Source organism: Streptomyces sp. NPDC059247, from assembly GCF_042754005.1.
Taxonomy (GTDB): domain Bacteria; phylum Actinomycetota; class Actinomycetes; order Streptomycetales; family Streptomycetaceae; genus Streptomyces.
The window spans coordinates 512716-568328 of sequence record NZ_JBHYZW010000003.1; the positions used below are offsets into that span (position 1 = coordinate 512716).

Here is a 55613-nt window from a genome sequence, read left to right on the forward strand (position 1 = left end):
AGGCCAGTTCGGCGCCGACGAGGGCGGTGGGGAGCAGGAAGACGACGGCGGGCAGCAGATAGAGGAAGATCGCGGCGAGGCCGTAGATGGCCATGGTCGGCGAGGGCCGGAGGCTCGCGACGGACGCGGTGGTCATGAACGCGAGGGTCAGCCAGGAGATGAACTGCCTCGTGGTGCCGTCGTCCTGAGGGACCGCCGGGTCGGCCCCGGCGGCCCGCTCCGAATCCGCCGGATCGTCAGTGGTCGTCATGGGTCCATGATCGGCGGGGCCCGTCGGCCCCGCATGTCGAGCGGGGGCGGGCGGGGGCGGGGCCGACGGCCGGGTACGGCCGGGGCGGGAATCGGACGTGACCGGGGTACGGAGCCGGAGCGGACGGCCGGGGCCGACCGCCGGGTGCGGCCGGGTACGGCCCGGGGCGCGTCGGGGTGGGAAGTCGGGTACGGCCGGGGGCTTCGACGCCGTGCGCTGGTGGGTCACGATGCCGTATCGGCGGCGAATCCGCTGGCCAGGCCCTGTGCGGGCGGTCTAACGTCGGATCTTCTGACCAGCTCGGAGGACTCGCATGACCACGCCCACGCACACCCCCGGCCCGCCCGTCTGGGGTCCGCCGCCGTTCCAGGCGCCGCCCTCCCGTACGGGGCTCGGGGTCGCCGCCCTGGTCGTCGGCATCGTGGGACTGGTCTTCGCGATCGTCCCGTTCCTCTTCTGGCTCGGCGGGATCATGGGCGTCGTCGCCCTCGTCCTCGGCATCGTCGGCCTCGGCCGCGCCAAGCGGGGCGAGACGAACGACCGGGGGCAGTCCGTCGCGGGCATCGTCCTCGGCTCCGTGACCCTCGTCGTCTCCGCGGCCTGGCTGGTCGTGCTCGCCCTGGCGGTGAACACGATCGAGAGCGACGACCGGATCCTCCAGATCGAGGCGTCCGCCACGCCCGGCGGGGCGTCCGCGACCCCCGGCACCGCCACCGGGCCCACGCCCACGCCCGAGCCGACCGGGCCCGCCGTGCTGGCGCTCGGGAAGACCCACACGTACGACGACGGGGTGAAGGTCACCGTCTCCGCGCCCCGCCACTACCGGCCCGACGCCTTCGCCGCCGGGTACGAGAAGGGCCAGACCGCCGTCCAGGTCACCGTCACCATCGTCAACGGCGGCGACCGGACCCTCGACGTCACCACGGCGCTGCCGGTCGCGAAGGACGCGAAGGGCGCCGAGGCCGGGGCGATCTTCGACGGGAGCCGGGCGACCGAGATGTTCCGGGGCAAGGTGCTCCCGGGCAAGCGGGCCACCAGCGACTTCGCCTTCGCCCTGCCGGCCGGTGCCGACCAGGAGATCCAGGTGGAGCTGGAGCCGGAGATGCTGCGGTACGACACGGTGGTCTGGACGGGCCCGGTCAAGTAGCCGCGATCCTGGCGGGCCCGGTGAGGCAGCCACCGGGTTCGCGCCCCGCTTTCCCAGGACATCGCGTCGGTCTGACGATTAGACTGGCCGTGTGCCTCAACTACGCCTCGCGCTGAATCAGATCGACTCGACCGTCGGAGACGTCACCGGGAACGCCGAGGCGATCGTGCACTGGACCCGGCACGCCGCCGGGCAGGGCGCGCACCTCGTCGCGTTCCCCGAGATGGCGCTGACCGGATATCCCGTCGAGGACCTCGCGCTGCGGCCCTCGTTCGTCGAGGCGTCCCGGACGGCGCTGCGCGCGCTGGCCCGCCGTCTCGCGGACGAGGGCTTCGGGGAGGTGCCGGTCGTCGTCGGCTACCTGGACCGGTCCGAGCGGGCCGTCCCCGGGCTGGGCCGTCCGGCCGGTTCGCCGGAGAACGCCGCCGCCGTGCTGTACGGCGGCGAGGTGGTGCTGCGCTTCGCCAAGCACCACCTGCCCAACTACGGCGTCTTCGACGAGTACCGCTACTTCGTGCCGGGCGACACCCTGCCGGTCGTCCGGGTGCACGGGGTCGACGTGGCCCTGGCGATCTGCGAGGACCTGTGGCAGGACGGCGGCCGGGTCCCGGCGGCGCGGTCGGCGCGGGCCGGACTGCTGCTGTCGGTGAACGCCTCGCCGTACGAGCGGGACAAGGACGACACCCGGCTCGAACTGGTCCGGGGGCGGGCCCGGGAGGCGGGGTGCGTGACCGCGTACCTGGCGACGACCGGCGGCCAGGACGAGCTGGTCTTCGACGGCGACTCGATCGTGGTGGACGCGGCGGGCGAGGTGGTCGCGCGGGCCCCGCAGTTCGTGGAGGGCAGCGTGATCCTGGACCTGGAGCTTCCGGCGGCCGACCCGGACGCGCCGGAGGGCGTGGTCGACGACGGGCTGCGGATCGACCGGGTGGTGCTCTCGGAGGAGCCCCTGGCGCCGTACGAGCCGGAGCTGACGGGCGGCCTGGCGCACCGGCTCGACGACGCCGAGGAGGTGTACTCCGCGCTGGTCATCGGGGTGCGCGCCTATGTCGCGAAGAACGGTTTCCGTTCGGTGCTGGTCGGGCTGTCCGGCGGCATCGACTCGGCGCTGGTCGCGGCCGTCGCCTGTGACGCGCTCGGCGCGGAGAACGTCCACGGGGTGTCGATGCCCTCCGCGTACTCCTCGGCCCACTCGCGCGACGACGCCGCCGACCTTGCCCGGCGCACCGGGCTGCACTACCGCACGGTGTCGATCGAGCCGATGTTCGACGCGTACATGGCGGCGCTGGGGCTGACCGGGCTCGCGGAGGAGAACCTCCAGTCACGGCTGCGCGGCACGACGCTGATGGCGATCTCCAACCAGGAGGGCCACATCGTCCTCGCGCCAGGCAACAAGTCCGAGCTGGCGGTGGGCTATTCGACGCTGTACGGCGACTCCGTCGGCGCGTTCGGGCCCATCAAGGACGTCTACAAGTCGGACGTGTTCCGGCTGGCGCGCTGGCGGAACCGGGCGGCGGCGGAGCGCGGCCAGACCCCGCCGATCCCGGAGAACTCGCTCACCAAGCCGCCGAGCGCGGAGCTGCGCCCCGGGCAGCTGGACACGGACTCGCTGCCGGACTACGCGGTCCTGGACGCGGTCCTCGCCCTGTACGTGGACCAGGACCGGGGGCGGGACGAGATCGTGGCCGCCGGTTTCGACGAGGAGCTGGTGACCCGGACGCTGCGGATGGTGGACGCGGCGGAGTACAAGCGGCGCCAGTACCCGCCGGGCACCAAGATCTCCGCGAAGGGCTTCGGCAAGGACCGGCGGCTGCCGATCACGAACCGCTGGCGGGAGAGCCCGGCCGGCTGACCGCCGGTCCGGCCGCTTCGAGGGGGCCTCCCGCCACGACGCGGGAGGCCCCCTCCGGCGTACGGCGGTCGAGGAGGCCCGCCGTGACGGCGATCACCAGGCCGACGGCGGTGAGGCCCGCGCCGACCAGGGCGGGGGAGGTCCAGCCCCATCCGGCGGCGACGGCCGCGCCGCCCGCCCAGGCGCCGCCCGCGTTGGCGAGGTTGAAGGCGGAGTGGTTGGAGGCGGAGGCCAGGGTCGGGGCGTCCTCGGCCTTGCGCATCACCAGCATCTGGAGCGGGGTGGTCGTCATGAAGCCGACCGCGCCGAGGACCACCACGGTGACCAGGGCCAGCCAGGGCACGTGGACGGTGAGGCGGAAGGCGAGCAGCGCCAGGAGGAGGGCGGCCAGCGAGCCGTACAGGGTGAGGCGCGGGGCCCGGTCGGTCAGGGGTCCGGCGGCGAGCGCCCCGCCGGTCATGCCGAGGCCGAAGAGGGCGAGGACGAGGGTGACGGCGGAGTCCCCGAAGCCCATCACCTCGGTGGTCATCGAGGCCAGGTAGGAGTAGACGGCGAAGACGCCCGCGAAGCCGAAGACGGCGGTGAGCAGGGCGAGCAGGACCTGGGGGCGGCCGAGGGCGCGCGCCTCGCGGCCCAGTCCCCCGTGTTCGTCGGCGGGGAGCTCCGGGACGAGACGGGCGAGCGCGGCGACGGCGAGCAGGCCGATGACGGCGACGACCAGGAAGGTGGCGCGCCAGCCGAGGTGCTGGCCGAGCAGGGTGGCGGCGGGGACGCCCAGGACGTTGGCGACGGTGAGGCCGAGGAACATCGTGGCGACCGCGCGGGCCTGCCGGTCCTCGCGGGCCAGACGGGTGGCGACGACCGCGCCGAGGCCGAAGAAGGCGCCGTGCGGGAGTCCGGCGAGGACCCGGCCCGCGAGGAGCCAGCCGAAGTCGGGGGCGAGCGCGGAGGCCAGGTTGCCGACCGTGAAGAGGGCCATGAGCAGGAGCAGCATCCGCTTGCGGGGGACGCGGGAGCCGAGGGCGGTGAGCAGCGGGGCACCGACGACGACCCCGATCGCGTACGCCGAGACGAGGTGTCCGGCCGTGGGGACGGAGGTGCCGAGGTCGTCGGCGACCTGGGGCAGCAGGCCCATCATCACGAATTCGGTGGTGCCTATGCCGAAGGCGGAGACGGCGAGCGCGAGCAGCGCCAGGGGCATGGGGAGAGCCTTTCCTGAAGACAGCTCTTCGTCGGGACAAAGGCTCTCAGACGCTCTCCTCCCGGTGGCTTCCGGGGGATGAAGGGCGGGTTTCCCCTTGAAGACGGAGGTGAGGGCGGAGGTGAAGACGGAGACGGGGCGTGGGCGGGCGGGGGGCCGGTGCGGGCGGCTTCGTCTCAGAGCCGGACGCGGGCGGCGATCGGGAGGTGGTCGCTCTCCGTCGCGGGGAGGGCCCAGGAGGACATCGGCTCGACGCCCTTGACCATGATCTGGTCGATGCGGGCCAGCGGGGAGGAGGCGGGCCAGCTGAAGCCGAAGCCGTCGCCCGCCGCGCCCTGGGTGGAGCGGAGCTGGGAGGTGACGGCGTTCAGCGCGCGGTCGTTCATGGTGCCGTTGAGGTCGCCGAGGAGGACGATCCGCTCGTTCGGGTCGTGGGAGATGGCCTCGCCGAGGGCGTTGGCGCTGGTGTCGCGCTGGTTGGCGGTGAAGCCCGCGTTGAGCTTGACCCGTACGGACGGCAGGTGGGCGACGTACACCGCGATGTCGCCCTTGGGGGTGACGACGGTGGCGCGCATGGCGCGGGTCCAGCCGAGCCGGATGTCGACGGGCTGCGCGGCGCGCAGCGGCAGCTTGCTCCAGAGGCCGACGGTGCCCTGGACGGAGTGGTACGGGTACGCCTCCGCGAGTCCCCGGCGGTACGTGGGGACCATGTCGACCTTCAGTTCCTCCAGGGCCAGGACGTCGGCGCCGGAGGCGGCGAGCAGACGGGCGGTGCCCTCGGGGTCCGGGTTGTCCGCGTTGACGTTGTGGGTGGCCACGGTCAGGTCACCGCCGGGGACGGACTTGTCGGCGGCGAGTCCGCCGAAGAGGTTCAGCCACACCACGGCCGGGAGGAGCAGGGCGATGAGGGCGGTGGCGGAGCGGCGGACCAGCGCGAGGAGCAGCAGCAGCGGCACGAAGAGGCCGAGCCAGGGCAGGAAGGTCTCGGTGAGGCTGCCGAGGTTGCCGATCCGGTTGGGGATGTCGGAGTGGAAGACCATCAGCAGGGTGAGGGCCAGCGAGCAGAGGGCGAGCAGGATGCCCCGGCGCCAGATGCCCCGGCTGCCGCGGAGCCGTTCGAGGACGGTCCGGAATCGGGAGGCGGGCCGGTCGTTCCCGGTGCCGCCGTGCTCGGTCTCCGTCATGTCCACCCGTGCCATCGCACTGTCCTCACTGCCTTGCCGCCGTGCTGTCTTGCCCCGTGACCCGGTGTCGACACTAGGCGATGACGGGTCCGTCGTACTCCCCCAGGGACGACACGGGCGCGTGGCGAGTTCCTGCAGGTGACATGAACAGCGGGGCTGTGACAGAACGCGCACATTCGTCCGGGTCCGTGCCGGGGTGCCGCCGGGGTCAGCCGCGCGGACGGAGTCCTTCCATGACGGTGTCGACGACCCGTTCGGCCAAGCCGGGTTCCAGGGAGCCGCCGGGGCGTATGACGGTGCGCAGCAGCAGCGGACCGGTGAGGAGGTCGTTGACGAACTCCAGATCGAGGTCGGCGCGGATCTCGCCGCCCGCCACGCCGCGCCGGACGGCGTCCAGGGCGAGGCGGCGGCGGGGCTCGATGACGGTGAGGTGGTACGCGTCCCAGAGCTTGGGGTAGAGCTGCATCTGCGCGAACACGTTGTGGAGCAGGGTGGAGTTCCGCTTGGCGACCCCGCGTTCGCGCATCGACTCCAGGAGGGCGACGAGGTCCGCCCGGACCGAGGTGCCGGGCAGCACCGGGTCCGGGGGCTCGATGGAGCGGAGCAGGTCGACGAGGAGTTCCTCCTTGCCCGCCCAGCGGCGGTAGAGGGTGGCCTTGCCGACCCCGGCGGTGCGGGCGATCCGCTCGACGGACAGCTCGGCGAGCGGCAGCCCTTCGTCGAGGAGCCCGACGACCGCGTCGAAGACGGCCGCCTCGACGCCCTCGCTGCGCGGTCTGCCCCGTCGGGCACCGGCCGCCTCGGGGAGGGCGTCGCAGGGCGCGGCGGGCGCGGCGGGCGGGGGGCCGGCCGGTGCCGGGCCGGGGCTTTCGCCGGGCACCCCGGACCGTCGTCCGGCGTCGTGGGGTTCCGGGGTCCCGCCGTCCTGCCGCGACACGTGCGCTCCGCCTCTCGTTCGGTTACCGACGTCGGGCCGATTCTCCCGCCCCGGCGCCCGGCGCGGGCACCGAGGCCCCCGGGGCGCCGTCCTCCGGTCCGGTGGCGGCGGTCGCCGGGGCGCGGCCCGGCAGGAAGGCGGCGACGACGGCCGCGCCGACGAGGCCGATCAGGGCGGAGGCGACGGCCGTGACGTGCATGGCGCTCAGGAAGGCGTCGTACGCGGGGGTGATCAGGTCGCGGCCCGCCGGGCCCAGCTTCTGCGCGACGGCGAGGGTGGCCTCGATCGACTCGCCCGCCGTGCCGCGCAGGGCGGCCGGTACGGCGCCGAGGTGCCCCTCGATCTCGCCCCGGTAGGTGGAGGAGAGGACCGAGCCCAGGACGGCCACGCCGAGCGCCCCGCCGACCTGCCGGAAGGTGTTGTTGACGGCAGAGCCGGAGCCCGCCTTCTCCCGGGGCAGCGCCTGCATGATCGCCACCGTGACCGGCGGCATGATGTGCGCCATGCCCGTGCCCTGGACGAAGAAGACGACCTCCATCACCCAGAGAGGGGTGTCGGCGTCGAAGAAGGCGAACGCGGCGAGGCCGAGGGCGACCAGGAGCATTCCGCCGGTGCACACGATCCGGGCGCCGAAGCGTTCGACGACGAGCCGCGCGCGGGGCGCGAACACCATCTGCGCGACGGCCAGCGGCAGGATGAGCAGGCCCGACTGGAGCGCGCTGTAGCCGCGCACGCTCTGGAGGTAGAAGGCGGAGAAGAACGTGACGCCCATCAGCGCGAAGAAGACCAGCGCGATGGCGGCGACGGCGGCGGAGAACGCGGGCCGTCTGAAGTACGTCATGTCGATGGCGGGGTGGTCGCTGCGCCGCTCGTGGAGGACGAAGAGGGCGAGGACCGCGAGGCCGCCGAGGGCCGGGGCGAGGGCGGTGACGTCGGTGAAGTCGGCCAGTTCGCCGCCCCGGATGATCCCGTACACGAGGAGGACGAGGCCGACGACGGAGAGGAGCACACCCGGTATGTCGACCTTGCCGGGGTTCGGGTCCCGGGAGTCGGGGACGAGCCAGGCCATCAGGACGAGGGCGAGGAGCACGACGGGCACGTTGATGAGGAAGATCGATCCCCACCAGAAGTGTTCGAGCAGGATGCCGCCGGTGATCGGGCCGATCGCGATGGCCAGGCCGACGCTGCCCGCCCAGATGCCGATGGCCTTGGGCTGCTCGTCGCGCTCGAAGACGTTCATCAGGACGGCGAGGGTGGCGGGCATCACGAAGGCGGCGCCGAGGCCCATGACGGCCCGGTAGGCGATCAGCTCGCCCGGGGAGCCGGAGAGGGCGGCGAGGGCGGAGCCGATGCCGAAGACGGTGATGCCGAAGAGCAGGACCTTCTTGCGGCCGAGGCGGTCGCCGAGCAGGCCGGAGGTGAAGAGGAGACCGGCGAAGACGAGCGTGTAGGAGTTGATCGACCACTCCAGCTCGCTCTGGGTGGCGCCGATGCCGGTGGGCGCGGGCGCGGCGATCGTCCTGACGGCCACGTTGAGGATCGAGTTGTCGAGGACGACGATCAGCAGGCTGAGCATCAGGACGCCGAGGACGGCCCAGCGGCGCCGGTGGACGGCCTCGGGGACCCGCGGCCCCGCCGGTGCGGCGGGTGCGGTGGACGGTTGTGACATGAGCATCACCTTATGGTCCATTTCGATACGAGACCGTCTCGTATCGAAAAAGCTGACCGAGGTTTTACGTTGGACGCACCGCGCGCCCCGCCCGCCCCGGCCGCTTCCGATCCGGTCCCGTCCCGGTCCCGTCCCCGCCTCGTCCCGGTCCCACTCCGGGGTCGGTGCCGGGGCCGGGGCCTGTGGCCGGGGCCGGGGTCCGTGCCGGTGCCGATCCCGGGGTCGGTGCCTGTGCCGGTGCCGGGGCCGGTCCCGGGGCCGTACGACACCGGCGCGGAGGCTGTACGGCACAGGCGCCGGGGCCGTACGGCACAGGCGCCGGGGCCGTACGGCACAGGCGCCGGGGCCGTACGCCCCCTCCCGTCCCCTCCCGTCCCCTCCCGTCCCGCCCCGGGACCGGTCCGCGACCCGCCGGTGTGAACAGCGCCACTCCGGCCCACTTCCCCGGCCGCCGGGCGAGGTGCCACCATGGATGTGGTCCGGGGACGCCGTCAGGGCGCCTCGAGATGACACAAGGAGCCGTTCGCCATGACGCTTCAGGCTGCCCAGAAACCACCCGCCGACAGCGGCGGGGCGCTGTACGGCGGCAAGGGCACGCGCCGCATCACCGTCCACGACATCGCCGCCGCCAAGACCCGCGGCGAGAAGTGGCCCATGCTCACCGCCTACGACGCGATGACCGCCTCCGTCTTCGACGAGGCCGGCATCCCCGTCCTCCTCGTCGGCGACTCCATGGGCAACTGCCACCTCGGCTACGAAACCACCGTGCCCGTCACGATGGACGAGATGACCCTGCTCTCCGCCGCCGTCGTCCGGGGCACCCGGCGCGCCCTCGTCGTCGGTGACCTGCCCTTCGGCTCGTACCAGGAGGGGCCCGTCCAGGCCCTGCGCAACGCCACCCGGCTCGTGAAGGACGCCGGGGTCGGCGCGATCAAGCTGGAGGGCGGCGAGCGCTCGCTGCCGCAGACCGAGCTGCTCGTCCAGGCGGGCATCCCGGTCATGTCCCACCTGGGCCTCACCCCGCAGTCCGTGAACACCATGGGCTACCGGGTGCAGGGCCGCTCCGACGAGGCCGCGCACCAGCTGCTCCGCGACGCCAAGGCGGCCCAGGACGCGGGCGCGTTCGCCGTCGTCCTGGAACTCGTACCGGCCGGACTGGCCGCCGAGGTCACCCGCTCGCTGCACATCCCCACCGTCGGCATCGGCGCGGGCCCCGACACCGACGCCCAGGTCCTCGTCTGGACCGACATGGCCGGGCTCACCGGTGGCAGGGTCCCGCGCTTCACCAAGCAGTACGCCGACCTCCGCGGGACGCTCGGCGACGCCGCCCGCGCCTTCGCCGAGGACGTCGGCGGCGGGTCGTTCCCCGCCGAGGAGCACACCTTCCACTGACCACCGCGGCACCACCCGGCGGGCCGCCGACATCCCCCATCGGCGGGCCGCCGGTCACGGCCGGGGCCCGTACGCGCGGGCCCCGGCCGTCCGTCGTCCCGGCCCCGGGGGACGGGACGGAGCGGGAAGGGACCGCTACGGCACCCTCTGGGACTCCGGCCCGCGCCAGCACTACCGCTACACCCCGATGCTCGACGGCGCCGGACACACCTCGTTCGGCGAGGGCGTCGCGAGCGACAGCGCGAACACCGGGTCCTCGGGCTGGAAGACCACCTCCTCCCACTGATCGCGACAGCCCCGCCGACAGACCACCGACAGACCACCGACGGCCCCGGACGACGGTGTCGGCGGGGCTGTCGGCCGTCTGTCGGGGCGTTGTCGGTGGCACCGTGTTCCATGGGGGACATGACGCGATCAGACACCAACGCCATCGAGGTCCGGGGCCTCGTGAAGCACTTCGGCGCCACCAAGGCCCTCGACGGGGTCGACCTGGACGTCCGGGAGGGCACCGTCCTCGGCGTGCTCGGGCCGAACGGCGCCGGGAAGACCACCCTCGTCCGCTGCCTCTCCACCCTCCTCGTCCCGGACGCCGGGACCGCCGTCGTCGCCGGGTACGACGTGGTGGAGCACCCCCGCCAGCTGCGCCGCACGATAGGTCTGACCGGGCAGTACGCCTCGGTCGACGAGAAGCTGTCCGGCTGGGAGAACCTCTACATGATCGGGCGGCTGCTCGACCTCTCCCGCCCCGCCGCCCGCCGCCGGGCCGACGAGATGCTGGAGCGGTTCTCCCTCACCGAGGCCGCCAAGCGGCCCGTGATGAACTACTCCGGCGGGATGCGGCGCCGTCTCGACCTCGCCGCCTCGATGATCGGCAGCCCGGCCGTCCTCTACCTGGACGAGCCGACCACCGGCCTCGACCCCCGCACCCGCAACGAGGTGTGGGACGAGGTCCAGCGGATGGTCGCCGAGGGCGTCACCGTCCTGCTCACCACCCAGTACATGGAGGAGGCGGAGCAGCTCGCGAGCGAGCTGACCGTCGTCGACCGGGGCAAGGTCATCGCCCGGGGCGGGGTGGACGAGCTGAAGGCCAAGGTCGGCGGCCGGACCCTGAAGGTGCGGCCGGTGGACCCGGGCCTGCTGCCCGCGATGGCCGCCGCGCTCCGCGAGACCGGTCTCGACGGCGTCGCCGGTTCGACGATCGTCGCCGACGAGGGCGCCCTGTACGTGCCGATCCTCGCCGACGAGCAGCTGACGGCCGTGGTGGCGCTGCTCGGCGCGCGCGGTTTCGGCATCGCCCACATCGGCACCCATCTGCCCAGCCTGGACGAGGTGTTCCTCGCGATCACCGGCCAGAAGACCGCCGATTCCGACGAGATCCACGAGGAGGTCGCCGCATGAGCACGACCACGGTCACCAAGTCCCCCGTCGGCGCCCCGGCCCCGGCGCGGACCCCGGCGCGGCGCGCGCCCGTCGCGGAGGGCCGGATAGGTCTGCGCGGGAACCTGCGCCACATCGGCGCCCTGGCCCGGCGCAACGCGCTCCAGATCAAGCAGGACCCGGAGTCGATGTTCGACGCCGTCCTGATGCCGATCATCTTCATCCTGCTGTTCGTGTACGTCTTCGGCGGGGCGATCGCGGGCAAGGGCAACAACGACGCCTACGTCAACTACGTGACCCCGGGCCTGATGGCGATGATGGGCATGAACATCGCGATGGCCGTCGGCGTCGGCATCAACGACGACTTCAAGAAGGGGGTCATGGACCGCTTCCGGACGATGCCGATCGCCCGGTCCTCCGTCCTGATCGCGAAGATCGTCGTCGAGGTCGGCCGGATGCTGATCGCCACCGCGATCCTGCTCGGCATGGGCTTCCTGCTCGGCCTCACCATCCACACCTCGGTCCTGCACCTCTTCGCCGCCATCGCCCTGTCGATGGTCTTCGGAGCGTCGCTGATGTGGATCTTCATCCTGCTGGGTCTCACCGTGAAGACCGCCCAGGCGGTCCAGGGCATGGCGATGCTGGTCCTGATGCCGCTCCAGTTCGGCTCGTCGATCTTCGCCCCGCCGACCTCGATGCCCGACTGGCTGGAGACGTTCACCGAGTACAACCCGCTGTCGAACCTCGCCGACGCCGCCCGCAACCTGGTCAACGGCGGCCCGGTCGCCCACTCCGTGTGGATGACCCTCGGCTGGTCCCTGGCGATCACGGTGATCACGGCGCCGCTCGCGGTGGCCAAGTTCCGCAAGAAGACCTGAGTCCGCCACGGGGGTGAGCGGGGGATCAGGACTCGGCGCGCCCACTGATCGCGTCGGCGGCGCGTCCGAGCAGGGCGGCGACCTCTTCGAGAGAGAGGCCGCCGCCCTCGGCGCGTGCCGCCTCGAATTCCTGGTCACCGAGGGCCGACCGGACGGTTCCGGTGGCCTGCCGCAGGTTCTCCACCTCGGCGGGCGGCAGCAGGTGTCCCGGCGGGACCAGCCCGCCCCTGGCCCCGAGCAGCACCGCGCCGGTCCGCGCCCACGGCTCGCCGAGCCCGCCGAGCGCCCAGGCGGCGACGACCAGGTGGTTCGCGGGCATCTGCGGGGCGACCGTCATCGACAGGGTTCCGAGCGACCGCTCGTACCCCTGGACGGCGAGGACGAGCGCGGTGTCGTACGAGCCGTCCAGGGCGTCGAGCCAGCCGAGGCAGCCGAGGGTGAAGCCCTCGAAGAGGGAGAGGGAGACGGTGTCGAAGTCCCGGCGCAGCGCGAGGAGGTGCTCGCGCGCCTCGGCGGTGCGACCGCTGCGGCCGAGTGCGAGCCCGAGGAACATCCGGGTGCCGAGCTGGGCTTCGTGGACACGGCCCGCGGCGCCGTCGAGGATGTCGCGCAGGATCACCTCGCCCTCGGCGAACCGTCCGGTCTCGATGAGCGTCCCGGCGTACCGGGCGCGCAGGAGGGCCGTCTGCGCCTGGGCGCCGATCCGTTCCGCGTAGTCGATGGCGGCGGCGAAGTCGGCCGCGGCCAGGTCGAATTCGAGCCGTCGTTCCCTGGCCTCCGCGCGGGAGGAGAGTGCTTCGGCCGCGCCCCAGGAGTCTCCGAGCCTGACGAAGATCTCCAGGCTCTCGTCGGCGTCGCGGATGGCCTCGGCGGCTCGGTCGCCCCGGTTGGCGAGCAGGTTGGCGCGCAGTTGGAGGGCGTTGGCGAGGTCCCACTCGTAGCCGTATCCGCGGCAGGCGTCGACGCTGGTGTCGAGCAGCTCGTGCATCCGGCCGGGCTCTCCGATGAGGAGGACCGCGAAGAAGGCGAAGGAGCCGGGGAGACGGCAGGTCTGGGGCAGTCCGGGGTCGTAGCCCGCGGTCAGCTCGCGGAGCCGGGCGGTGCCCTCGGGGGTGGTCCAGCGGCTGGTCTCGTGGTTCATGTTGATCAGCTCGACCAGCCGCACCCCGCGCCGGGCCTCCCAGCGCTGCTCGGTGGAGAGCGGCGGCGGGGTGGCCGTGCACGGTTCGTGGAGCGGGACGACGGGCGGGGCGGGCGGGGTGAACGGGTCGGGTCCGAGGGCGGCGACGGCCCGCGCCCAGTGCAGGGCGTCGGTGCGCAGGTCGCGCATCTGCCAGTACCAGAGCAGGGAGTGGACGAGGACCAGGGCCTCGTCCTCCTCGTGGGCGTCGACGGCCCGGCGCAGGGCGGTGCGCAGATTGCCGTACTCGGTGCCGAAGCGGGCGGTGGCGGCCATCTGTCCGGCGCCGCGGAGTTCGGGGTCGGTGCGGCGGGCCAGTTCCCGGTAGTGGGTGAGGTGGCGGCGTTCGACCCCGGCGCGTTCCCCGGTCTCGGCCAGCCGTTCCCGCGCGTACTCGGCGACGGTCTCCAGGAGCCGGTGGCGCATCCCGGGGCCGTCGGGCGCGGAGACGACGAGGGACTTGTCGACGAGGGAGCCGAGGGCGTGCAGGACGTCGGTGCCCGTGTCGTCGCCGCAGACGGCCTCGGCCGCTTCCAGGTCGCAGCCGCCGGTGAAGACGGACAGCCTGCGCAGGACCGCGCGTTCGTCCTCGTCGAGGAGGTCCCAGGACCAGTCGACGACCGCGCGCAGGGTCTGCTGCCGGGGCAGGACCGTGCGGGAGCCGGAGGTGAGGAGCCGGAAGCGGTCGTCGAGGCGGTCGGCGATCTGGCGGGGGGTGAGCAGCCGCAGCCGGGCCGCGGCGAGTTCGACGGCGAGCGGGAGCCCGTCGAGGCGGCGGACGATCTCGGCCGCCGCCTCGGGGTCGTCCTCGACGCGGAAGCCGGGGCGGGCGGCGGCGCCGCGTTCGCCGAGGAGCCGCAGGGCGGTGGCTGCGGGCAGCGGGCCGAGCGGCCGGAGGGTCTCTCCGGGGACGCCGAGGGGTTCCCGGCTGGTGGCGAGGACGCGCAGGCCGGGGCAGTGGGCGAGGAGGGTCTCGGCGAGGGCGGCGGCGGCGCCGACGAGGTGTTCGCAGTTGTCGAGGAGGAGGAGCATCCGGCGGCCCGCGCAGTGCTCGACGAGCCGGGCGACGGGGTCGTCCCCGGCCCTGAGCTCCTCGGCGCCCGCGCCGCGCAGGACCGTCTCGCGGGCGTCGACGGCGACGAGGACGGCCTCGGCGACGGCCTCCGGGTCGGTGACGGCGGCGAGCTCGGCGACCCAGACGCCGTCCGGCCAGGCGCCGGTCCCCGCGCCGCGTTCGGCCGCCTCCTGGGAGAGCCGGGTCTTGCCCGCGCCGCCGGGGCCCAGCAGGGTGACGAGCCGGGCGGCCCGCAGGTCGTCCTGGAGGGCGGCGATCTCCTCGTCGCGTCCGACGAAGCTGGTGAGCCGGGCCCGCAGGTTCCCCGGCGGCGGGGCGGCGGGCCCCGGCGGGGCGGTGTCCGGGCGGGCGGGCGCGGGTCCGGTGGGGGTGGCGGGCCGCTCCGGGGCCGTGAGCAGTTCGGCGTGCAGGGCGCGCAGGGCCGGGGAGGGGTCGGTGCCGAGCCGGTTGGCGAGGGCGCGGCGGACCGATTCGTAGGCGGCGAGGGCCTCGGCGGCGCGTCCGGTGTCCCGCAGGGCGCGGATGCGGAGGGCCTGGAGGGTCTCGTCCAGGGGGTGGGCGGCGCACAGGGAGGTCAGTTCGGGGAGGGCGGCGGGGGCCCGGCCGAGGGCGAGGGCGGCGCCGAGGGAGGCGCGGCGGGCGTCGAGGCGGCGGGCCTCCCAGCGGGCGGCCTCGGCGTCGCGGTCCGGCAGGTCGGCGAGGGCGGGTCCGCGCCAGAGCCCGAGGGCCTCGTCGAGGAGGGCGGCGGCCTTCGCGGGGTCTCCGGCGCCGAGCGCGCCGACCCCGTCGGTGGCGAGGTGGTCGAAGCGGCGGGCGTCGACGTCCTCGGGCCGGGCGTCGAGCCGGTAGCCGCCGCCGTCGGAGACGATCCGGTCGCGGCCGAGGGCCTTGCGGAGCCGTCCGACGAGGGCCTGGAGGGCGGCGACGGCGTCGGCGGGCGGCTCGTCGCCGTACCAGATCTCGTCGACGAGCTCGGACACGGGGACGGTCCGCCCGGCGCGCAGGGCGAGGACGGTGAGCAGCGCTCGCACCCGGGGGCCGCCGACGGGCACGTCGGTGCCGTCGGGCGCGTGGGCGAGGGTCGGGCCGAGAACGGAGTAGCGCACGGGCCCATTGTCCGTGAGCGGGTGCCCGGTTCCGGAACTCGGCCCGTGACCCGGTACGTTTCCCGCACATCAGGCACCGTACGACCGCGTCCCCTGGAGCTTCCGAGATGACCACGGCCACCAACCGGCGCCACGAGCGGCGGATCAGTCCCGTCTTCCTGGCGATCGTCGCCGTCATGGCCGTCACGGGGTGGGCGGTGTGGACGGACTTCGCCGCCTCGCCCGGCCTCGCGGTCTTCCTCTTCGTGACCTCGGCGTGGGTGGTGTCGCTCTGTCTGCACGAGTACGCGCACGCCCGTACGGCCCTGCACGGCGGGGACATCACGGTCGGCGCGAAGGGGTACCTGACGCTGAACCCGCTGGCGTACACCCACGCGGTGCTCAGTGTCGTGCTGCCCGTGCTGTTCGTGATCATGGGCGGGATCGGTCTGCCGGGCGGTGCGGTCTTCATCGAGCGGGGCCGGGTCCACGGCCGCTGGAAGCACAGCGCGATCTCGGCGGCGGGCCCGCTGGCGAACGTGCTGTTCGCGGTGGTCTGCACGGCCCCGTTCTGGCTGGGCGCGCTGGACGGGGTGCCGGTCGCCTTCCGGTTCGCGCTGGCGTTCCTGGCGTTCCTCCAGGTGACGGCCGCGATCCTGAACCTCCTTCCGGTGCCGGGCCTGGACGGCTACGGGATCCTGGAGCCCTGGCTGTCGTACAAGGTGAAGCGGCAGGTCGAGCCGTTCGCCCCGTACGGCTTCTTCGTGGTGATCGCGCTGCTGTTCGTCCCGGCGGTCAACGGGGCCTTCTTCGACGTGGTGGACACGCTGCTGCGGTCGCTGGGGGTGCCGGAGATCACCCGGTACTGCGGCTCGCAGCTGTTCCGGTTCTGGGAGTCGGCGCCGGAGTTCTGCGGGGTCTAGACCGGGACGGCGGCGGGTCCTCCCGGGTCCGGGGGCGGTACGGCGCCCCTCGCACGGGGGACGGGCCCGCACGGACGTTCGAGACGCGGGCCGGGGATCGTCCCCGGCGGGGCGGGGTAGCCAGCAGACAGTCCCTCCCCCTGCCCAGGCACGACGAGGAATCCCATGCTGTACGGCATCGACGTGAGCGCGTTCCAGTCCTCCTACGACACCGCCGGTCTCTCCTTCGTCTTCATCAAGGCGACGGAGGGCCGTACGTACGTCAACCCCCGGCTCGCCAACCAGACGAAGACGGGCCGCGACGGCGGTCTGGTCGTCGGCTTCTACCACTTCCTCTGGCCCGGCGACCTCGCCGCACAGGCCGCGTACTTCGTCTCCAAGGCGTCCGTGAAGGACGGCGACCTGCTGGCCGTGGACTGGGAGACGACCGGCGACGGCACCCGCGCGAGCTGCGCCGAGAAGGACGCCTTCCTCCGCGAGGTGAAGCGGCTCAAGCCGCGCAACAAGGTCGTGCTCTACACGAACCGCGACTTCTGGCTGAACGTGGACACCACGTCGTACGCCTGCGACGGACTCTGGATCGCGGACTACGTGCCCGCCGGGCAGCCCCGCGTCCAGACGTCCTGGACCTTCCACCAGTACACCGACACGCCCCACGACAAGAACGTCGCGGCCTTCGCGGACGTCGCGGCCCTCCGCGCCTGGACGGCGGGCTGATCCGGCGGAGTCCCGGGGGCGGGCGTCGGCGGGTCAGGCTTCGGTGGGGGCGGCGGAGCCCCCGGGGCCGGGCGTCGGCGGGTCAGGCTTCGGTGGGGCCTGCGGCCTTCTCCACCTTCGCGCGGCGGATGTAGTACCAGGCCATGTTGGAGGAGAGGCCGGCGATCAGGATCCAGACGACGCCGAGGAAGCTGCCCTCGACGAAGGAGACGACGGCCGCGGCGACGGCCAGGGCGCAGACCACGAGGGCGTAGAGGGCGAGGCGGGGCATGGGGTCGGCTCCTGTCCGGGTACGGCTGCTGTGCCCGTCCAGTGTCCCCCATGCGCCCCGCCCCGCCGGGACCGGCTCAGACGTCGGTGACGCGGAGCCCGGCGTGGGCCTTGTAGCGGCGGTTCACCGAGATCAGGTTGGCGACGAGCGACTCGACCTGGTGGGCGTTGCGCAGCCGCCCCGCGAAGACGCCCCTCATCCCGGCGATCCGTCCGGCGAGGGCCTGGACGATCTCGACGTCCGCGCGCTCCTCGCCGAGGACCATCACGTCCGTGTCGATCTCCTCCAGGGAGGTGTCCTGGAGGAGGACGGCGGAGAGGTGGTGGAAGGCGGCGGTGACCCGGGAGCCGGGGAGCAGCGCGGCGGCCTGTTCGGCGGCGGAGCCCTCCTCGGGCTTGAGGGCGTAGGCGCCCCGCTTGTCGAAGCCGAGCGGGTTGACGCAGTCGACGACGAGCTTGCCGGTGAGCTCCTCGCGCAGCGACTCCAGCGTCTTGGCGTGTCCGTCCCAGGGGACGGCGACGATCACGATGTCGCTGCGGCGGGCGCACTCGGCGTTGTCGGCGCCCTCGACGCCGTGGCCGAGCGCGGCGGCGGCCTCCCGGGCGCGGTCGGCGGCGCGGGAGCCGATGATCACCCGCTGACCGGCCTTGGCGAGCCGGAAGGCGAGGCCGCGGCCCTGGTCGCCGGTGCCGCCGAGGACGCCGACGACGAGGCCGGAGACGTCGGGGAGGTCCCAGGGGTCCTTGGCCGCCGCCTTGGCGGGGGCGGCGGGGGCGGTGGGGTCGCTGGAGGAAGTCATGGGGCCGACATTACCGACCGGTCGGGGTGCGGGGAGCCCCGTACGGGTGGAACCCGTACGACCGCCCGCGCGGCGGCTCCGGGGCCGGGCAGAATGCGGGCGCATGGATGCCGTGAGGGTCGCGTTGCTGCGGGAAGTGCTCGCCGGGACGGAGTGGCCGGGGGCGGCCCGCCGGTTCGCGGGGGCGCTCCGGTCGTCGGTGGTCCCGCACCGGGGCGGGCTGCTGCTGGTCGGCACGGAGGAGTACGAGCCGTGGCACCTGACGGCGCACCTGGTCGACGAGGCCGCCTGGTCGGGGCAGCCGGAGCTGGCGCCGACGCTGGTGCGGCACCGGGTGCTGGCGGGCGCCCCGGCGCATCTGGCGGTCGGGCTGGGGCGGCTGGAGGCGGCGGGGCGCGGGGAGACGCTGCTGATGGTGGCGCCGGAACGGCCGCACGAGGGGCTGCTCCAGCGGGTGCACGACGCGCGGCGGGCGGGGGCGACGGTGCTCTCGCTGGACGGCGGCGACCCGGAGGTGCGGGGTCTCGCGCACGAGACGCTGACGGTGACGGAGGGGTCCGAGGTGGACCTGGACACGGTCCAGCACCTGGTGAGCGCGGCGGCCGGGGAGAACAGTCTGCCGTCCCCCCGTGGCGCCCGCCGCTTCCGCGACCGCCTGGCAGACCTGGCGGACCGCCTGACGGCCCCACCACCGAACCGGTGGTGAGGGGACGGCGCTACCGGCCGGGGGCCTTGAACCGCCCGTGACGGCTGGCGGCCGGGGGGGACAGCTGGGGCCGAGGAGGTGGGTGGGGCGGCCAGGGGGCGGGTGGGGCTCTGGTGACAGCTGAGGTCTGTTGACCAGGGGGGCCGGGGGCAGGTGGGCCCCTGGGTGACAGCTGGGGCCCGAGTGACGGGCAGAGCCTGGGTGACAGCCGAGGCCCCGGTGACGGGTGGGATCTGGGTGACAGAACGGGCGCCGAGTGACGGACGAAGCCCAGATGACGGGTGGGACCCGGGTGATAGTTGAGGCCCAGGTGACGGGCAGAGGCCGAGTGACAGTTGAGGCCCAGGTGGTGGGTGGAGCCCAGGTGACGGGTGAGGTACGGGTGGCGGGTGGAGCCCAGGTGGTGGGCGGGGGGCGACCCGGATGGCCCCTTAATCGGTTGCCCGGAGGGGCGGAGGGTCGGAGCATGGCCCCTCGTGTCCCCCGCGCTCGCCAAGCTCTCCGCCCTGCTGCCCGACCTCGCGCCCTGGCGCGCGTCTGCCGACTTCCGGCTGTTGTGGGTCCAGGGGCTCGTCACCTACTTCAGCGGCGCCATGGCGATGATCGCCCTGCCGCTCCAGATCAAGGAGCTGACGGGCTCGCCGCTCGCGGTCGGCGCGATGGGCGCGGTGGAGCTGGTGCCGCTGGTGGTGTTCGGCCTGTACGGCGGGGCGCTCGCCGACGCGGTGGACCGGCGGAAGGTGATCCTGGCGACGGAGGCGGGCCTCGGGCTGCTCGCCCTGCTCCTGCTGGTCAACGCGATGCTCCCCGATCCGCTGCTCTGGCCGCTGTACGTGGTCGCGGCGGGCGTCTCGGCGCTCGCGGGCCTCCAGCGCCCGGCGCTTGACTCGCTGCTGGCCCGGATCGTGCCGCACGAGCACCAGACGGCGGCGGCGGCGCTGAACTCGCTGCGCTGGCAGATGGGCTCGATCGCGGGCCCGGCGCTGGCGGGCCTGGTCGTGGCGTACGCGGGTCACGCGCCCGCGTACGGGGTGACGATCGCCGGTTTCGCCGTGTCGGTGGTGCTGTGCACCCGGCTCTCCCCGGCCCCTCCGGCGCACGACGCGGAGAAGCCCTCGCTGCGGGGCATCGCGGAGGGGGCCCGATACGCCTGGTCGCGTCCGGTGCTCCTGGGGACGTACGCGATCGACCTGGCGGCGATGTTCTTCGCCTTCCCGAACACGATCTTCCCGTTCCTCGCGGACGAGCTGGACGCCGACTGGTCGCTGGGGCTGATGTACGCGGCGGGTTCGGTGGGCTCGCTGGTGCTGGGGCTGACCAGCGGCTGGACGTCGGGGGTGCGGCGGCACGGGCTGCTCGTGGTCGGCGGGGCCGCCGGATGGGGTCTGGCGATCACGGCGGCGGGCTGGTTCGGGAACGTGTGGGCGGTGCTGGTCTGTCTGGCGTTCGCCGGGGCCGGGGACATGCTGAGCGGGCTGGGCCGGGCGACCATCTGGAACCAGACGATCCCGGAGGAGCTGCGCGGCAGGCTGGCGGGCATCGAGGTGCTCTCGTACAGCGTGGGTCCGCAGCTCGGCCAGGTCAGGGCGGGTGCGATGGCGGGCTGGACCGGCACCCGGACGGCGGTCTGGGCGGGCGGCGTGGCCTGTGTGGCCTCGGTGGGCCTGCTCTGCCTGGCGCTGCCGAAGCTCCTCACCTACGACTCGGCCACCGACGAGGACTCGCTGCGCCGCCGCGCCCAGCAGGAGGCGGCCCGGGGGACGGACCGCCGGGAGACACCGGAACACCGGGGAGCGCCGGACCCCGTCTGACCGCCCCGCCCGACCGGAACCGACCCACTCGGACTGACCGGACCACCCGGACCGGCTGGACCGACCGGACCGCCCCGGCGCCCTTCCCCCGCACGCTAGTCCGGGTCCCCCTCCGTGCGGTTCTTGTCGTGCCAGCGGGGGTCGGTCTCCCACTCCAGGTTCCGCTCGCGGGCGGTCTCCATGGCGTGGGCGGCCTCCTCGCGGGTGGTGTAGGGGCCGAAGCGGTTCTTCGCCGGGCACTCGGGGCCCTCTTCGACCTTCTTGTGCTCCAGGCAGTAGTACCATTCGCCCGGTTTGCCCACGGTGCGCTTCTTGAACAGGGCCATCGTCGTCGGCTCCTTCCTTCGGGACCATGCTGCCCCAGACCCGGTCGTTAGACTCGCTGACATGTCTGGCCAGTCGCTTCTCGTACCGGGGGAACTCTCCCCCCATCGTTCCGTCCCGGGCTCCATCCGCCGCCCCGAGTACGTCGGGAAGCCCGCCCCGACCCCGTACACCGGGCCCGAGGTGCAGGACTCCGACACCGTCGAGCGGATGCGGATCGCCGGCCGCATCGCCGCCCAGGCGATGGAGGAGGCCGCCAAGCACATCGCTCCGGGGGTCACCACCGACGAGCTCGACCGGGTCGCGCACGAGTTCATGTGCGACCACGGTGCCTATCCGTCCACGCTGGGTTACCGCGGGTTCCCGAAGTCGCTGTGCTCCTCGGTCAACGAGGTCATCTGTCACGGCATCCCCGACTCGACCGTCCTGCGGGACGGCGACATCGTGAACCTGGACGTCACCGCGTACATCCACGGGGTCCACGGCGACAACAACGCCACCTACCTCTGCGGCGACGTCGACGAGGAGTCGCGGCTGCTCGTGGAGCGGACCAGGGAGTCCCTGAACCGGGCGATCAAGGCAGTGCGGCCGGGCCGTCAGATCAACATCATCGGCCGGGTCATCGAGTCGTACGCCAAGCGCTTCGGCTACGGCGTCGTGCGGGACTTCACCGGGCACGGCATCAACTCGTCGTTCCACTCCGGCCTGATCGTGCCGCACTACGACTCGCCCCACCACACCACCGAGATCAAGAAGGGCATGACCTTCACGATCGAGCCGATGCTGACGCTGGGCACCCACGACTACGACCTGTGGGACGACGGCTGGACCGTGGTGACCAAGGACCGGAAGCGGACCGCCCAGTTCGAGCACACGCTCGTGGTGACCGACGACGGGGCCGAGATCCTGACGTTGCCCTGACCTCCGCACGGGGTACCTCTTTTACCGACAGGACGTCGGGAACCAGTTGACTTAGGCAAGCCTAACTTGGCAGGATCGTCACTGGTTCCCGTCCCATCGGTCCCGGAGGCATGTCTTGGACACCCCTTTCTCGACGCTCATCCGCACGGCTTCCCACGCGCAGCACACCGAGGCGGAGACGTCGTCCTTCATGGGTGACCTGCTCGGCGGGCGGCTCGCCGTCGACGCCTACGCCCGCTACACCGAGCAGCTGTGGTTCGTGTACCGCGCCCTGGAGGAGGGCGCGGAGGCCCTGCGCACGGACCCGGTCGCCGGGCCCTTCGTCCAGCCCGAGCTGTTCCGCACCGAGGCCCTGGAGCGGGACCTCGCCCATCTGCGGGGCCCCGACTGGCGCGCCGGGGTCTCCCCGCTGCCCGCCACCGTCGCCTACGCCGAGCGGATCGCCGAGTGCGCCCGCGACTGGCCCGCCGGATACGTCGCCCACCACTACACCCGCTACCTCGGCGACCTGTCGGGCGGCCAGATCATCCGCGACAAGGCGGAGCGCACCTGGGGCTTCGACCGCAAGGGCGACGGCGTCCGCTTCTACGTCTTCGAGGGCATCGCCAACCCCGCCGCGTTCAAGCGCGCCTACCGGGACCTGCTCGACGGGGTGGACGCCGACGACCTGGAGAAGCAGCGGATCGTCGACGAGTGCAAGCGCGCCTTCGACTTCAACAGCGCCCTCTTCGGGCAGCTCGGCGGTGAGTTCCCGCTCAGCGCGTGAGCGTTCCCTCCAGGCGGACCCGTCCGCCGAGTTCCACGATTCCGTCAGGGCCGGGGGCAGTGAGCAACTGCGAACCCCGGCCCTGCGTGATGTTCAGGGCCCGGCCCAGCTCCGCCGTGAGCAGCAGCGCCGCCGCGCCGGTCGCCTCGTCCTCGTCGATGCCGTCGCCGCGCCCGGGGAAGGCCCGCGCCCTGATCCGGCCCGCCGCCTCCTCCTCCCAGGCCCAGGCGTAGATCCACTCCCCCGGCGCGGGCACGGCGAGGGCCTCGACCTCGGCGGCGGAGCCGTACTGGCGCAGGGTCCTCGGCGGCGCCCACTCGGCGCGCGCCTCGATCCAGGTGAACTCGCCGTCGCCGCGCACCCACACCTCGCCCGCGGGCGGCTGGACGACCTCCAGGTCGAGCAGCCAGGCGGTGCCGACGAGCGGGTGTCCCGCGAACGGCAGCCGCAGTCCCGGGGTGTAGATGTCGACGATCCCGCGCTCCGGGTCGTCCACGAACACCGTCTCGCTGAAGCCGAGTTCCCTGGCGAGCGCCTGCCGCGAGGTCTCGTCGGGGTGGGCGCGGGCGTCCCGTACGACTCCGAGCGCGTTGCCGTACCGGCCGTCACCCGCGCAGAAGACCCGGAGGACGTCGATGTCGGTGGCGGTGCCGTACGCGGTCGTGTTCATGGCGGAATTGAAGCATCCAGGAGAAGGCGGCAGGGCCGCACCCGGAGAACGGGTGCGGCCCTGTCGTGGCGGGGTGGTGGTTCAGGAGCCCTGCGCGCGGCGGCGCACGGCGACGACGACGCCCGCGCCCGCCGCCACGGTCAGGGCGGAGGCGGCGACGAGAAGGGTGGCCGGGGTGTCCGAGCCGGTGGCGGCGAGGGAGCCGGAGCCGCCCATCGGGGAGGAGCCGCCCACGCTGCCGCCGCCGACCGCGCCCGCGCCCGCGCCGCCGACGGTTCCGCCGCCGAAGCTCCCGCCGCCCGTGGTGGCGGAGCCGTCGCCGCCGGAGGTGCCGTCACCGCCGGTGCCGCCGGAGCCGTCCGTGCCGCCGGTGCCCGGGGGCAGGCTCGCGTCGTCGTCGAGCGCGACGCTGACGGTCAGCGGGTCCAGCTCGGTGCCGGCCGGGTAGCCGCCCTGGCCGCCCGGGGCGGTGAAGGTCGCCGAGCCCGCCTCGGTCAGCGTCGCCGGGATGCGGGCGAGGGTCACGACGCCCTTGTCCGCGGCCCAGTCGGCCTTCGAGAGGTCGAGGGAGGCGAGGGCCACGCCCTTCTGGGTGCCCTGTGCGCTGGTGACGTCGGCGAGGAGGGTGCCGGTGGTGCCGGACGCCTTCACCTTGAGGCCGCCGACGGTCCAGTCGATGCCGTGCCCGTCGCAGACGAAGGAGACCTTGCCGGAGAAGGAGGCGTCGAGCTTGCGGGCGTCGGAGTCGAGGTCGGCCTTGAGGAAGCCGAAGTCGTAGGCGGCGCCGTTCCGCTCAGCGCCGTCGGCCGCGGTGATCTTGCCGCCGCAGGTCTGGCCGACGTACCGCTGCCAGCTCTCCTTCACGCCCCAGGTCAGCTTGCCGTTGACCGCCGCGCCGGGGGGCCGGGTGGTCGGCGGGGCGGTGGTCGGAGGGGCCGTGGTGGGCGGAGGGGTGGTCGGCGGAGGCGTGGTGGGCGGCTCCGTCGTCGGCGGGGGCGTGGTCGGGGGCGTGGTGGGCGGTGTGGTCGGCGGTGTGGTGGGGGGCTCCGTGGTCGGCGGGGGCGTCGTCGGAGGAGTGGTGGGGGGTGTGGTCGGCGGCTCCGTGGTCGGAGGCGTCGTCGGCGGGGTGGTGGGAGGCGTGGTCGGCGGGGTGGTCGGCGGCTCCGTCGTCGGCGGAGGGGTCGTCGGCGGGGTGGTGGGAGGCGTGGTCGGCGGGGTGGTCGGCGGCTCCGTCGTCGGCGGAGGGGTCGTCGGCGGGGTCGTCGGGCGACCGCCGACCTTCACCGTGAGGGTCGCCGCGTCCAGCGCGTCACCCTCCTTGTAGAAGCCCGCGAACGCCGCCGCGCCGTCCTTCGTCAGCTTCGCCGGTATGTCCTTGAAGACCATGGTGCCGTCCGCGCCCCGGCCCGGCCTGACCTGGCTCATGTCGAGGGCCGCGAAGTCGATGTCGTCGTGGGTGGTGAAGGAGCCGTCCTTCTCCTTGGTGACGACGTCGGCGACGATCTCGCCGGTCGGCGCGGCCGAGCCCTTCGTCTTCAGCCTGACGTCCGAGACGCGGATGTCGAGGGCGCCCTGGTGGGCCTCGAAGCGGACCGTGCCCTTGAAGGAGTTGGCGGTGCCGTGGGTGCCCGTGTCGTACGTGCCGGTGCCGTCGACGAAGGTGAAGACGCCGTTGCCGCCGGCCTGACGGGCACCGTCCCCGACCGTGGTCCTGCCGTGGGCGAACGGCTGGGCGAGGTACGAGCGGAACGACTGCTTGACGCCCCAGTCGAGCGTGCCGTCGACCAGCGTCATCGGCGGCGCGCCCTCGGCCGCGGCGGGCAGGGCGAGGGCGACGGCGCCCGCGCCCAGGGCGGCGGCCGTGGCGACGGCGGCGGCCAGGGTGACGGATCGGCGCAAGGGGAGGGCCATGACGGGTTTCTCCTAGTGGGGGACGCGGGGTGCGAAGGGGGTGCGCGGGAGGGGAGGTTCGGGGGGGGCTCAGGCCGTGGGGCCGTCGCCGCCGGTACGACGGCGGCGTACGGCGACGAGGACGCCGAGCGCGGCGACGAGCAGGACGCCCGCGCCGATCCCGAGGTACAGGCCGAGGGACGGTGCGGAGGCCTCGGCGGCGACGGGCGCCGGAGCCGCCGTGGCGGACGGGGGCGCCGGGGTCGCGGGGGCGGACGGGGCGGCGGACCGGGTGGCGTCGCTGCCGAGGTCGGGGAGCGCGGGCAGGGCGGCGCGGGCGTCGACGGTGACGGCGAGCGACACCGGGTCCATCGCGGTCCCGGCCCTGTACATCCCGCCGAAGGCCTTGGCGCCGCCCTCGGTGAGGGTGGCGGGGGCCTCGGTGACGACGGCGAGGCCGTTCTCGGGGGTGAGGTTCCGGGCGGCGAAGGTGACGAGGGGGACGGCCCGGTCGGTCCTCCCCGCGCTGGTGACGTCGGCGCTGAGGGTGCCGGTGCCGCCGGTGACCTTCACGGTGACCTTGCCGAGGGTGAGGTCGAGGTGGGCACCGGTGAAGCGGACGCTGCCCGCGAAGGCGGCGTCGAGGGTGCCCTTCCCGGGGTCGTACGCGCCCTTGCCCGAGGGGAAGCGGAAGAGCGCGCCGCCGTCCTGGGCGCCGTCCGCGAGGGTCCAGCGGCCCTGGGAGACGGCGCCGGTGACGTACTCGCGGAAGGTGCGGCGGACACCCCAGTCCACGGCGGCGGCGCGCAGGCTCCCGGTGGTGGGGGCCGTGGTGGCCGAGGGGCTCGTGGAACCGGTCGGGGCGGGCGGGGCGGTGGTCGGCGCCGTGGTGGGGGCCGTGGCCCTCGGGGTCCTGACGTCGACGGTGAGGCTGACCGGGTCGAGCCGGGTGCCCGCCGGGTAGTACCCGGCGAAGGCGGTGGCGCCCTGCGCGGTGAGGGTGGCGGGCACCCCGGTGAGGGAGACGGGGCTGCCGCCGCCGCGCATGTCGATGCCGCCGACGGCGAGGGTGGCGAGCGGGACCTGGGCCGAACCGGTCGTCCGGCCGCTGCCCTTGGCCTTGCTGACCATGTCCGCGTAGAGGGTGCCCCGGCCGTCCCTGACGACGATCCGGGGGCGGCTGATGCTGAGGTCCAGCTCGTTGCCGCCGTCGGGCTTGCGGTGGCCGGTGAAGCGGACGCCGCCGGAGAAGGCGGCTTCGAAGGCGCCGGTGGCGGGGTCGTACGAGCCCTGGGCCGAGTGGAAGCGGAACTGGCTGCCGCCGACCGTGGCGGCTCCGCCGGTGAGGCCCCAACTGCCCTGGGCGACGGGGCCGGTGACATAGCTCTGGAAGGAGGACTTGATGCCCCAGTCGAGCCGTCCGCCCTGCACCGTACGGCTCTCCGCGTGGGCGGCACCCGCGGGAAGGAGGGCGGCGAGCAGCGCCGCGAACAGGGTCACGGCGAGCGCGCGGGCAGGTCTGGGCAGCGGCATGGAACCCCTCCGAGGACTAGGAACTGAGGTAAGGCTAACCTAAGCTACATCCGGTCCAGGAGGGAGCCCTCGGGGGCGACCGACCTCATGGCCCTACGAAGCGGAACGAAGACAGGACGGTGTCCGGTGCGCAGAACTCGCCTCGCGGGAGCACTGACAACAGTGCTCGCGCTTGCCCTCGCGGCAACAGGCTGTGGCGGAGGGAGCGGCCAAGCAGGCCCGGACGGAGCGGGAAACGGAACCGGAGCAAGTGCGTCCGGTCCGGCTTCCACCGGTCCTGACCGGGTCGAGCCGATCGCCGACCCGGCCGCGCCCCGACTCCCCGTCACCGTCCCTTCCGCCGACGGCCGCCGGGTCACCGTCACGTCCGCCGAGCGGGTCGTCCCGCTCAGCGGCTCCCTCAGCGAGATCGTCTTCACCCTCGGCCTCGGCGGGCAGGTCGTCGCCAAGGACGTCACCGCGACCTTCGAACAGGCCGACGGGCTCCCGGTGGTGACCCGGGCCCATGACGTCTCCGCCGAGAGCGTGCTCTCGCTGCGGCCCACCCTGGTCATCGCCGAGGGCACCACGGGACCGGCCGAGGCCATCGCCCAGATCCGGGACGCGGGCGTCCCGCTCGTCGTCGTGGCCCCCGCCGAGGGGCTGGCGGACGTCGGCACCCGGATCGGCGCGGTCGCCGCCGCCCTCGGCGTGCCCGGCTCCGGCGAGACGCTCAAGAAGCGCACCCAGGAGCGGATCGACGCCGTGCGGAAGGGGATCCCGGCCCGCGCCGAGCACCCCCGGGTGGCTTTCCTGTACCTGCGGGGCTCGGCCGCCGTCTACCTCCTCGGCGGGGCCGAGTCCGGCGCGAGCTCCCTCCTGGAGGCCGCCGGGGCGGTCGACGCGGGCAAGGAGTCCGGTCTCACCAAGGACTTCACCGCCATCACCAGCGAAGCCCTGGCGAAGGCCGCGCCCGACGCGATCCTCGTCATGAGCAAGGGCCTCGGCTCCGTCGGCGGGATCGACGGCCTGGTGAAGATCCCCGGCATCGCCGAGACCCCCGCCGGGGCGGACCGCCGGGTCGTCAGCGTCGACGACGGCGTCCTCCTCAACTACGGCCCGCGCACGGACCGGGTCCTGAAGTCCCTGGTCGCCCAGTTGTACGGGGAGTCCGAGTGACCGCGCTCCAGGAGACCCCGCCGGAACCCGGTACGGCGGCCGTGCCGGGGACGTCCCCGGCCACGACGAAGACCACCGGCCCCGCACCCGCCACGGCGAAGACCGCCGACCCCGGCCCGGCCATGGCGAAGACCACCAACCCCGGCCCGGCCACGGCGAAGACCCACGCCCCCGACCCCGGCCCCGTACCGGCCACGGCGAAGGCCACGGACCCCGTCGCCGGGAGCCGCGCCGCCCGCCGCACCGCGCCCCTCCTCACCGTCGGTCTGCTCGGCGCCCTGCTGCTGCTCGCCCTGCTCTCCGCCGGGATCGGGGCGTACGAGATCCCGCTCGGCGACGTCCTCTCCTCCGTCCAGCACCGGATCGGACTCGGCGGGCGGGCGCTCGACCGGACCGCCGAGAGCGTCCTGTGGAACATCCGGCTCCCCCGGGTCGTCCTCGCCGTCCTCGTCGGCGCCTCGCTCGGCTGCGCGGGCGCCCTCATGCAGGGCGTGTTCGGCAATCCGCTGGCCGAGCCCGGCGTCATCGGCATCTCGGCGGGCGCGGCGGTCGGCGCGGTCGGCGCCATCTCGCTGGGACTCGGCTTCCTCGGCAACTGGACGGTGTCCTTCTGCGCCTTCGTCGCCGGGCTCGCGACCGTGCTCCTGGTGTACGCGCTCTCCCGTTCCGGCGGCCGTACGGAAGTGGTGACGCTGATCCTCACCGGCATCGCGGTCAACGCCTTCGCGGGCGCCCTCATCGGCCTCTTCATCTTCTTCGCCGACAACGCGCAGGTCACCCAGATCACCTTCTGGCAGCTCGGTTCGCTCGCGCAGGCCACCTGGCCCAAGGTCCTCGCCGTACTGCCGTGCGCCCTCCTCGGCCTGGCCGTCGCCCCCTTCCACGCCCGCAGGCTCGACCTGCTCGCCCTCGGCGAACGGCCCGCCCGGCACCTGGGCGTGGACGTGGAGCGGCTGCGGATCGCGCTGATCCTGGTGGTGGCGCTGCTCACGGCGGCGGCGGTCGCGGTGGCCGGGATCATCACCTTCGTCGGGCTGCTCGTCCCGCACCTGCTGCGGATGGCGAACGGCCCCGGGCACCGCTTCCTGGTGCCGGGCAGCGCGCTCGGCGGGGCGGTCGTCCTCACCGCCGGTGACCTAGCGGCCCGTACGGTCGCGGCCCCGGCCGAACTCCCCCTGGGCGTCCTCACCGCCCTCATCGGCAGCCCGTTCTTCTTCTGGCTGCTGCGCAGGACCCGTCGCAGGCAAGGTGGTTGGGCATGACATCCGCAGCGTCCAGGACGACCGGGACGGCCGAGGCGACCGCGACGGCCGAAGCCCCCGGGGCATCCGTGACGGCCGTGGCGCCCACGGCACCCACGACCCCCCAGGTGTCCAAGACCGCCGAGGCGTCCAAGGCGTCCGTGGCCTCCCTGGCGGCCGTACGGCTGCGCGCCCTGCTCCCCGAGCGGCGACCGCGTGCGCTGCCCTCCCCCGCCGCTCCCGGCGAGGTGGTCGCCGAAGCGGTCGGCCTGCAGGTCTCGCTCGGGCGGCGGGCGGTGCTCGACGGGGTCGGCGTCCGAGTGCGGGCCGGGGAGGTGCTGGCCCTGGTGGGCCCGAACGGGGCCGGGAAGTCGACCCTGCTCGGCGCGCTGGCCGCAGACATCGCCCCCACCGCCGGGGAGGTGCGGATCGGGGGCCGCCCCGCGGGCGGCTGGTCTCCCGCCGAACTGGCCCTGCGGCGCTCGGTGCTGCCGCAGTCCGCGGCGCTCGCCTTCCCGTTCCCGGTCGGCGAGGTCGTACGGATGGGCCGGGCGCCCTGGGCGGGCACCGAGCGGGAGGACGAGGACGAGGCGGCCGTCGCCTCGGCGATGGCGGCCACCGAGGTCGCGGAGTTCGCCGGGCGCCCCTTCTCCGGGCTGTCCGGCGGCGAGCGGGCCCGGGTCGCGCTGGCCCGGGTGCTCGCCCAGCGGACCGGTCTGCTGCTGCTCGACGAGCCGACGGCGGCCCTGGACCTGCGGCACCAGGAACTGGTCCTGCGGGTCTGCCGGGAGCGGGCGGCGGCCGGGGACGCGGTGGTGGTCGTGCTGCACGACCTCGGGCTCGCGGCGGCGCACGCGGACCGGATCGGGGTGCTGCACGGCGGCCGGATCACGGCCGAGGGGCCTCCGTCGGAGGTGCTCGACGCGGAGCTGCTGAGCCGGGTGTACCGGCAGCCGGTGGAGGTGTTCCCGCACCCGGGGACCGGCGTTCCGCTCGTCGTACCGAAACGTACTTCCGAGTAATCGAAATCCGCCCAATATCCGGCAATTCCCCTACCCTTGACCGTCTCTTGACCCTGCCATGAAGACCCCGTGGAACCTCCGTTATCCCCTCGTGTCCGGTCTGTCGGAGCTGAGAGGTGAATCACTGGACGGGCGGGTATGGCTCAGGTAAGCCTCGGTTAAGTTAGGTCCGCCTCAGCCGTCCCGCGTTCCTGGAGTCCCCATGCGAGCCGTCCGTCTCTCCGTCGTCACCGCCGCCGCGACCGCGGCGGCTCTGGCCGCCGTCACGGGCTGCGCGCAGAAGAGCGGCACGGAGGCGGGCGACGGCACGATCACCGTCGTCGCCAAGGACGACTCCTGCGAGGTCTCGAAGAAGGAGTTCCCGGCCGGGCACGTCAAGCTCGCCGTCGAGAACCGGGGCTCCAAGATCACCGAGGTCTACGTCCTCTACCCGGACGACCGGATCGTCACCGAGCGCGAGAACATAGGCCCCGGCACCAAGGCCAGCCTCACCGCGGAGATCAAGGCAGGCGACTACGAGATCGCCTGCAAGCCCGGCATGAAGGGCGACGGCATCCGCCAGCAGGTCAGGGCCACCGGCGGCGGCGTCATGGGCACCAAGCGCTCGCCCGAGATGGACGCGGCCGTCGCCGCCTACCGCCAGTACGTGCGGGCCCAGGCCGAGGCGACCCTCCCCAAGGCGAAGGTCTTCACCGACGCCGTCCGCGCCGGTGACGTCGAGGCCGCGAAGAAGGCCTACGCGGAGTCCCGCATCGGCTGGGAGCGCACCGAGCCGGTCGCGGAGTCCTTCGGCGACATCGACCCCAAGGTCGACGTCCGCGAGGACGGTCTGGAGGAGGGCCAGGACCCGGCGAAGGACTGGACCGGCTGGCACCGCCTGGAGAAGGCGCTCTGGCACGACAAGAAGATCGGCGCCGCAGAGAAGGCCCTCGCCGACACCCTCGACAAGGACCTCGCGGACTGGGTGAAGCGGGTCGGCAAGGCCGAGATCACCCCGACCTCCATGGCCAACGGCGCCAAGGAACTCCTGGACGAGGTCGCCAGCGGCAAGGTCACCGGCGAGGAGGAGCGCTACTCGCACACCGACCTCGTCGACTTCAAGGCGAACGTCGAGGGCGCGCAGAAGTCCTTCGACCTGCTCAAGCCGGTCGCGCAGAAGAACGACCCGGGGCTCGTCGCGGAACTCGACAAGCAGTTCGCCGCGCTGAACACGCTCCTCGACAAGTACCGCGCCGACAAGAGCGGTTACGACTTCACCTCGTACGACAAGGTCGGCAAGGCCGAGCGCAAGGAGCTGTCCGACGGCGTCAACGCCCTCGCCGAGCCGCTCTCCAAGCTCGCCGCCGCCGTCGTCAAGTAGTCGCCGGGTCGGAGGGAACGGAAAACCGGACATGGCGGATATGGCAGACGAAACAAGCATGGCGGACGCGCCGGAGGCGGCCGGGGCTCCCGCGCCCTCCCGCCGCAGTGTCATCGGCTGGGGCGGTGCCGGGCTCGCGCTCGGCGCCGCCGTCGCCGGGGGCGCCGCCGCCCTGGTCCACCGGGGGGAGACCCCGGTGCCGGTGGCCGACAGCGGCGCGGCCGTGCCGTTCCACGGGGCGCACCAGGCGGGCATCGCCACCGCCGTCCAGGACCGGCTGCACTTCGCCTCCTTCGACGTGACGACGAAGGACCGCGCGGAACTCGTCCGGCTCCTCAAGGACTGGACCAGGGCCGCCGAGCGGATGACGGCCGGTGCCGAGGTCGGCGAGGGGGCGTACGGCGGGCTGCCGGAGGCTCCCCCGGACGACACCGGCGAGGCCCTCGGCCTCAAGCCGTCCCGGCTCACCCTGACCCTCGGCTTCGGGCCCTCGCTCTTCGACGGGCGCTTCGGTCTGGAGGACCGCCGTCCCGGCGCCCTGGTGGAGCTGCCTCGGTTCCCCGGCGACAACCTCGACCCGGCCCGCAGCGGCGGCGACCTCTGCGTCCAGGCCTGTGCGGACGACCCGCAGGTCGCCGTGCACGCCATCCGCAACCTGGCCAGGATCGGCTTCGGCAAGGTCGCCGTGCGCTGGTCGCAGCTCGGCTTCGGCAAGACGTCCTCGACGACCCCGGACGCCCAGACCCCCCGCAACCTCTTCGGCTTCAAGGACGGCACCCGCAACATCGCGGGCACCGAGACGGAACGGCTCGACGAGCACGTCTGGGTCTCCGGCGAGGGCGCCCGGGGCGCCGCCGCCTGGCTGGACGGCGGCTCGTACCTGGTCGCCCGCCGCATCCGGATGCACATCGAGACCTGGGACCGCACCTCGCTCGTCGAGCAGGAGGACGTCTTCGGCCGCGACAAGAAGGAGGGCGCGGCCGTGGGCAAGTCCAAGGAGCACGACGAGCCGTTCCTGAAGGCGCTGAAGCCGGACTCGCACGTCCGGCTGGCGCACCCCGACACCAACGCCGGGGCGACGATCCTGCGCCGGGGCTACTCCTTCACGGACGGCACGGACGGTCTCGGGCGCCTGGACGCGGGCCTGTTCTTCCTGGCGTACCAGAAGGACGTGCGGACCGGTTTCATCCCCGTGCAGACCTCGCTGGCCCGCGCGGACGCCCTCAACGAATACATCCAGCACGTGGGTTCGGCGCTGTTCGCGGTCCCGCCGGGCGTCCGGGACAAGGACGACTGGTGGGGCCGGGCGCTGTTCTCCTGACGGAGCTGACGGAGAAGGAGCACCGACGTGTTCGGTAATTATCTGATCGGCCTGCGCGAGGGCCTCGAAGCCAGCCTGGTCGTCTGCATCCTCATCGCCTATCTGGTGAAGACCGGCCGCCGGGACGCCCTGAAGCCGATCTGGATCGGCATCGGGGTGGCCGTCGCCGTCGCCCTGGCCTTCGGCGCGGGTCTCGAATTCGGCTCCCAGGAGCTGACGTTCGAGGCGCAGGAACTGCTCGGCGGTTCGCTGTCGATCGTCGCCGTGATCCTGGTGACCTGGATGGTCTTCTGGATGCGGCGCACGGCCCGGCACCTGAAGTCGGAGCTGCACGGGAGGCTGGACGCGGCCCTGCAGATGGGCACGGGCGCGCTGGTCGCCACCGCCTTCCTCGCGGTGGGCCGCGAGGGCCTGGAGACGGCGCTCTTCGTGTGGGCGTCGGTACGGGCCTCCTCCGACGGGACGTACGCGCCGCTGGCCGGGGTGCTCCTGGGCCTGCTCACGGCGGTGCTGCTCGGCTGGCTGTTCTACCGGGGCGCGCTGCGCATCAACCTGGCGAAGTTCTTCACCTGGACCGGCGGGATGCTGGTCGTGGTGGCGGCGGGCGTCCTCGCGTACGGCGTCCACGACCTCCAGGAGGCGCGCTTCCTCGGCGGGCTCGCGGACAAGGCCTTCGACATCTCGGCGACGATCCCGCCGGACAGCTGGTACGGCACGCTCCTCAAGGGCGTGTTCAACTTCCAGCCGGACCCGACGGTCCTCCAGGTCACGGTGTGGGCGCTGTATCTGGTCCCGACGCTCGCGCTGTTCCTCGCCCCGATAGGGTCGGGTCCGTCCGCGCGGGTGAAGAAGCAGAAGGCGACCGATGAGACGGCTGAGGCTGGGGCGAACGCCGGAACGAGCGCGTGAGCGGTCGTCGGCGCGACGGCACACACGGCTCCTGGGCGCGGCGGCCACGGCCGTCGTCCTGGCTCTGACGGCGGGCGGCTGCGTCACCGTCCACGGTGAGCTGGCGCTGCTGCCCCCGGCGACGGAGGCCGAGGCGGCGCGGGCCCTCGCCGACTTCACCACGGCCTACAACCGGGCCGACAGGGCCAACGACCCCGCCCTGTCCGCGAACCGGGTCACCGGTCCGCTGGGGGAGATCAACCAGGCGGGGCTGCGCGCGCGGGCGGTCACCCAGCCGGGCGGGAACACGGGCCACCGGCCCCTGGAACTGACGGACGCGCGGTTCGTCCTGCCCCGCAAGGCGGGCTGGCCGCGCTGGTTCGTCGCGGACACCGATCCCAACACGGACGTCGACCGGGGCGCGGGCGACCAGCGCTGGCTGCTGCTCTTCCTGCGCAACGGGCCCCGGCAGCCGTGGGAGGCCGGGCATCTGGTGATCCTCGGGCCGTCCCAGGTGCCCGCGTTCGCCGAGGAGGGCGGGTTCGCGGTGCCGGTCGCGGCGGACGCCGACGGTCTGGCGGTCGCGCCGGGGAAGCTCGGCGAGGAGTACGTCGCGGCCCTCCAGAAGGGCGGTCCCGGGCCGTTCGCCGCCGGGCCCCACACGTCCCTGCTGCGGGAGCGGCGGCAGAGCGCGGCCCGGCGGCCGGGGCTCGCCACCCAGTATCTGGACCGGGTCACGGACCGGGGCGACTTCACCCCGTTCGGGCTGCGGACGAAGGACGGCGGCGCGTTCGTCTTCTTCTCCACCCGGTCCTTCGAGCGGCAGACGGCGGCGGCGGGCTACCGGCCGAAGGTCGATCCCGACGTCAAGGCGCTGCTGACCGGCCAGGTCAGGAACACCGTCACCAAGGAGTGGGTCTCCGACCAGGTGGCCCTGGTGCGTCCGGCGGGCGGCACGGGCCGGGAACACGACGGGGTCACGGTCCTGGCCCGGCTCCAGGGCGTGGTGGGGGCGCAGGGCTCGTAGCGACGGCCGCCGTTCACCGGCCGGACCGTGCGCGCCGGGCGGGCCCGGCGAGGGTCGGCGGGCCCGGCAGAGGTCAGGGGGTCGGCGGGTCAGCGGGTCAGCGGGTCAGCGGGTCAGCGGCCAGGCGATCTCGTGGTCGGGGTGCTCGCCGTCGCCGTCCGCCTCGCGCTCGGCGACATGGCGGGCGCACACGTCCTGGAGGGTCTCCAGGAGGTTCAGCGGGTCGGGCAGCGGGTGCTCGGGGCCCCGGAGCCAGGCGACGACCGGGTGGGCGCTCTCGTCACCGGGGAGACGGGCCGGGGGCAGGAGCACATAGCTGCCCCGGCAGTGCCAGCGGAGCCCCGGATGCTCGTCCATGGTCTCCGGGTGGCAGTCCAGCTCGCACGGCCACCACTCGTCCTCGTCCTCGGGGGTGCCCCGGGTCGCGGTGAAGAAGAGCATCCGGCCGCCGACGGTGTCGGGGTCGGCGGACTCGGCGACCGGGCCGACCTCGACGCCCTCGGCGAGCAGTCGTTCCAGGGCGGCGCGGCCCGCGGCGAGGGGCACGTCGAGGACGTCGTGGACCATGCCGGTGGCGGTGATGAAGTTCGCCTCGGGCTCGTTGCGCGCCCAGCGCTCGATCTGGGCGCGGTCGGTGGTCGACTGCGTCTGCCAGGCGAAGGAGACGGGGTGCCGGGCGGGGGTGGGACAGCCGATCCGCTCACAGGAACAGCTGTAGCCGACCGGGTACGCGGCGGGGGCCAGCGGCATTCCCGCGGCGGCGACGGCCAGGAGCAGCTTCTCGCGGTCGTTCCCGTCGTCGGCCGGGGTGCGTCCGGGGCGCCTGCGCAGCCACTGCGCGAGTCTGCTCTCCGTGCCGCGGTAGCGGCCGATGCCGTCGCCCATCTATCCCCTCACACCTCATGCTCGCCCGTTCGGCTCTGCCCATGGTCCCACCATCCTGCGCCCCGGGTGACCGGAGTGCGGAACCGGGGTACCGCGAGACGCGTCAGGGCCTGGGCGCGAGGCCGCGCAGGGCGAGGTCCACGAGGGAGTCGGCGTAGGCGTGGGTCAGCGGCAGGGTGCGGTGCAGCCACCGGTGGTGGAGCGGGCCGACGAGGAGTTCGAGGGCGGTGCGCGGGTCCACGTCCGGGTCGATCTCACCGGCGGCCCGGGCGGTCTCCAGACGGCGGACGTAGTGCTGGAGCTGGGGTTCGAGCAGGGCTTCGGTGAGGCGGGCGCCCAGCTCGGGGTCGACGACCCCTTCGGCCGCGAGGGCACGGGTGGGGCCGTCGACGGCGGGGTCGTTCAGCTCGTCGACGGTGGCGCGCAGGACGTACCGGAGATCGGCGGCGAGGTCCCCGGTGTCGGGGATGCCGCTCCCGGCGTCCCCGTGGGCCTCGGCCGCCCGGTCCTGGAGGTCGAGGAAGGCGTCGAGGAGCACGGCCGCCTTGGAGGGCCACCAGCGGTAGATGGTCTGCTTGCCGACGCCCGCGCGGGCGGCGATGCCCTCGACGGTGGTCTTGGCGTAGCCGCTCTCGGAGACGAGCGCGAGGGCGGCGTCGAAGATGGCACGCCGGGAACGCTCGCTGCGGCGTGAGGCGTCGGGGGCCTTGGTGTCGGACATGAAGCCAATCTACCAGCGAACGAGACGCGCCGTCTCGCCTGGATGGGCCTGGGTGGGCGGGGAACCCGTAGGGGCGGGGGAACCCCGTACGGGGAGGGCGAACCCGTACGGGTGGGGTGCCGATGCCGTACCGGTGGGGGCCGATGCCGTACGGGTGGGGTGACCCGCCTCACGGGCGGTGGGCCGTCGCCGTACGGGCGGAGCCGGTCCCTTGCCGACCGGGGGGGCTCGGCCCCGTACAGGTCAAGGGGCTCGACCCCCATACAGGTCAGGGGACTCGGCCCCGTACCGGCGCGGACGGCCCGGTCCCGTACGGGGTGAGGGGCCCGGTCCCGTACCGGCGCGGGTGGGGAGTGAACCACCCGAACGGTCCACAGCGCGCGCGGCTCCGGAGGCGGACCATGGGGTCCACCGATCCGGCGGAACCTCCGCCCACCGGCCCCACCGTCCGCACGTCCGTGAGGAGCCCTCCTTGCGCACCACCCCGCGCGCGTCCTCGCCCCGCCGTTACCTGATGTGCCCACCCACGCACTTCGCGGTGACGTACTCCATCAACCCGTGGATGGACCCCACGAAACCGGTCGACCTGCCGCTCGCCCTCGCCCAGTGGGAGGACCTGCGCGACCGCTACCGGACGCTCGGCCACACCGTCGAGCTGCTCGCGCCCGACCCCGCACTGCCGGACATGGTCTTCGCCGCCAACGGCGCCACCGTCGTCGGGGGCCGGGTGCTCGGCGCGCGGTTCGCCCACCCGGAGCGGGAGGCGGAGGCCGCCCGGCACCTGGCGTGGTTCCACGGGAACGGCTGGGCCGACGACGCCGTACGGGTCCCGGAGCACGTCAACGAGGGCGAGGGCGACTTCGCCGTCACCGCCTCCTGGATCCTGGCCGGGCGCGGCTTCCGCTCCAGTCCGCTCGCCCAGGGCGAGGCGCAGGAGTTCTTCGGCCGCCCGGTCGTCGGACTGGACCTCGTGGACCCGCGCTACTACCACCTGGACACCGCGCTGTGTGTCCTGGACGACGCGGCGGACGAGGTCATGTACTACCCGGACGCCTTCTCGCCCGGCAGCCGCGCGGTGCTCGCCCGGCTCTTCCCGGACGCGCTGATCGCGTCGGCGCAGGACGCGGCGGCCCTCGGGCTCAACGCGGTGAGCGACGGCCGCCACGTGCTGCTGCCGCAGGCGGCCGTGGGCCTCTTCGAGCCGCTGCGCCGACGCGGCTTCACCCCCCTGGGGATGGACCTCGGCGAACTCCTCAAGGGCGGCGGCAGCGTGAAGTGCTGCACCCAGGAGCTGCGCCCGTAGGACATCCGCCCGCGCGGGGACGGGCGGACCCGCCCCCTCCCCGCGCGGGCGATCTCCCAGGTCAGGGGGGTGGAAGGGGCGTTCGTCGCGGATAGGGTGCGGCCATGGTTCCCCCCGTCCCCGCCGACGCCCGACCGCTGCCGCTCCGGGAGCGGAAGAAGCTCCGCACCCGCCGGGCCCTCGCCGACGCCGCGCTGCGCCTCTTCGCCGAGCGCGGACTCGACGCGACGACGGTGGACGATCTGGTGGACGCCGTGGAGGTCTCGAAGAGCACCTTCTTCCGCACCTTCCCCTCGAAGGAGGCCGCCGCGACCGAGGCCGAGGCCGAGCTGTGGTCGGCCTTCGTCGCCGCCCTCGGCCGCCGCGCCCTGTCCGGCCCGGTCCTCGGGGAACTCCGGGAGACCCTGTGCGCGGCGGTCACCGCGCTCGGCCCGGAGTGGGCCGGACGGTACGCGGCCACCCGGCGGCTCGCCCTCCGGGAACCCGCGCTGCTCGCCCCCCTGGCGCTCCACCGGGCCGGGGGCACCCGGCGGACCGGGGACCTGCTGACCGCCGCCCTCGGGCTGCCGCCGGACGACCCCAGGCCCCGGGTCCTCGCGGAACTCGCGGCCACCGGCTGGGACATCGCCGCCCGCGACTGGGTCGGCACCGGCGGCCGGGGCGGCCGACGGGCCCTGCTGCGGGACGTCGGACGCGCCTTCCGCGCCCTCCCCGCCTGCCTGGAACTCACCGCCGGGAAGTGAGTTCCGGCGGTGGCCCGGGCGGCGGCGGGTTCAGTCCGTGTCCTCCGGCGGCCACGCGTCGCCCCACTCGGCGTCCCTGGCCCGCTTGTAGAGCGGGCCGTGGCGCTTGGTCACCGTCTCGCGGGCGAGTCCGTCCGGGCCGCACACTTCGAACAGGACCAGGCCCTTGCGGGTCTGCGGCCTGCGGATGAGGCGGGAGGCGGCGGGCGCCACCGGGAACCGGGTCGCCGCCACGTACGCGTACTTCTCGTCCTCGTACGGCAGCGAGCCGCCCTTCACCTTCCGGTGCAGCGAGGACCGGCTGACCCGGGCCGCGAAGTGGCACCAGTCCGTGCCGGGCTCGATCGGGCAGGCCCCGCTGTGCGGGCAGGGCGCGGCGACGGTGAACCCGGCGTCGACGAGGAGGGTGCGGGCCGCGATGATCCGCTCGTACCCGTCGGGGGTGCCGGGCTCGACGACCACCACGGTCCGGGCCGCCCGCGCCGCCTCGGTCACCAGCGCCGTCCGGTCGGCGGGGGTGAGTTCCTTGAGGACGTACGAGACGGTGACGAGGTCCGTGTCCGCCAGGCGCAGCTCGCCGCCGATCCGGGCGGTGCGCCACTCGGCGTCCAGGGCCCCGGCCGCGAGTTCACGGCCGAGCGCCAGGGCGGGTTCGGCCCAGTCGAGGACGGTGGTGCGCGGCGGGCGCTCCCCCCACGCCTCGGCGACGGCCCAGCTCGCCGCGCCGGTGCCGCCGCCGACGTCGGTGTGGGTACGGGGTTCCCAGTCGGGCGCGGCACCGCGCAGGGCGCCGAGGGCGCCGCGTACCGCCTCGAAGGTCGCCGGCATCCGGTACGCGGCGTAGGCGGCGACGTCGGAGCGGTCGCGCAGCACGGGGGCGTCCGTCGGGGTGGTGCCCCGGTAGTTGGCGATCAGCCGCTCGACGGCCTGGGCCGCCTGGCGGGGCGGCAGCCCGTCGAGGAGCCCGGCGAGGGCGGCGCGCAGGGAGTCGGCGGAGGGGGCGGAGACGTTCACCGAGACAGTCTAGGCGGGGCCACCGGCACGGGCGCGTCGCACGGGCGGGACGGGCTCCGCGTAGGGGCGGGGCGGGCTCCGCGTAGGGGCTTGGGCGGGAGGGCCGGGAGGCCGCCCCCGTGGGACGGGAGCGGCCAGGCGTGCGAACCGCGGGAGGCCGCCCCCCGTCCGGGGGCCTACGCCACCGTCGCGGTCTTCGCGCGGGCCGTCCGCCACGGGCGGCACAGGCCCAGGAAGCAGGCGAGGGCGAGGACGCCGCAGCTCAGCTGGACGACGGCCATCGGGACGGCGGTGTGCTCGCCCGCGATGCCGACCAGCGGGGAGGCCACCGCGCCGACGAGGAAGGACGTGGTGCCGAGCAGGGCGGAAGCGGACCCGGCGGCGTGCGGGGTGCGCATCAGGGCCTGGGCGTTGGTGTTCGGCATGGCGAGGCCCATCGCGGACATCAGGACGAAGAGTCCGGCGGCCACCGGTACGAGTCCGACCTCGCCGAAGACCCCGCTGGTCATCAGGAGCAGCGCGATTCCGGCGAGCAGGATGATGCCGAGGCCCCAGCCGAGGGCCTTGTCGAGGCTGACCCGGCCGACGAGCAGCTTGCCGTTGACCTGGCCGACGGCGACGAGCCCGATGGAGTTGAGGCCGAAGAGGAGGCTGAAGGTCTGCGGCGAGGCACCGTAGATCTCCTGGACGACGAACGGCGAGGCCGAGATGTACGCGAAGAGCGCCGCGAAGGCGAACCCGCCGGTCAGCATGTAACCGGTGAAGACCCGGTCGGCGAGGAGGCCCTTCATGGTGCGCAGGGCCCCGCCGACCCCGCCCTCGTGCCTGCGCTCCGGCGGCAGCGTCTCGTCGAGGAAGCGCCAGACGACGAAGGTGAGGAGCACGCCGATCACGGTGAGGACGTGGAAGACGCCCCGCCAGTCGGTGATCCGCAGGATCTGGCCGCCGATGAGCGGCGCGATGATCGGGGCGACCCCGGAGATCAGCATCAGGGTGGAGAAGAAGCGGGCCATCTCCACGCCGTCGTAGAGGTCGCGGACGACCGCTCGGGCGATGACGATGCCCGCGGCGCCCGCGAGGCCCTGGAGCAGCCGGAAGCCGATGAGGAGTTCGGCGGTGGGCGCGAGGGCGCAGACGGCGGTGGCGAGGACGTACACGACCATGCCGATGAGCAGCGGGCGGCGGCGCCCCCACTTGTCGCTCATGGGGCCGACGACGAGCTGTCCGAGGGCCATGCCCGCGAGGCAGGCGGTGAGGGTGAGCTGCACGGTGGCGGCGGGGGCGCCCAGCGCGCCGGTGACCTCCGGGAGCGCCGGGAGGTACATGTCCATGGAGAGCGGCGGGAGGGCGGTGAGCCCGCCCAGGACGAGGGTGACGAGGAGGCCGGTCCGGCGGGCGGCGGCGGGGGCGGGGAGGGTCGGGGCGGGGCCCCCGGTGGTCGCGGTGGCCGTCGCGGTGGCCGTGGCTGTCCCACTGGTACCGGCTGTCGCGGTGGTCCCGGCTGTCGCGGTGGTCCCGGCCGTCCCGCTGGTCGCGGTGGTCCCGGGCGCTTCGGCCGCCTCGCCGCCGGGGCTTCCGGGGGCCGGGGCGGCGGTGGCTATGTGTCCCGGCGTCGTGTTCTTACCGCTCTCCGGCATCGACAGCTCCCATTCGTTGAATCCTTGCCTATGCTCTCAGCTCGACCGGCATGGTCGGGAACTCTGCGGGACGGGTGGGGAGCATGGGGAAGACAGTGCGCTGGGGAATCCTGGCGACGGGCGGCATAGCGGAACGGTTCACCTCCGAGCTGCTGGCGCTCGACGGCGCGGAGGTCGTCGCCGTGGCGTCCCGTACCGAGGCCTCGGCGAAGTCCTTCGCCGACCGGTTCGGCATCCCCCGGGCGTACGGCGACTGGGAAGGGCTCTTCGCCGACGACGACGTGGACGTGGTCTACGTGGCCACCCCCCATCACGCGCACCGGGAGGCCGCGGGCCGCGCCCTCGCGGCGGGCCGGGCGGTCCTGTGCGAGAAGGCCCTCACCCTCGACGCCCGCGAGGCGGCGGAGCTCGTCGCGCTCGCCCGCGAGCGGGGCGTCTTCCTGATGGAGGCCATGTGGATGTACTGCAGCCCACTGGTCCGCCGCCTCGCGGAACTGGTCCGTGACGGGGCGATCGGCGAGGTCAGGACGGTGCAGGCGGACTTCGGGCTCGCGGGCCCGTTCGCGCCGGACCACCGGCTGCGGGACCCGGCCGTGGGCGGCGGGGCGCTGCTGGACCTCGGGGTGTACCCGGTGTCGTTCGCGCACCTGCTCCTGGGCGAGCCGGACACGGTCCACGCCCACGCGCTGCTCTCCCCCGAGGGCGTCGATCTGAACACGGGCGTGCTCCTCGGCTGGGCGGACACCGGCGCCTCCGCGCTGCTGTCCTGCTCGATCGTGGCGGACACCCCGCAGACGGCGTCGGTGACGGGCTCGCTGGGCCGGATCGACGTCCCGCGCGGCTTCTTCTACCCGGAGCGCTTCACCCTGCGCAGGCACGGCCACGAACCGGAGGAGTTCGTGTCGGGCGACGACCCGCACTCCCTGCGGCACGAGGCGGCCGAGGTGATGCGCTGTCTGCGCGCGGGCGAGACGGAGTCCCCGCTCGTCCCGCTCGACGGCTCCCTCGCGGTGATGCGAACCCTCGACGCGATCCGCACCCGCATCGGCGTCCGCTATCCGCAGGAGGACGCGAGAGGGCTTTAGGGGCGGGAGCCCGTGAGGGAGCGGGAGCCCGTGAGGGGACGGCGGCTCAGGAAGGGCTGGCCGGTGTACGCGGGGGGCCATGACCAGTGAGGGGCCGCGGGCCCCTGAGGGACCGGCCGCCCCTTGGTGGACACCGGGGACCCGTAAGGGACCGGCCGCCCCTTGGACCCGTAAGGGACCGGGGACCCGTAAGGGACACGGCACAGCCCGCGTGTCCCGCACGCTCCCCGCGCCCCGCGCCTCCGCGCCCCTCACGCCCCATCGAGGGGTTCGCTCACCGTCGGGGGTGAACATCCGCCTGACGGAATGGTGATTCCACTCGGCGCGCGTCTCGCGTACGCTGCCCGGCCATGAGCATCGCAGTGGTGACGGGAGCCGGGTCGGGGATCGGCCGGAGCGTGGCGCTCGCCCTGGCCTCGGCCGGGTGGTCGGTGGCCCTCGCGGGACGCCGGGCGGAGGCCCTGGAGGAGACGGCCGCAGCCGCCCCGGACGGTGACTTCCTGGTCGTACCGACGGACGTGACCTCCCCGGAACGGGTCGCGGACCTGTTCACGGCGGTACGGGGCCGGTACGCGCGCGTGGATCTGCTCTTCAACAACGCCGGTACGTTCGCGGGCGGCGGCGTCCCGGTCGAGGACCTCGACCCGGACACCTGGCGGACGGTCGTGGACGTCAACCTGACGGGCGCGTTCCTCTGCGCCCAGGCCGCCTTCCGGATCATGAAGGAGCAGGACCCGCAGGGCGGCCGGATCATCAACAACGGCTCGGTCTCGGCCCATGCGCCGCGCCCGCACTCGATCGCGTACACGGCGACGAAGCACGCGATGACGGGCCTCACGAAGTCCCTGTCCCTCGACGGGCGCCCGTACCGGATCGCCTGCGGCCAACTGGACATCGGGAACGCGGCGACGGAGATGACGGCCCGTATGCGGACCGGCATCCTCCAGGCCGACGGGCGGCTGGCGCCGGAGCCCGTGATGGACGCGGCGGACGTGGCGGCGACGGTGGTACACATGGCGGCACTGCCACTGGAGGCGAACGTGCAGTTCGCGACGGTGATGGCGACGGGAATGCCCTACATCGGACGCGGCTAGCGCACGACCGGGACGGGTCCGGGAGACCGCCGGGGCGGATGGCCGTCGGGCAAGGGCATGACGAGCCTCTCGGGTCTCGCCCCGCCAGCCGGGCCCGGACCGGGACCCGGGCCGGACCGGTTCCATCGCCGGGCCAGGCCGGCCAGTCGTACCGGCGAGAACGGACGGACCAGCCACACCGGCCCACACCGGCCGCCCCGACGAGACCGGGCGGGCCCGACCGCAGGCCCCCCAGGGCCCCCAGGCCCCAGGACTCCGGGCCCGTACGCCCCCGGTCGCCCGCCCCACGCCCCGGGGCGCCGCGCGGGCGCCGAGTCGCCGGTGGTGGGATGGCTCCATGCGACCCGAACACTGCGTGACCAGGAATCACATCGAGGTGTGGAACCGCCGCGTGCTGCCGCCCGGACCGGAACGGGTCGGTTTCCGGACGGTCCTGCGCGGCTCGCTCCTGCCGACGCTCCTCTGGACCGCCGCCGTGTGCCTGGCGTACGTCGGCTACGGCGTCCGCGTGGGGATGGTCCTCACCGGACTCCTCGCGACGCCGTTCCTCGTCGGGTTCGGGCTCCGCCGCAGGGCGGGGCACTCGGTCCGCTGCGCCGCCTACGGCGCGCTGGGCGGAGTCCTCGACAAGTCCATGCTCGGACTCTGAGACCTCACCACGCGGATCCCCGACCGGACGTACGCGCCAAGGGTGAAGCCCGTCGTCCCGCGCCCCCGCACCCGTCCCGCGCTGCCACAATCCCGTACGGGTGGGGGCGCGGGAGGGGCGGGGGCGGTCATGACGGAACACGGCGGCGCGTACGGACGCGCCGGCGCGGCGGGGCGGGCGGACGGCCGGGGGCCGCGCGCCGTACCCCGGCACGTGGCATGTGTGATGGACGGCAACGGGCGCTGGGCGGCCCGCCGTTCGCTGCCCCGCACCGAGGGCCACCGGGCGGCCGAGACCACGGTCATCGACGTCGTCGAGGCGGCCAGGTCCGCCGGTGTCGAGTGGCTGAGCCTGTTCGCCTTCTCCACCGAGAACTGGACCCGCCCCGACGACGAGGTGGACCAACTGATGCGCCTGGTGCGGCGGGCGGTCCGCAGACACGCGCCGCTGCTGCTCGCGCGCGGTGTCCGATGCCGGTTCCTCGGAGTGACGGACCCCCGCGTCCCGCGTGAACTGGCGCGCGACTTCCATGACTTGGAGACGCTGACCGGGGCCAACCGGGGCATGACGCTGACCGTCGCCTTCGACCACGGCGGACGGCGGGACATCGTCGAGGCGGCCCGCTCGCTGATCCGCAGCGGGACGGCGGCCGACGCCCTGACCGAGGACCTCTTCGCGGCCCATCTGCCGTTCCCCGACACCCCGGACGTGGACCTGGTGATCCGCACCTCCGGCGAACAGCGCATCTCGAACTTCATGCTCTGGCAGGTCGCCTACGCGGAATGGCTCTTCCCACAGGTGCTGTGGCCGGACTTCCGCGCGACGCACTTCGCCGAATGCCTGCACACCTACGGGCGACGGGACCGCCGCTTCGGCGGCGTCCCGTCCCGACGAACGGAGACCGAGTGACGCCGACCCGTACAGAAGCCCACGCGGACGGGCCGCCCCTGTTCGGGCCGGGCTCGCAGTTCGATGTGATGTTCGACGATCCCCGGTGGGCGCTGGCGATGATCCGCGCGACCGTCCTGGAGGCGGCCCACCCGCAGATCGGCGCGGCCCTGACCGACAACTCGACCTTCGTGGCCCACCCTTGGCGCCGTCTGCGGAACACCTTCCTGAGCATGAGGCGGATGTTCGGCGCCGAGGAGGAGGTGCGGCGGCGGGAGGCCGCGCGGCTCAACCGGCTGCACGCCCGGATGGCCGGGAGCGACGCCCTGGGCCGCCCGTACGACGCCATGGACCCGGGCGCGCGGGCGTGGGTGACGGCGACGCTGTTCGAGAGCGCCGTCACCATGTTCCGGATGAGCGGCCAGCCGATGGGGCAGGAGACCATGGAGCGCCTGTACGCCGAGTTCCTGGCCTTCCACTCAGCGATGGGCGACGGCGCCGGGCACCTGCCGGAGGAACTCCACGACTTCTGGCCGTACTTCGACCGGACCGTGGAGGAGGTCCTGGAGGACACCGAGGCGGCCCGCGTCATCCTGTACCGGCTCTTCGACCATCTGCCCGCACCGGCGCTGCTCAGCGGGCTGCCGACGCTCTGGGCGGCGGGCCGGGCGCTCGTCGGGCCGGTCATCGGCACGCTCACCGTCGCCTCCCTGCCGGAGCCGTACCGGCGGCGCGCCGGGCTGCCGGAGACGCCCGGCGCGCGGACCCTGATGCAGGGCGCCTACGTCGCCGCCGGGCTCGCCCGCTTCCTGCCGGACGGCTGGCTGCGCGCCGAGGCGGTCATCGAACTGCTCTCGCTGTCGCCGGAGAGCAACGACCCCCGGGTCCGTGCCGTCACCGGTCTGCACGAGCGGGTGAAGCGGGCCGGTGCCCTGCTCCGGCTCGCCGCCCCCTTCGCCCCGGCGGGCGGGGAGCCGGGGCCGGGCCCGGCGGCGGGCGGGCCCGCGCGGACGGAGGAAGGGGTACGGCGTTCGGCGGAGGAGTTCTTCCGGGAGGTCCTCGACCAGACGGGCGACGGGTACCTCGACTGGCCCGATCTCGCCGCGATGGCCCGTGAACTGGCCACCCGGCTCGATCTGGACGAGCCCGGGGAGACCCGGCTCTACCAGGCCTTCGCCGACTGGTGGCGCGAACTCCAGACGGCCCTCGACACGGACGGTGACGGGCGGATCAGCGCCGGGGAGTACGCCGTGGCCGTGCCGTCGCTCGCGGGGCCCGCGCTCGTCCGGGTCGCCGAGGTCCTCTTCGACGTGACCGACGCGAACGGCGACGGGACCATCGACGCGGACGAGTACCGGGCGCTGTTCCGTACCGCGTTCCACCGCGACGACTCCGCCGCCGGGGGCACGTACACCCGCGCCGCCTTCGTCCGCGACTTCCTGTCCTTCATGTCCGCGCGCCGCCGGACGACGACGTACGACCCGATGCTCGCGGAGGGGTAGCCGGGGGGGACGGGTGGACAGGGCTGGAGGGGTGGACCGGGGTTGTCGGGGTGGGGACCCATACCGGGGCGGGGTCGTCGGGGTGGGGCCCACACCGGGGCGGGCGCTTCGGGTCCTCGCACCGGGCCGGGGGCTCGGGTACGGCATCCGGGGTCTGGCGCGCCCGGCCCTCCGCTCCCCCGGGGCACCGCTCCCGGCCGTCGGGTCCCGGTCCGTCGCCGAGTCCCGGTCCGTCGTCAGGCCTGGCCCGTCTCGAAGCGGGCGACGGCGCCGTCGGTGACGGTGAAGCGCCAGTTGGTCCGCATCTCGCCCCAGGTGTCGTTGCGGTAGAGGGCGACGAGTTCCAGGCCGCCGTCCGCCTCGGACTCGATCTCCATGTGCCCGCCCGAGGAGAACACCTCCCGCTCCGTCCACTCCGCCAGGTCCCGCTCGGACCCGTCGTCGGACATGGTCGCGCCGGGCGCCAGGGCGCTCCGGAAGGCCGCGCGGCCGTTGGCGTTGAGGGCCGTGACGAAGGCGCGTACGGCGGGATCGCTGAGCCGGTCCACGGAGATGGTCATGCCCCAGCCGTACACCGCCCCGGACCCCGGACGCGCGACACGCGCCGAGGGGGCCCGGCGGGCTGCCCCGGATGACCGACACCGGCGGCGGTACGGGCATCGACCGGGTGACGGAGAGCCGGGCGAGGAGGACGAACCCGGCCCGCCTCCAACAGCGTTCACCGGCTCCCGGGGGTGCGGGGGAGGGTAAGGGGGTGCGGGGGATACGGGGGTACGGGGGCGGCATCCCCCCTTCCCGGTGCTGCCGCACGGCGCGTGGCGCCGTCCCCTCTCCGGCGACTTCTCAGCGCCACACAGCCTATGACCTGTGTGTTCACCAGCCCTTCAGCGGGCCCTTGCGGGCAGGGTGCGGGTATCGGCCCCGTGGATCCCAGGAGGAGAGATGCCGAAGCCCGGCAAGATCGTCAAGCTGTACGCGAAGGGCGCCCCGGTCGGGGTGGACGGCGAGGCCCTCATCGCCTGCCCCGACGATCCGTCCCGTGCGGTGGAGTGGCTGGTCACCGCGGAGGACGGCGGTTTCCGCCTCACCGCGAAGGGCACGGAGGGCACCGTCGTCGCGGAGGGCACCGAACGCGCGCCCGTCGCCGTCCGTCCCGACGACTCCCCCGCCTCGGTCTGGCGCATCCAGCGGGTGGACGCCGAGGGCGGCGCCACCACGATCACCTCGCTGGACGGTCTGCGGGACGGGACGTACACGATCGACCAGAACGGTCTGGCCCTCGGCCGCGACCTGTTCGAGGACCGGACCGCGCTGCCCAAGCGGATCTTCGTCCGCACGGACGACCGCGACGCCCGGTGGACGGTCGAGGTCCTGGCCTGAGGGAAGCCCGTAGGGGCGTGCGGAGAGCCGTAGGGGTTGCTGGGACCCGTAGGGGACGGGGAGCCCGTAGGGGCTGCGGGACCCCGTAAGGGGCAGGGCACCCCGTAAGGGACGGCGGCCCCTTGAGGGACAGGAAGTCCTGAGCGGTACGGAGGCTCCGAAGCGACCTCAGTCGAGGCAGAACTCGTTGCCCTCGGGGTCGGCCATCACCAGAAATCCGGCACTCATCGGGGGCGCGGGATCGAAGCGGCGCACCCGGGTGGCGCCCAGCGCGACGAGCCTCTCGGACTCGGTCTCCAGGGCGGCCATCCGCTCCTCCCCGGTGAGCCCGGGGGCCGCGCGGACGTCGAGGTGGACGCGGTTCTTGGCGACCTTGTCCTCCGGAACCTGCTGGAAGAACACCCGGGGGCCGTGCCCGTCCGGGTCCTCGATGGCGGACCGGGTGTTGCGCTGGTCCTCCGGGACGCCGATCCGGGCGAGGAAGTCGTCCCAGGCGGCCAGCGGGTCGGCGCCCTCGGGCAGGTCCACCCCGGGCGGTCCGGGGTGTGCGTAACCGAGCGCGTCACGCCAGAAGGAGGACAGTGCCCGGGGGTCGTGGGCGTCGAAGGTGACCTGGAAAGCGCGGCTCATCGGGGGGCTCCGTTCAGGGCGGGCGGGTACGGGGAGGGGCGGCGGGCGGCCCCTGAGGGGGTCGGCCCGTGTCCCTGACCTCACCCTGACAGGGAAGGCGGACAGAAACGGTCCGCCTTCCCGCGTCTCTGGCAGAGTGCGCCCATGGGCGGAACGGGCGACGGCGGACGGGGCACGACCGAACGGGTGCTCACCCTCCTCGGGCTGTTCCAGGGGCGCCGGACGTGGTCGGGCCCCGAACTCGCCGACCGGCTCGGGGTGACGCCCCGCACGGTCCGGCGCGATGTCGAACGGCTCAGGACCCTCGGGTACCCGGTGCACTCGGGTCAGGGCGTCGGCGGCGGCTACCGGCTGGCCCCGGGGCAGGACCTGCCGCCGCTGCTCCTCGACGACGAGGAGGCGATCGCCACCACCGTGGCCCTCCTCGCGGGTACCGCCGCCGGGAACGGCGAGGCGGCGCTGCGGGCGGTGACCAAGCTGGACCGGGTGCTTCCGGCCCGGCTGCGGCACGAGGTACGGGCCCTGTCCGGCGCGGTGGAGTTCTTCGGCACCGGCCGCACCCCGATCGCCCCGGAAACCCTGGTGACCCTGGCCGGGGCGTGCCGCGACGAGGTGGAGGCGACCTTCGCCTACCCCGTAAGGACCGGCGCCGGAGCCGTAGGGGACGAGGCCGGGCCCGTAGGGGCGAGCGACCGGACCGCACGGACCGGGCCGGGGGCACGGACCGGGCCGGAGGCACGGACCGGCGAGGAGGCACAGACCGGGAAGGTGGCACAGACCGGGAAGGTGGCACGGGACAAGCCGGGAGCACCTGACCGGACCGGAATGCCGGACCAAGCCGGAGCACCGGGCAGGGCCGGAATGCCGGACCGAGCCGGAGTGCCGGACCGGCCCGGGGACCAGGACCGGACGGGTGTCTCAGACCGGCCCGGGGTCTCGGACCGGCCCGGGGTCTCGGAGTGGCGGCGGGTGGAGCCCTACCGGCTGGTCGCGTCGGAGCGGCGCTGGTACCTGCTGGCGTACGACCTCGACCGCGACGACTGGCGCACCTTCCGCGTCGACCGGATGACCGGTGTGTCGGCCCGGACCTGGCGGTTCCGTCCGCGCGCGGTGCCGGACGCGGCGGCGTACGTGCGGGAGGGGGTGGCGAGCCGCGTCTACCCGCACCAGGCGCGCTTCCTGGTGCGCGCGTCGGCGGAGACGGTGCACGGGCAGGTCCCGGCGTCGACGGCCGTCGTGCGCGAGCGGGCGGACAGGTGGTGCGAGGTGGAGAGCGGGGCGGCGGGCCTGGACCGTGTCCTCCTCCATGTCCTGCTGCTCGGACACGACTTCGAGGTGCTGGACCCGCCGGGACTCCGCGAGCGCGCCCGGGTCCTGGCGGAACGGCTGCGCGCGGCGGGAGGACGGCGGCCGGAGCGCGAGGTCCGAATCACGCCAGCGGACGGAGCGGCACGGCGGGAACCTGAGGGCATGAGCACCGAGACCGCACCCCTGACCACCCCGTACGCGGCCCGCCCGATCCCGGCCGGAACCCTCGCCGGACTACGGACGTCCGACGACGCGGGGCGGGCCTGCGCACCGTACACCGCGCCCGAGGGCGGGGAGCCGCTGCGCTGCTGCCTGCGGCGCGCGGAGCGGGGCGAGCGGATCGCGCTCGTCTCGTACGCCCCGCTGCGCCGCTGGGCGGCGGAGACGGGCGCGGAACCGGGGGCGTACGACGAGCAGGGCCCGGTCTTCGTCCACGCGGCCCCCTGCGAGGGCCCGCGCCCCTCGGAGACGTACCCCTTCGCCCACGCGGGCGCCCTCCGCGCCCTCCGCCGCTACGACCACCGGGGCCACATCCTCGGCGGCCGACTGGTCCACCTCCCGGACGACACCACGAAGGCCCTGGACGAAGCCCTCACGGAAGCCTTCGAGAACCCGGAGACGACCCTGGTCCACGTAAGGGCGGTGGAACACGGCTGCTTCCTCTTCGAGATACGCCGCCCCTGACGCGAGCCGAGTACGAGACCGGGCCGTTTCCTCCCGAGCTTCGGAGTGCTCCCTCGCGAAACCGGAAGAAAGAACTCCTTGGTATCGGCGGTGAAGCCGACCTGACGAACTCACCGGCCGCCCCACCACTTCGCACGACGTTTTACCCCGATACGGACCGAGAAATCTCGTCGCGCCGCACAGCAACCTCAAATCCGCCTCAGAGTGTCCCCGTTCCCCTTATCCCGCGACTCAACCGGGGTAGGTTTCCCTTGACAGGCCGCACCGACCGCGCGGCCTTCAAAAAAGGGGGACTGATCCATGCGCATCACTTTCCGAAGGGCGCTGATATTGCCTGCCGTCACCATGGTGGTTCTCGGCGGAACAAGCACTGCCGCGCTCGCCGGGACCACCGATCCGGCGCCGGTCGAGGAAGGTGTTCTCCAGCCCGGTCCTCCGCCGGAGGAAGACGAGAGCGGCTTCGCTCCGACGCCGCTGGAGGAAGCGGAACCGCCCTCGGCTCCGGGCGGCCCTTCCGGGATGCCCGCCGCCGAGTACTGCCCGCCGAAGAACGTCTACAAGCCGACCTCCAACCAGGGGAAGAAGCACGCGGCCCTCGGCGTCACGCAGTCCAACTACAACGGCACGAGCAGGACGATGCGCAGTTGGTTCAAGGCGGAGGTGGGCGGTGAGGTCAAGCTGACCCACAGCGGCGAACTCAAGGCCTCCGCCAATGTCGTCGTGGCGGAACTGGAGCTGAAATACGGCGTGGACCTCTCTGTTGCCATCACTGCCAAGATGGGCAATGACGTGCAGATCGACACTCCACCGAAGAAGACGACCTACGCCAAGTACGGGGTGTGGCGACTTCAGAACACCGGCACCAGCTACACCATTTACAGCAACTGCCGGACATCGGCCAAGAGCACGGTGACCACCCTGACGCCCTGGTACGTCGGGTGGAACATATGGGAGAGCTGACAATGACGCACCAGCGCCGCCGCGCCCCACGCCTGGTGGGAGCCGGACTCGTCGTTTCCGCGGTGCTCATGACCGTCGGCTGCTCCCCCGGACAAGAAGGCGATCCCGGGCGTTCCACCCCATCCGGGGCGTCGGCCCCCACCGCGACCAAGGTTTCGGAGACACCTTCCCGGGGTTCGGTCGAGGTGGCCCCGAAGCTCCCCGACGGTACCGTCATCGCCGCAGTGGCGAACGTGCGGGGGAACAGAGAAGTGCCTCTCTCCGGGGGAGTGCGCAAGGGACCTCTCGGAATCATGGTGTCCTGCATGGGGAAAGGAACCATCAAGGTCACTTTCGAGCCTTCCGGACTCGCTTTTCCCCTGGAATGCGGAGCGGACGAGGTCAGTACCACGTACAACCAGATCGACCTCAAGCACGAGCGTTCCTCAGCCCACGTCCAAGTAGACGCCCCTACAACGGTGCGGTGGGCGATGACCGTCGGACAGTGAGCAGTCCGAGAAAGGCGCGCTCCCGGCATGTCCTGCACCGGAATCCGGTCGGATTCCGGTGCAGGACCTTTTCCGGACACCGCTCAGAAAGGCGGGGCGACAAACAGGCCGGACGGTACACCGCACCGCTACTGAGGCGCCGCCGTTCCGATGGTCAGACGGTCCGCTCGACGCGTTCGAAGATGTCCGCGTCCGTCTCCCGCTGCCAGAGCGGCAGGTCGGACCAGTCGGCGACGTATCCGGGCTTCGGGTCCTCGAAGTGCCTGAACATCTGGGCGGTCCAGCAGATGGCGACGAAGCGGCCCTTCTGCTCTCGGGTGAGCCGGGCCGCGCGCCCGCCGCTGACCTCGATGAAGTCGCGCACCTGCCCGTACACGGCGGCGGCGGCTTCGCGCTCCCACGCGGGCGTCTCGTCCCACGGCGTGACGTAGCCGGGCTTGGGCTCGCCGGGATGGTGCTTGTTCACGCCGTCGATCCACGCCTCGCGGAAGATCCGGCCGTCACTCATGCGCGTGTCCCTCTCGTCATGCGGTGCGCGGAAGCGCCGCGATTCGGTGATCCAGGGTCGAGACTCGGTGATCGGACATGAGCGGGGCAAGACGCCCCCGAAGCCCGTCGAGCTTCTTGCCGATGAATCCCGAATTCGACCGGTCGGCCAGTCCGAGTGCCTGTTCCGCGTATGCACGACCTGGTCGCTGTCCCGCCTGTGCGCCCCGAGCACGGCGAGATCGCTCACAGCCGCGTACGCCTGCGCCTGGACGGCCGCGACCCAGTTGACGGGTGGAGAGAGCGCCGTCGCCCCTCCGGGCGATGCGGAAAGCCGCCGCAGGGGTTGGGCAGCGTGCGCGCGGCGCGCGTACAGCTCGACGTACGCGTGGCGGGTCATGGCACAGGCCGTCCATAGGCGTAGGCCACGTCGGCGGCCAGAGCGCTTGAGCCGCGATATCGCAGGCCAGAGGCCTGAGCGGCAGACGAGTCGGGCTGTACGCCGGGTTCTGTTCCCCGGGACCTCGCGGTCGTCGGGGTGACGGCCATCCATCTAGGGCCGACGTTGCCGTCGGCCTCCTGCGGTCTACCCGCGGACTCGGGCGAGCAGCCCTCGGACATCCGCGCAGGGACACCGGAGTGTCCCCTCTTGACCTTGCTCCGAGTGGGGTTTACCTAGCCGCCTGAGTCACCTCAGGCGCTGGTGGTCTCTTACACCACCGTTTCACCCTTACCTGGGGCCGAAGCCCCCGGCGGTCTGTTTTCTGTGGCACTGTCCCGCGGGTCACCCCGGGTGGCCGTTAGCCACCACTCTGCTCTGTGGAGCCCGGACGTTCCTCGGGGAGATCCTGGGATCTCCACGCGGCCGCCCGCCCGGCTCGTCTGCCGTGCCGACCATGCTACCCGGCACACCGGCCTCGCTTGACCCTGCCGCAGCGTCAGGGTTTCTACTGGGGCCATGCGCATCGGCGAGATCGCCGCGCTGGTCGGGGTCACCCCCCGGGCCGTGCGGCACTACCACCAGTCCGGGCTGCTCCCCGAGCCCGCCCGGCTGGCCAACGGCTACCGGGACTACGGCGTCCGCGACGCCGTCCTGCTCGCCCGCGTCCGGCGGCTGACCGAGCTGGGCCTCGGCCTCGACGAGGTCCGGGCGGTCCTCGCCGACGACGAGGGGCGCGGACTCGTCGGCGTGCTCCAGGGGCTCGCCGACGACCTCGCCCGGCAGGAGACCGTCATCCGCCGCCGCCGCGAGCGCCTCGGCGTCCTCCTCGACGAGGCCCGCGCCGGGCGGCTGCCCGCCGACGGGCCCGTGTCGCCCGAGCTCGCCGCCCTGCTCGCCCATGCCGGCGAGCTGCCCGACTCCCCCATGGCCGCGAAGGACCGCGAGATCCTGGTCCTCCTCGACGCCGTCGTCCCCGAGGACGAGCGGGCCCGGCTGATGGCCCTCATGGAGGGCGCCGCCGAGCAGGCCCGTGAGGTGTACCCGCTGCTCGACGCCCTCGCCGACGCCGACCCCGACGACCCCCGGGTCGCGGAGGCCGCCCGGGTCCTCGCCGCCTGCCTCCCCGACGAGCTGGGGGTGGAGATCCCCGAGCCCCCCGGGCCCTCCGACCCCTACGGGTCGCCCGCCGGTTCCTTCACCGACGCGCTCTTCGAGGACCTCGCCCCCGCCCAGTCCGCCGCCGTGCGGCTCGCCGTCCGGCTGGTCGCCGAGCGCCGGGAGCCGCGCCGGTGACCGGCCGGGGGCCCCGGGCCCGTTCCGTCCGGTTCCTGCGGCCCTTCGCGTACGCCGTGCTTCCCTGCGAGGTCCTCCTCGTCGGCTGTCTCGTCGCGGGCGTCTCCGTGCCCCGCCCCCTGCTCCTCGGGGCCGAGCTGCTCGTCGTCGCGCTGCTGCTCGCCGAGGTCCTCTCCTGGCTGCGGCTGCGGCGGCGCGGGCTCGGGCGGCGGGAGGCCCTCGCCGAGCTGGTGCCCGAGCCGGTGCTGCGGCTCGTGGCGCACGAGCTGCGCCTCCTCGCCGGGCTCGGGCGCTGGGTGGCCCGCAGGCCGCACGGGGTGGCCGGGGCGGACGGGGTGTTCCCGCACGCGCGGGACCAGGCCGCCCTCATGTACGGCTTCGCGTTCGTGTGCGTCGTCGAGACCGTCGGCATGTCGTTCCTGCTCGCCCGCTGGCCCCTCGTCCACACCGTCGTCCTCGTCCTGGACGTCTACACCGTGCTCCTCGTCCTCGGGCTGCACGCCGCCTCCGCGACCCGGCCGCACACCCTGACCGGTGACGTCCTGCGGCTGCGGCAGGCCGCGCACGTCGACGTGTACGTCCCGCTGGACCGGATCGCCTCCGTCCACCACGAGCCGCTGTTCTCGCACGAGAAGGCCGACGGCGAACTGAACCTCGCCGTCGGCTCGCAGACCTCCGTCACCGTCCGGCTGACCGGACCGGTGGACGTGCCCCGGCTGTTCGGCGCGCCCCGGCCCGTACGGGTCCTCAGGGTGCACGCCGACGACCCGCGCGCCCTGTACGGGGCGCTCTCGGGGGCGCTCACGCGGGCGCGAACAGCACCTTCGCCGTCCCCGGGTCCGCCTCCGCGAGTCTGACCCGCAGCCACTCCCCCAGCGGCAGGCTGGACGTACCGCCCTCGATGCGGGCGACGACCGCCGGATCGTCCAGATGGACGGTGCCGACGGCCGGTTCGCGTTCCTTCACGTCGATCACGTACGCGTCGAAGATCTCGCCGACCCGCTCCCTGAGCAGTGCCGCCTCGACGATGTCGACGCTCTCCCGTTCGACGGTGTTCGCGCGGCGGGCGCCGGTGGCCATCTCGCCGGGGAGGGCGGGCAGCGCGGCCCGTACCCATGCGGGCGGTTCGTCGCCCGCGACAGCGGCGACACACAGCTCGCCCGCGTACCGGTCGACGAGCCTGCGCAGCGGCGCGGTGCAGTGGGTGTACTCGTCGGCGACGGCGGCGTGCACGGCGGGGGTGGGGACGCGGCCGTCGGTGAAGACGGTGTATCCGGCGCCGCGCAGCAGCGTGGTGCACTCCTGGAGGAAGGCGGCCTGCCGGGGGTCGGTGGGGTCGGCCGCGCGGACGACCTCGGCGTACGGGACGTGGTGCGGCCAGTCGACGCCGAGGGCCCGCGCGGAGCGGCGCAGCCGGGCGACGGCGCCGTCGGGGGCGGTGGGGAGGGTGCGCAGGATGCCGGTCCCTGCGGCGGTCATGAGGTCGGCGGCGGCCATGCCGGTGAGCAGGGAGATCTGCGCGTTCCAGCCGTCGGCGGGGAGCGGGGCCCGGTAGGCGAGGGTGTAGGTGTGGTCCCGCTCGACGATCTCCTGCTCGGGGACGTTGAGGGAGATCCCGCCGCGTTCCACTTCGAGCGCCTCGCGGAGGCGGCCGATGTCACGGAGCAGTGCTACGGGTTCCTCGGCGGTGCCGTTGTCGATCCTGCGCTGCACCTCCGCGTAGTCGAGTCTGGCGCGGCTGCGGACGAGGGCGCGGCGGACGTCGGTGGCGACGCGGCGGCCCTCGGCGTCGAGGTCGATCCGCCAGAGCAGGGCGGGGCGGGGTTCGCCGGGGAGGAGGCTCGCG

The 55613-nt window shown here is 73.7% G+C and carries 50 protein-coding genes, 1 other RNA gene and 2 pseudogenes (2 of these 53 only partly in view); 32 read left to right on the forward strand and 21 right to left on the reverse strand.

Annotated elements, in window-relative coordinates:
- Positions 1-250: the start of an APC family permease gene (locus ACFXGN_RS09300; RefSeq protein ID WP_384855549.1), read on the reverse strand. The gene continues 1229 nt to the left of window position 1, outside the view; only the first 250 of its 1479 coding nucleotides appear in the window; it begins with the start codon at positions 248-250; the stop codon falls past the left edge of the window.
- A gap of 313 nt (positions 251-563) precedes the next feature.
- On the opposite strand from ACFXGN_RS09300, the gene ACFXGN_RS09305 reads away from it, so the two are divergent.
- Both ACFXGN_RS09305 and ACFXGN_RS09310 read left to right on the forward strand, forming a co-directional pair.
- Entirely contained in the window at positions 564-1397 is an 834-nt protein-coding gene (locus tag ACFXGN_RS09305) for a DUF4190 domain-containing protein (RefSeq protein ID WP_384855552.1), read from the forward strand.
- Positions 1398-1488: 91 nt separating this feature from the next.
- Positions 1489-3249 (forward strand): NAD+ synthase, encoded by a 1761-nt coding sequence (locus ACFXGN_RS09310; RefSeq protein WP_384855555.1) that lies wholly within the window; start codon positions 1489-1491, stop codon positions 3247-3249.
- On the opposite strand, the gene ACFXGN_RS09315 is transcribed toward ACFXGN_RS09310, so the two are convergent.
- From ACFXGN_RS09315 to ACFXGN_RS09330, 4 genes are all read right to left on the reverse strand, one after another.
- Positions 3215-4450: an MFS transporter gene (locus tag ACFXGN_RS09315; RefSeq protein ID WP_384855558.1), complete on the reverse strand. Its 1236-nt coding sequence runs from the start codon at positions 4448-4450 to the stop codon at positions 3215-3217. The two genes, ACFXGN_RS09310 and ACFXGN_RS09315, sit on opposite strands and share 35 nt — an antisense overlap.
- A gap of 176 nt (positions 4451-4626) precedes the next feature.
- Positions 4627-5649 (reverse strand): endonuclease/exonuclease/phosphatase family protein, encoded by a 1023-nt coding sequence (locus ACFXGN_RS09320; protein ID WP_384855561.1) that lies wholly within the window; start codon positions 5647-5649, stop codon positions 4627-4629.
- Between the two features lie 193 nt (positions 5650-5842).
- Positions 5843-6571: a TetR/AcrR family transcriptional regulator gene (locus tag ACFXGN_RS09325; RefSeq protein ID WP_384855564.1), complete on the reverse strand. Its 729-nt coding sequence runs from the start codon at positions 6569-6571 to the stop codon at positions 5843-5845.
- Between the two features lie 22 nt (positions 6572-6593).
- Positions 6594-8240, reverse strand: coding sequence for an MFS transporter (locus ACFXGN_RS09330; protein ID WP_384855566.1), 1647 nt, complete (start codon positions 8238-8240; stop codon positions 6594-6596).
- 528 nt (positions 8241-8768) lie between these two features.
- On the opposite strand from ACFXGN_RS09330, the gene panB reads away from it, so the two are divergent.
- From panB to ACFXGN_RS09345, 3 genes are all read left to right on the forward strand, one after another.
- Positions 8769-9632 carry a 3-methyl-2-oxobutanoate hydroxymethyltransferase gene (gene panB / locus ACFXGN_RS09335; RefSeq protein WP_384855569.1) on the forward strand — a complete coding sequence of 288 codons (864 nt, stop codon included), beginning with the start codon at positions 8769-8771 and terminating at the stop codon, positions 9630-9632.
- A gap of 396 nt (positions 9633-10028) precedes the next feature.
- Positions 10029-11030 carry an ATP-binding cassette domain-containing protein gene (locus ACFXGN_RS09340; RefSeq protein WP_384855572.1) on the forward strand — a complete coding sequence of 334 codons (1002 nt, stop codon included), beginning with the start codon at positions 10029-10031 and terminating at the stop codon, positions 11028-11030.
- Complete coding sequence (locus ACFXGN_RS09345) at positions 11027-11887, forward strand: ABC transporter permease (protein ID WP_384855574.1); 861 nt, start codon at positions 11027-11029, stop codon at positions 11885-11887. The genes ACFXGN_RS09340 and ACFXGN_RS09345 overlap by 4 nt, the downstream gene beginning before the upstream one ends.
- A 25-nt stretch (positions 11888-11912) precedes the next feature.
- Here the strand turns inward: ACFXGN_RS09345 and ACFXGN_RS09350 are convergent, their stop codons facing one another.
- A complete protein-coding gene (locus ACFXGN_RS09350) occupies positions 11913-15248 on the reverse strand; it encodes a BTAD domain-containing putative transcriptional regulator (RefSeq protein ID WP_384855577.1) in 3336 nt (1111 codons plus the stop codon).
- A gap of 107 nt (positions 15249-15355) precedes the next feature.
- Here ACFXGN_RS09350 and ACFXGN_RS09355 point away from each other — a divergent pair, with 107 nt between their 5' ends.
- Together ACFXGN_RS09355 and ACFXGN_RS09360 are read left to right on the forward strand one after the other, a co-directional pair.
- Positions 15356-16150 (forward strand): site-2 protease family protein, encoded by a 795-nt coding sequence (locus tag ACFXGN_RS09355; protein ID WP_384855580.1) that lies wholly within the window; start codon positions 15356-15358, stop codon positions 16148-16150.
- A gap of 165 nt (positions 16151-16315) precedes the next feature.
- Positions 16316-16867, forward strand: a complete 552-nt coding sequence (locus ACFXGN_RS09360) for a GH25 family lysozyme (RefSeq protein WP_384855582.1) — start codon at positions 16316-16318, stop codon at positions 16865-16867.
- Between the two features lie 82 nt (positions 16868-16949).
- Here ACFXGN_RS09360 and ACFXGN_RS09365 read toward each other — a convergent pair whose 3' ends face one another.
- Together ACFXGN_RS09365 and npdG are read right to left on the reverse strand one after the other, a co-directional pair.
- Complete coding sequence (locus ACFXGN_RS09365) at positions 16950-17138, reverse strand: hypothetical protein (protein WP_384855585.1); 189 nt, start codon at positions 17136-17138, stop codon at positions 16950-16952.
- Positions 17139-17214: 76 nt separating this feature from the next.
- Positions 17215-17937: an NADPH-dependent F420 reductase gene (gene npdG / locus ACFXGN_RS09370; protein WP_384855587.1), complete on the reverse strand. Its 723-nt coding sequence runs from the start codon at positions 17935-17937 to the stop codon at positions 17215-17217.
- Between the two features lie 103 nt (positions 17938-18040).
- On the opposite strand from npdG, the gene ACFXGN_RS09375 reads away from it, so the two are divergent.
- Both ACFXGN_RS09375 and ACFXGN_RS09380 read left to right on the forward strand, forming a co-directional pair.
- On the forward strand, positions 18041-18643 hold the full coding sequence (locus tag ACFXGN_RS09375) for a hypothetical protein (protein ID WP_384855590.1): 603 nt from the start codon (positions 18041-18043) through the stop codon (positions 18641-18643).
- 476 nt (positions 18644-19119) lie between these two features.
- Positions 19120-20454 carry an MFS transporter gene (locus tag ACFXGN_RS09380; RefSeq protein WP_384855593.1) on the forward strand — a complete coding sequence of 445 codons (1335 nt, stop codon included), beginning with the start codon at positions 19120-19122 and terminating at the stop codon, positions 20452-20454.
- A gap of 95 nt (positions 20455-20549) precedes the next feature.
- Here ACFXGN_RS09380 and ACFXGN_RS09385 read toward each other — a convergent pair whose 3' ends face one another.
- Entirely contained in the window at positions 20550-20780 is a 231-nt protein-coding gene (locus tag ACFXGN_RS09385; protein WP_384855596.1) for a hypothetical protein, read from the reverse strand.
- A gap of 61 nt (positions 20781-20841) precedes the next feature.
- On the opposite strand from ACFXGN_RS09385, the gene map reads away from it, so the two are divergent.
- Positions 20842-21699 (forward strand): type I methionyl aminopeptidase, encoded by an 858-nt coding sequence (gene map / locus ACFXGN_RS09390; RefSeq protein WP_351779760.1) that lies wholly within the window; start codon positions 20842-20844, stop codon positions 21697-21699.
- A 115-nt stretch (positions 21700-21814) separates the two neighbouring features.
- Positions 21815-22465, forward strand: coding sequence for a heme oxygenase (biliverdin-producing) (locus ACFXGN_RS09395; protein WP_384855599.1), 651 nt, complete (start codon positions 21815-21817; stop codon positions 22463-22465).
- On the opposite strand, the gene ACFXGN_RS09400 is transcribed toward ACFXGN_RS09395, so the two are convergent.
- The 3 genes from ACFXGN_RS09400 to ACFXGN_RS09410 all read right to left on the reverse strand — a co-directional run bounded on the left by ACFXGN_RS09400 (position 22455) and on the right by ACFXGN_RS09410 (position 26558).
- Complete coding sequence (locus tag ACFXGN_RS09400) at positions 22455-23135, reverse strand: PhzF family phenazine biosynthesis protein (RefSeq protein WP_384855602.1); 681 nt, start codon at positions 23133-23135, stop codon at positions 22455-22457. The genes ACFXGN_RS09395 and ACFXGN_RS09400 overlap by 11 nt on opposite strands.
- A gap of 81 nt (positions 23136-23216) precedes the next feature.
- Positions 23217-25046, reverse strand: a complete 1830-nt coding sequence (locus ACFXGN_RS09405; protein ID WP_384855604.1) for an HtaA domain-containing protein — start codon at positions 25044-25046, stop codon at positions 23217-23219.
- Between the two features lie 69 nt (positions 25047-25115).
- Positions 25116-26558, reverse strand: coding sequence for an HtaA domain-containing protein (locus ACFXGN_RS09410; protein ID WP_384855607.1), 1443 nt, complete (start codon positions 26556-26558; stop codon positions 25116-25118).
- Between the two features lie 87 nt (positions 26559-26645).
- On the opposite strand from ACFXGN_RS09410, the gene ACFXGN_RS09415 reads away from it, so the two are divergent.
- From ACFXGN_RS09415 to ACFXGN_RS09445, 7 genes are all read left to right on the forward strand, one after another.
- On the forward strand, positions 26646-27716 hold the full coding sequence (locus tag ACFXGN_RS09415; protein WP_384855609.1) for a hemin ABC transporter substrate-binding protein: 1071 nt from the start codon (positions 26646-26648) through the stop codon (positions 27714-27716).
- 122 nt (positions 27717-27838) lie between these two features.
- Complete coding sequence (locus tag ACFXGN_RS09420; protein ID WP_384855927.1) at positions 27839-28978, forward strand: FecCD family ABC transporter permease; 1140 nt, start codon at positions 27839-27841, stop codon at positions 28976-28978.
- Positions 28975-29979: a heme ABC transporter ATP-binding protein gene (locus ACFXGN_RS09425; protein ID WP_384855612.1), complete on the forward strand. Its 1005-nt coding sequence runs from the start codon at positions 28975-28977 to the stop codon at positions 29977-29979. Before ACFXGN_RS09420 ends, ACFXGN_RS09425 begins: the two co-directional genes overlap by 4 nt.
- Positions 29980-30181: 202 nt before the next feature.
- Positions 30182-31339 carry an iron uptake system protein EfeO gene (gene efeO, locus ACFXGN_RS09430; protein WP_384855614.1) on the forward strand — a complete coding sequence of 386 codons (1158 nt, stop codon included), beginning with the start codon at positions 30182-30184 and terminating at the stop codon, positions 31337-31339.
- Positions 31340-31379: 40 nt separating this feature from the next.
- Positions 31380-32660, forward strand: coding sequence for an iron uptake transporter deferrochelatase/peroxidase subunit (gene efeB, locus ACFXGN_RS09435; RefSeq protein WP_384855929.1), 1281 nt, complete (start codon positions 31380-31382; stop codon positions 32658-32660).
- A 27-nt stretch (positions 32661-32687) separates the two neighbouring features.
- Positions 32688-33569 (forward strand): iron uptake transporter permease EfeU, encoded by an 882-nt coding sequence (gene efeU / locus ACFXGN_RS09440; protein ID WP_384855617.1) that lies wholly within the window; start codon positions 32688-32690, stop codon positions 33567-33569.
- Complete coding sequence (locus tag ACFXGN_RS09445) at positions 33526-34575, forward strand: hypothetical protein (protein WP_384855619.1); 1050 nt, start codon at positions 33526-33528, stop codon at positions 34573-34575. Before efeU ends, ACFXGN_RS09445 begins: the two co-directional genes overlap by 44 nt.
- Positions 34576-34680: 105 nt before the next feature.
- Here ACFXGN_RS09445 and ACFXGN_RS09450 read toward each other — a convergent pair whose 3' ends face one another.
- A complete protein-coding gene (locus ACFXGN_RS09450) occupies positions 34681-35460 on the reverse strand; it encodes a bifunctional DNA primase/polymerase (RefSeq protein WP_384855622.1) in 780 nt (259 codons plus the stop codon).
- Between the two features lie 103 nt (positions 35461-35563).
- The gene (locus ACFXGN_RS09455) at positions 35564-36181 is read right to left on the reverse strand and encodes a TetR/AcrR family transcriptional regulator (protein WP_384855625.1); all 618 of its coding nucleotides are present in this window, start codon (positions 36179-36181) and stop codon (positions 35564-35566) included.
- 472 nt (positions 36182-36653) lie between these two features.
- Here ACFXGN_RS09455 and ddaH point away from each other — a divergent pair, with 472 nt between their 5' ends.
- Together ddaH and ACFXGN_RS09465 are read left to right on the forward strand one after the other, a co-directional pair.
- Positions 36654-37484 (forward strand): dimethylargininase, encoded by an 831-nt coding sequence (gene ddaH, locus ACFXGN_RS09460; RefSeq protein ID WP_384855628.1) that lies wholly within the window; start codon positions 36654-36656, stop codon positions 37482-37484.
- 104 nt (positions 37485-37588) lie between these two features.
- Entirely contained in the window at positions 37589-38227 is a 639-nt protein-coding gene (locus ACFXGN_RS09465; RefSeq protein ID WP_384855631.1) for a TetR/AcrR family transcriptional regulator, read from the forward strand.
- 30 nt (positions 38228-38257) lie between these two features.
- Here the strand turns inward: ACFXGN_RS09465 and ACFXGN_RS09470 are convergent, their stop codons facing one another.
- Entirely contained in the window at positions 38258-39241 is a 984-nt protein-coding gene (locus tag ACFXGN_RS09470; protein WP_384855634.1) for a small ribosomal subunit Rsm22 family protein, read from the reverse strand.
- Positions 39242-39417: 176 nt separating this feature from the next.
- Positions 39418-40878, reverse strand: coding sequence for a Bcr/CflA family multidrug efflux MFS transporter (locus ACFXGN_RS09475; RefSeq protein ID WP_384855637.1), 1461 nt, complete (start codon positions 40876-40878; stop codon positions 39418-39420).
- Positions 40879-40961: 83 nt separating this feature from the next.
- Here ACFXGN_RS09475 and ACFXGN_RS09480 point away from each other — a divergent pair, with 83 nt between their 5' ends.
- From ACFXGN_RS09480 to ACFXGN_RS09500, 5 genes are all read left to right on the forward strand, one after another.
- Positions 40962-41963: a Gfo/Idh/MocA family protein gene (locus ACFXGN_RS09480; protein WP_384855639.1), complete on the forward strand. Its 1002-nt coding sequence runs from the start codon at positions 40962-40964 to the stop codon at positions 41961-41963.
- A 350-nt stretch (positions 41964-42313) separates the two neighbouring features.
- Positions 42314-43057 (forward strand): SDR family oxidoreductase, encoded by a 744-nt coding sequence (locus ACFXGN_RS09485; protein WP_384855641.1) that lies wholly within the window; start codon positions 42314-42316, stop codon positions 43055-43057.
- Between the two features lie 355 nt (positions 43058-43412).
- A complete protein-coding gene (locus ACFXGN_RS09490; RefSeq protein WP_384855644.1) occupies positions 43413-43706 on the forward strand; it encodes a hypothetical protein in 294 nt (97 codons plus the stop codon).
- Positions 43707-43931: 225 nt separating this feature from the next.
- Entirely contained in the window at positions 43932-44615 is a 684-nt protein-coding gene (gene uppS / locus ACFXGN_RS09495) for a polyprenyl diphosphate synthase (RefSeq protein WP_384855932.1), read from the forward strand.
- A 68-nt stretch (positions 44616-44683) separates the two neighbouring features.
- Positions 44684-46096, forward strand: a complete 1413-nt coding sequence (locus ACFXGN_RS09500; RefSeq protein WP_384855935.1) for an oxygenase MpaB family protein — start codon at positions 44684-44686, stop codon at positions 46094-46096.
- Between the two features lie 236 nt (positions 46097-46332).
- Here the strand turns inward: ACFXGN_RS09500 and ACFXGN_RS09505 are convergent, their stop codons facing one another.
- On the reverse strand, positions 46333-46656 hold the full coding sequence (locus ACFXGN_RS09505; protein ID WP_384855645.1) for a nuclear transport factor 2 family protein: 324 nt from the start codon (positions 46654-46656) through the stop codon (positions 46333-46335).
- A gap of 382 nt (positions 46657-47038) precedes the next feature.
- On the opposite strand from ACFXGN_RS09505, the gene ACFXGN_RS09510 reads away from it, so the two are divergent.
- A complete protein-coding gene (locus ACFXGN_RS09510; RefSeq protein ID WP_384855648.1) occupies positions 47039-47476 on the forward strand; it encodes a hypothetical protein in 438 nt (145 codons plus the stop codon).
- A 168-nt stretch (positions 47477-47644) separates the two neighbouring features.
- Here the strand turns inward: ACFXGN_RS09510 and ACFXGN_RS09515 are convergent, their stop codons facing one another.
- Positions 47645-48106, reverse strand: a complete 462-nt coding sequence (locus ACFXGN_RS09515; RefSeq protein WP_384855651.1) for a VOC family protein — start codon at positions 48104-48106, stop codon at positions 47645-47647.
- Positions 48107-48250: 144 nt separating this feature from the next.
- Between ACFXGN_RS09515 and ACFXGN_RS09520 the strand changes: the two are divergent.
- From ACFXGN_RS09520 to ACFXGN_RS09535, 4 genes and pseudogenes are all read left to right on the forward strand, one after another.
- Positions 48251-48850 (forward strand): annotated as a pseudogene (locus ACFXGN_RS09520) (helix-turn-helix transcriptional regulator); the annotation flags it as partial.
- A 219-nt stretch (positions 48851-49069) separates the two neighbouring features.
- Positions 49070-49507, forward strand: a pseudogene (locus ACFXGN_RS09525) (helix-turn-helix transcriptional regulator); the annotation flags it as partial.
- Between the two features lie 69 nt (positions 49508-49576).
- Positions 49577-50098, forward strand: coding sequence for a DUF1203 domain-containing protein (locus tag ACFXGN_RS09530; protein ID WP_384855937.1), 522 nt, complete (start codon positions 49577-49579; stop codon positions 50096-50098).
- A 300-nt stretch (positions 50099-50398) separates the two neighbouring features.
- Complete coding sequence (locus ACFXGN_RS09535; RefSeq protein ID WP_384855654.1) at positions 50399-51058, forward strand: hypothetical protein; 660 nt, start codon at positions 50399-50401, stop codon at positions 51056-51058.
- Between the two features lie 642 nt (positions 51059-51700).
- Here ACFXGN_RS09535 and ACFXGN_RS09540 read toward each other — a convergent pair.
- Positions 51701-52054 carry a hypothetical protein gene (locus ACFXGN_RS09540; protein ID WP_384855657.1) on the reverse strand — a complete coding sequence of 118 codons (354 nt, stop codon included), beginning with the start codon at positions 52052-52054 and terminating at the stop codon, positions 51701-51703.
- Positions 52055-52514: 460 nt separating this feature from the next.
- An RNA gene (gene rnpB / locus ACFXGN_RS09545) (RNase P RNA component class A) lies at positions 52515-52913 on the reverse strand.
- Between the two features lie 77 nt (positions 52914-52990).
- Here rnpB and ACFXGN_RS09550 point away from each other — a divergent pair.
- Together ACFXGN_RS09550 and ACFXGN_RS09555 are read left to right on the forward strand one after the other, a co-directional pair.
- Positions 52991-53767 carry a MerR family transcriptional regulator gene (locus tag ACFXGN_RS09550; RefSeq protein WP_384855658.1) on the forward strand — a complete coding sequence of 259 codons (777 nt, stop codon included), beginning with the start codon at positions 52991-52993 and terminating at the stop codon, positions 53765-53767.
- A complete protein-coding gene (locus ACFXGN_RS09555; protein ID WP_384855661.1) occupies positions 53764-54624 on the forward strand; it encodes a hypothetical protein in 861 nt (286 codons plus the stop codon). Before ACFXGN_RS09550 ends, ACFXGN_RS09555 begins: the two co-directional genes overlap by 4 nt.
- Here ACFXGN_RS09555 and ACFXGN_RS09560 read toward each other — a convergent pair.
- On the reverse strand, positions 54569-55613 hold the 3' portion of the coding sequence (locus tag ACFXGN_RS09560; RefSeq protein WP_384855664.1) for an RNB domain-containing ribonuclease. The gene runs 398 nt beyond the window's last position; 1045 of the gene's 1443 nt are visible here — the last part of the coding sequence; its start codon lies off the right edge, out of view; its stop codon occupies positions 54569-54571. The genes ACFXGN_RS09555 and ACFXGN_RS09560 overlap by 56 nt on opposite strands.

Excerpts from the sequence above, each read along its gene's own strand:
- ACFXGN_RS09415 (WP_384855609.1), top strand. The coding sequence starts at position 26,646 with ATGGCCCTACGAAGCGGAACGAAGACAGGACGGTGTCCGGTGCGCAGA.
- ACFXGN_RS09500 (WP_384855935.1), top strand. The coding sequence starts at position 44,684 with ATGTTCGACGATCCCCGGTGGGCGCTGGCGATGATCCGCGCGACCGTC.
- ACFXGN_RS09540 (WP_384855657.1), bottom strand. The coding sequence starts at position 52,054 with ATGAGTGACGGCCGGATCTTCCGCGAGGCGTGGATCGACGGCGTGAAC.
- ACFXGN_RS09445 (WP_384855619.1), top strand. The coding sequence starts at position 33,526 with ATGAGACGGCTGAGGCTGGGGCGAACGCCGGAACGAGCGCGTGAGCGG.
- ACFXGN_RS09450 (WP_384855622.1), bottom strand. The coding sequence starts at position 35,460 with ATGGGCGACGGCATCGGCCGCTACCGCGGCACGGAGAGCAGACTCGCG.
- ACFXGN_RS09420 (WP_384855927.1), top strand. The coding sequence starts at position 27,839 with ATGGCGAAGACCACCAACCCCGGCCCGGCCACGGCGAAGACCCACGCC.
- ACFXGN_RS09345 (WP_384855574.1), top strand. The coding sequence starts at position 11,027 with ATGAGCACGACCACGGTCACCAAGTCCCCCGTCGGCGCCCCGGCCCCG.
- map (WP_351779760.1), top strand. The coding sequence starts at position 20,842 with ATGTCTGGCCAGTCGCTTCTCGTACCGGGGGAACTCTCCCCCCATCGT.
- ACFXGN_RS09405 (WP_384855604.1), bottom strand. The coding sequence starts at position 25,046 with ATGGCCCTCCCCTTGCGCCGATCCGTCACCCTGGCCGCCGCCGTCGCC.
- ACFXGN_RS09375 (WP_384855590.1), top strand. The coding sequence starts at position 18,041 with ATGGATGCCGTGAGGGTCGCGTTGCTGCGGGAAGTGCTCGCCGGGACG.
- ACFXGN_RS09480 (WP_384855639.1), top strand. The coding sequence starts at position 40,962 with ATGGGGAAGACAGTGCGCTGGGGAATCCTGGCGACGGGCGGCATAGCG.
- ACFXGN_RS09355 (WP_384855580.1), top strand. The coding sequence starts at position 15,356 with ATGACCACGGCCACCAACCGGCGCCACGAGCGGCGGATCAGTCCCGTC.
- ACFXGN_RS09400 (WP_384855602.1), bottom strand. The coding sequence starts at position 23,135 with ATGAACACGACCGCGTACGGCACCGCCACCGACATCGACGTCCTCCGG.
- ACFXGN_RS09505 (WP_384855645.1), bottom strand. The coding sequence starts at position 46,656 with ATGACCATCTCCGTGGACCGGCTCAGCGATCCCGCCGTACGCGCCTTC.
- efeB (WP_384855929.1), top strand. The coding sequence starts at position 31,380 with ATGGCAGACGAAACAAGCATGGCGGACGCGCCGGAGGCGGCCGGGGCT.
- panB (WP_384855569.1), top strand. The coding sequence starts at position 8,769 with ATGACGCTTCAGGCTGCCCAGAAACCACCCGCCGACAGCGGCGGGGCG.
- ACFXGN_RS09510 (WP_384855648.1), top strand. The coding sequence starts at position 47,039 with ATGCCGAAGCCCGGCAAGATCGTCAAGCTGTACGCGAAGGGCGCCCCG.
- uppS (WP_384855932.1), top strand. The coding sequence starts at position 43,932 with ATGGACGGCAACGGGCGCTGGGCGGCCCGCCGTTCGCTGCCCCGCACC.
- ACFXGN_RS09330 (WP_384855566.1), bottom strand. The coding sequence starts at position 8,240 with ATGTCACAACCGTCCACCGCACCCGCCGCACCGGCGGGGCCGCGGGTC.
- ACFXGN_RS09550 (WP_384855658.1), top strand. The coding sequence starts at position 52,991 with ATGCGCATCGGCGAGATCGCCGCGCTGGTCGGGGTCACCCCCCGGGCC.
- ACFXGN_RS09515 (WP_384855651.1), bottom strand. The coding sequence starts at position 48,106 with ATGAGCCGCGCTTTCCAGGTCACCTTCGACGCCCACGACCCCCGGGCA.
- ACFXGN_RS09365 (WP_384855585.1), bottom strand. The coding sequence starts at position 17,138 with ATGCCCCGCCTCGCCCTCTACGCCCTCGTGGTCTGCGCCCTGGCCGTC.
- efeO (WP_384855614.1), top strand. The coding sequence starts at position 30,182 with ATGCGAGCCGTCCGTCTCTCCGTCGTCACCGCCGCCGCGACCGCGGCG.
- npdG (WP_384855587.1), bottom strand. The coding sequence starts at position 17,937 with ATGACTTCCTCCAGCGACCCCACCGCCCCCGCCGCCCCCGCCAAGGCG.
- ACFXGN_RS09320 (WP_384855561.1), bottom strand. The coding sequence starts at position 5,649 with ATGGCACGGGTGGACATGACGGAGACCGAGCACGGCGGCACCGGGAAC.
- ACFXGN_RS09425 (WP_384855612.1), top strand. The coding sequence starts at position 28,975 with ATGACATCCGCAGCGTCCAGGACGACCGGGACGGCCGAGGCGACCGCG.
- ACFXGN_RS09340 (WP_384855572.1), top strand. The coding sequence starts at position 10,029 with ATGGGGGACATGACGCGATCAGACACCAACGCCATCGAGGTCCGGGGC.
- ACFXGN_RS09360 (WP_384855582.1), top strand. The coding sequence starts at position 16,316 with ATGCTGTACGGCATCGACGTGAGCGCGTTCCAGTCCTCCTACGACACC.
- ACFXGN_RS09485 (WP_384855641.1), top strand. The coding sequence starts at position 42,314 with ATGAGCATCGCAGTGGTGACGGGAGCCGGGTCGGGGATCGGCCGGAGC.
- ACFXGN_RS09455 (WP_384855625.1), bottom strand. The coding sequence starts at position 36,181 with ATGTCCGACACCAAGGCCCCCGACGCCTCACGCCGCAGCGAGCGTTCC.
- ACFXGN_RS09535 (WP_384855654.1), top strand. The coding sequence starts at position 50,399 with ATGCGCATCACTTTCCGAAGGGCGCTGATATTGCCTGCCGTCACCATG.
- ACFXGN_RS09305 (WP_384855552.1), top strand. The coding sequence starts at position 564 with ATGACCACGCCCACGCACACCCCCGGCCCGCCCGTCTGGGGTCCGCCG.
- ACFXGN_RS09530 (WP_384855937.1), top strand. The coding sequence starts at position 49,577 with ATGAGCACCGAGACCGCACCCCTGACCACCCCGTACGCGGCCCGCCCG.
- ACFXGN_RS09385 (WP_384855596.1), bottom strand. The coding sequence starts at position 20,780 with ATGGCCCTGTTCAAGAAGCGCACCGTGGGCAAACCGGGCGAATGGTAC.
- ACFXGN_RS09315 (WP_384855558.1), bottom strand. The coding sequence starts at position 4,450 with ATGCCCCTGGCGCTGCTCGCGCTCGCCGTCTCCGCCTTCGGCATAGGC.
- ACFXGN_RS09410 (WP_384855607.1), bottom strand. The coding sequence starts at position 26,558 with ATGCCGCTGCCCAGACCTGCCCGCGCGCTCGCCGTGACCCTGTTCGCG.
- ACFXGN_RS09465 (WP_384855631.1), top strand. The coding sequence starts at position 37,589 with ATGGTTCCCCCCGTCCCCGCCGACGCCCGACCGCTGCCGCTCCGGGAG.
- ACFXGN_RS09475 (WP_384855637.1), bottom strand. The coding sequence starts at position 40,878 with ATGCCGGAGAGCGGTAAGAACACGACGCCGGGACACATAGCCACCGCC.